Annotated in this window: 52 protein-coding genes and 2 tRNA genes (1 of these 54 running past the window's edge); 18 read left to right on the top strand and 36 right to left on the bottom strand. The window is 66.8% G+C overall.

The window, feature by feature from the left end; translation table 11 throughout:
* Positions 1-47 precede the first annotated feature (47 nt).
* Positions 48-389, top strand: coding sequence for a PilZ domain-containing protein (locus SPYCA_RS09595; RefSeq protein ID WP_120219969.1), 342 nt, complete (start codon positions 48-50; stop codon positions 387-389).
* A 7-nt stretch (positions 390-396) separates the two neighbouring features.
* Here the strand turns inward: SPYCA_RS09595 and recG are convergent, their stop codons facing one another.
* Positions 397-2,463 carry an ATP-dependent DNA helicase RecG gene (gene recG / locus SPYCA_RS09600; protein ID WP_120219970.1) on the bottom strand — a complete coding sequence of 689 codons (2,067 nt, stop codon included), beginning with the start codon at positions 2,461-2,463 and terminating at the stop codon, positions 397-399.
* 239 nt (positions 2,464-2,702) lie between these two features.
* Here recG and SPYCA_RS09605 point away from each other — a divergent pair, with 239 nt between their 5' ends.
* A complete protein-coding gene (locus SPYCA_RS09605) occupies positions 2,703-2,963 on the top strand; it encodes an FAD assembly factor SdhE (RefSeq protein WP_120219971.1) in 261 nt (86 codons plus the stop codon).
* Positions 2,960-6,538, top strand: coding sequence for a transcription-repair coupling factor (mfd, locus tag SPYCA_RS09610; protein WP_120219972.1), 3,579 nt, complete (start codon positions 2,960-2,962; stop codon positions 6,536-6,538). Before SPYCA_RS09605 ends, mfd begins: the two co-directional genes overlap by 4 nt.
* A 105-nt stretch (positions 6,539-6,643) precedes the next feature.
* Here the strand turns inward: mfd and SPYCA_RS09615 are convergent, their stop codons facing one another.
* Positions 6,644-7,840, bottom strand: a complete 1,197-nt coding sequence (locus SPYCA_RS09615; protein WP_120219973.1) for a GGDEF domain-containing phosphodiesterase — start codon at positions 7,838-7,840, stop codon at positions 6,644-6,646.
* A 53-nt stretch (positions 7,841-7,893) separates the two neighbouring features.
* Between SPYCA_RS09615 and moaA the strand changes: the two genes are divergently transcribed.
* From moaA to SPYCA_RS09630, 3 genes are all read left to right on the top strand, one after another.
* Complete coding sequence (gene moaA / locus SPYCA_RS09620; protein ID WP_120222249.1) at positions 7,894-8,916, top strand: GTP 3',8-cyclase MoaA; 1,023 nt, start codon at positions 7,894-7,896, stop codon at positions 8,914-8,916.
* A gap of 30 nt (positions 8,917-8,946) precedes the next feature.
* Positions 8,947-9,717 (top strand): NAD kinase, encoded by a 771-nt coding sequence (locus SPYCA_RS09625; protein WP_120219974.1) that lies wholly within the window; start codon positions 8,947-8,949, stop codon positions 9,715-9,717.
* A 60-nt stretch (positions 9,718-9,777) separates the two neighbouring features.
* A tRNA-Asn gene (locus SPYCA_RS09630) sits at positions 9,778-9,852 on the top strand.
* A gap of 239 nt (positions 9,853-10,091) precedes the next feature.
* Here the strand turns inward: SPYCA_RS09630 and SPYCA_RS09635 are convergent.
* The 7 genes from SPYCA_RS09635 to SPYCA_RS09665 all read right to left on the bottom strand — a co-directional run bounded on the left by SPYCA_RS09635 (position 10,092) and on the right by SPYCA_RS09665 (position 17,898).
* Positions 10,092-10,688 (bottom strand): 3,4-dihydroxy-2-butanone-4-phosphate synthase, encoded by a 597-nt coding sequence (locus SPYCA_RS09635; protein ID WP_120219975.1) that lies wholly within the window; start codon positions 10,686-10,688, stop codon positions 10,092-10,094.
* Complete coding sequence (locus tag SPYCA_RS09640; protein ID WP_120219976.1) at positions 10,689-11,270, bottom strand: NADPH-dependent FMN reductase; 582 nt, start codon at positions 11,268-11,270, stop codon at positions 10,689-10,691. It lies immediately after the preceding gene.
* On the bottom strand, positions 11,261-12,736 hold the full coding sequence (locus SPYCA_RS09645; RefSeq protein ID WP_120219977.1) for a glycerol-3-phosphate dehydrogenase: 1,476 nt from the start codon (positions 12,734-12,736) through the stop codon (positions 11,261-11,263). Before SPYCA_RS09645 ends, SPYCA_RS09640 begins: the two co-directional genes overlap by 10 nt.
* Before the next feature lie 32 nt (positions 12,737-12,768).
* Positions 12,769-13,857 carry an LLM class flavin-dependent oxidoreductase gene (locus SPYCA_RS09650; RefSeq protein WP_120219978.1) on the bottom strand — a complete coding sequence of 363 codons (1,089 nt, stop codon included), beginning with the start codon at positions 13,855-13,857 and terminating at the stop codon, positions 12,769-12,771.
* A 74-nt stretch (positions 13,858-13,931) separates the two neighbouring features.
* Positions 13,932-14,846: an aldo/keto reductase gene (locus SPYCA_RS09655; protein WP_120219979.1), complete on the bottom strand. Its 915-nt coding sequence runs from the start codon at positions 14,844-14,846 to the stop codon at positions 13,932-13,934.
* On the bottom strand, positions 14,843-15,856 hold the full coding sequence (locus SPYCA_RS09660) for a LacI family DNA-binding transcriptional regulator (RefSeq protein ID WP_120219980.1): 1,014 nt from the start codon (positions 15,854-15,856) through the stop codon (positions 14,843-14,845). Before SPYCA_RS09660 ends, SPYCA_RS09655 begins: the two co-directional genes overlap by 4 nt.
* Positions 15,853-17,898, bottom strand: a complete 2,046-nt coding sequence (locus tag SPYCA_RS09665; protein ID WP_120219981.1) for an alpha-glucosidase — start codon at positions 17,896-17,898, stop codon at positions 15,853-15,855. The genes SPYCA_RS09660 and SPYCA_RS09665 overlap by 4 nt, the downstream gene beginning before the upstream one ends.
* 146 nt (positions 17,899-18,044) lie before the next feature.
* On the opposite strand from SPYCA_RS09665, the gene SPYCA_RS09670 reads away from it, so the two are divergent.
* On the top strand, positions 18,045-20,357 hold the full coding sequence (locus SPYCA_RS09670) for a TonB-dependent receptor (RefSeq protein ID WP_120222250.1): 2,313 nt from the start codon (positions 18,045-18,047) through the stop codon (positions 20,355-20,357).
* 159 nt (positions 20,358-20,516) lie between these two features.
* Here the strand turns inward: SPYCA_RS09670 and SPYCA_RS09675 are convergent, their stop codons facing one another.
* Positions 20,517-21,752 carry an MFS transporter gene (locus SPYCA_RS09675; protein ID WP_120219982.1) on the bottom strand — a complete coding sequence of 412 codons (1,236 nt, stop codon included), beginning with the start codon at positions 21,750-21,752 and terminating at the stop codon, positions 20,517-20,519.
* A 110-nt stretch (positions 21,753-21,862) separates the two neighbouring features.
* Between SPYCA_RS09675 and SPYCA_RS09680 the strand changes: the two genes are divergently transcribed.
* Positions 21,863-22,945 carry a putative sulfate exporter family transporter gene (locus SPYCA_RS09680; RefSeq protein ID WP_120219983.1) on the top strand — a complete coding sequence of 361 codons (1,083 nt, stop codon included), beginning with the start codon at positions 21,863-21,865 and terminating at the stop codon, positions 22,943-22,945.
* 19 nt (positions 22,946-22,964) lie between these two features.
* Here SPYCA_RS09680 and hemN read toward each other — a convergent pair whose 3' ends face one another.
* The 10 genes from hemN to ccoN form a co-directional block, all read right to left on the bottom strand.
* Positions 22,965-24,278 (bottom strand): oxygen-independent coproporphyrinogen III oxidase, encoded by a 1,314-nt coding sequence (hemN, locus tag SPYCA_RS09685; protein ID WP_120219984.1) that lies wholly within the window; start codon positions 24,276-24,278, stop codon positions 22,965-22,967.
* A gap of 44 nt (positions 24,279-24,322) precedes the next feature.
* Complete coding sequence (locus SPYCA_RS09690; RefSeq protein WP_146625116.1) at positions 24,323-24,577, bottom strand: hypothetical protein; 255 nt, start codon at positions 24,575-24,577, stop codon at positions 24,323-24,325.
* The gene (ccoS, locus tag SPYCA_RS09695) at positions 24,574-24,729 is read right to left on the bottom strand and encodes a cbb3-type cytochrome oxidase assembly protein CcoS (protein WP_120222251.1); all 156 of its coding nucleotides are present in this window, start codon (positions 24,727-24,729) and stop codon (positions 24,574-24,576) included. Before ccoS ends, SPYCA_RS09690 begins: the two co-directional genes overlap by 4 nt.
* Before the next feature lie 132 nt (positions 24,730-24,861).
* Entirely contained in the window at positions 24,862-27,108 is a 2,247-nt protein-coding gene (locus tag SPYCA_RS09705; protein ID WP_232003255.1) for a heavy metal translocating P-type ATPase, read from the bottom strand.
* Positions 27,105-27,575 (bottom strand): FixH family protein, encoded by a 471-nt coding sequence (locus SPYCA_RS09710; RefSeq protein ID WP_120219986.1) that lies wholly within the window; start codon positions 27,573-27,575, stop codon positions 27,105-27,107. Before SPYCA_RS09710 ends, SPYCA_RS09705 begins: the two co-directional genes overlap by 4 nt.
* A complete protein-coding gene (ccoG, locus tag SPYCA_RS09715; protein ID WP_120219987.1) occupies positions 27,572-29,029 on the bottom strand; it encodes a cytochrome c oxidase accessory protein CcoG in 1,458 nt (485 codons plus the stop codon). The genes SPYCA_RS09710 and ccoG overlap by 4 nt, the downstream gene beginning before the upstream one ends.
* The gene (gene ccoP, locus SPYCA_RS09720) at positions 29,016-29,942 is read right to left on the bottom strand and encodes a cytochrome-c oxidase, cbb3-type subunit III (RefSeq protein ID WP_120219988.1); all 927 of its coding nucleotides are present in this window, start codon (positions 29,940-29,942) and stop codon (positions 29,016-29,018) included. Before ccoP ends, ccoG begins: the two co-directional genes overlap by 14 nt.
* Positions 29,935-30,093 carry a cbb3-type cytochrome c oxidase subunit 3 gene (locus SPYCA_RS09725; protein ID WP_120219989.1) on the bottom strand — a complete coding sequence of 53 codons (159 nt, stop codon included), beginning with the start codon at positions 30,091-30,093 and terminating at the stop codon, positions 29,935-29,937. The genes ccoP and SPYCA_RS09725 overlap by 8 nt, the downstream gene beginning before the upstream one ends.
* A complete protein-coding gene (gene ccoO / locus SPYCA_RS09730; RefSeq protein WP_120219990.1) occupies positions 30,090-30,854 on the bottom strand; it encodes a cytochrome-c oxidase, cbb3-type subunit II in 765 nt (254 codons plus the stop codon). Before ccoO ends, SPYCA_RS09725 begins: the two co-directional genes overlap by 4 nt.
* Before the next feature lie 12 nt (positions 30,855-30,866).
* Positions 30,867-32,525, bottom strand: coding sequence for a cytochrome-c oxidase, cbb3-type subunit I (gene ccoN, locus SPYCA_RS09735; RefSeq protein ID WP_120222253.1), 1,659 nt, complete (start codon positions 32,523-32,525; stop codon positions 30,867-30,869).
* 169 nt (positions 32,526-32,694) lie between these two features.
* On the opposite strand from ccoN, the gene SPYCA_RS09740 reads away from it, so the two are divergent.
* Positions 32,695-33,366 carry an OmpW/AlkL family protein gene (locus tag SPYCA_RS09740; RefSeq protein ID WP_120219991.1) on the top strand — a complete coding sequence of 224 codons (672 nt, stop codon included), beginning with the start codon at positions 32,695-32,697 and terminating at the stop codon, positions 33,364-33,366.
* A gap of 9 nt (positions 33,367-33,375) precedes the next feature.
* Here the strand turns inward: SPYCA_RS09740 and SPYCA_RS09745 are convergent, their stop codons facing one another.
* From SPYCA_RS09745 to SPYCA_RS09790, 10 genes are all read right to left on the bottom strand, one after another.
* Positions 33,376-34,065 carry a Crp/Fnr family transcriptional regulator gene (locus SPYCA_RS09745; protein WP_120219992.1) on the bottom strand — a complete coding sequence of 230 codons (690 nt, stop codon included), beginning with the start codon at positions 34,063-34,065 and terminating at the stop codon, positions 33,376-33,378.
* Positions 34,066-34,284: 219 nt separating this feature from the next.
* Entirely contained in the window at positions 34,285-35,094 is an 810-nt protein-coding gene (locus SPYCA_RS09750; RefSeq protein ID WP_120219993.1) for a universal stress protein, read from the bottom strand.
* A gap of 143 nt (positions 35,095-35,237) precedes the next feature.
* The gene (locus SPYCA_RS19260; RefSeq protein ID WP_232003256.1) at positions 35,238-36,185 is read right to left on the bottom strand and encodes a trypsin-like serine peptidase; all 948 of its coding nucleotides are present in this window, start codon (positions 36,183-36,185) and stop codon (positions 35,238-35,240) included.
* Complete coding sequence (locus SPYCA_RS09760) at positions 36,182-37,198, bottom strand: JmjC domain-containing protein (protein ID WP_120219994.1); 1,017 nt, start codon at positions 37,196-37,198, stop codon at positions 36,182-36,184. Before SPYCA_RS09760 ends, SPYCA_RS19260 begins: the two co-directional genes overlap by 4 nt.
* On the bottom strand, positions 37,191-38,213 hold the full coding sequence (locus SPYCA_RS09765; protein WP_120219995.1) for a hypothetical protein: 1,023 nt from the start codon (positions 38,211-38,213) through the stop codon (positions 37,191-37,193). The genes SPYCA_RS09760 and SPYCA_RS09765 overlap by 8 nt, the downstream gene beginning before the upstream one ends.
* A complete protein-coding gene (locus SPYCA_RS09770) occupies positions 38,210-39,748 on the bottom strand; it encodes a radical SAM/SPASM domain-containing protein (RefSeq protein ID WP_120219996.1) in 1,539 nt (512 codons plus the stop codon). Before SPYCA_RS09770 ends, SPYCA_RS09765 begins: the two co-directional genes overlap by 4 nt.
* Positions 39,745-41,646 (bottom strand): RiPP maturation radical SAM C-methyltransferase, encoded by a 1,902-nt coding sequence (locus SPYCA_RS09775; protein WP_120219997.1) that lies wholly within the window; start codon positions 41,644-41,646, stop codon positions 39,745-39,747. The genes SPYCA_RS09770 and SPYCA_RS09775 overlap by 4 nt, the downstream gene beginning before the upstream one ends.
* A 15-nt stretch (positions 41,647-41,661) precedes the next feature.
* A complete protein-coding gene (locus SPYCA_RS09780) occupies positions 41,662-42,234 on the bottom strand; it encodes a hypothetical protein (RefSeq protein ID WP_146625117.1) in 573 nt (190 codons plus the stop codon).
* Between the two features lie 141 nt (positions 42,235-42,375).
* On the bottom strand, positions 42,376-43,056 hold the full coding sequence (locus tag SPYCA_RS09785) for a UTRA domain-containing protein (RefSeq protein WP_120220000.1): 681 nt from the start codon (positions 43,054-43,056) through the stop codon (positions 42,376-42,378).
* A complete protein-coding gene (locus SPYCA_RS09790) occupies positions 43,053-44,402 on the bottom strand; it encodes a formimidoylglutamate deiminase (protein WP_120222255.1) in 1,350 nt (449 codons plus the stop codon). The genes SPYCA_RS09785 and SPYCA_RS09790 overlap by 4 nt, the downstream gene beginning before the upstream one ends.
* A gap of 29 nt (positions 44,403-44,431) precedes the next feature.
* Here SPYCA_RS09790 and hutI point away from each other — a divergent pair, with 29 nt between their 5' ends.
* The 6 genes from hutI (at position 44,432) to SPYCA_RS09820 (ending at position 51,852) form a co-directional block, all read left to right on the top strand.
* Complete coding sequence (hutI, locus tag SPYCA_RS09795; RefSeq protein ID WP_120220001.1) at positions 44,432-45,643, top strand: imidazolonepropionase; 1,212 nt, start codon at positions 44,432-44,434, stop codon at positions 45,641-45,643.
* On the top strand, positions 45,640-47,160 hold the full coding sequence (hutH, locus tag SPYCA_RS09800; RefSeq protein WP_120220003.1) for a histidine ammonia-lyase: 1,521 nt from the start codon (positions 45,640-45,642) through the stop codon (positions 47,158-47,160). Before hutI ends, hutH begins: the two co-directional genes overlap by 4 nt.
* Entirely contained in the window at positions 47,160-47,963 is an 804-nt protein-coding gene (hutG, locus tag SPYCA_RS09805) for an N-formylglutamate deformylase (protein WP_120220005.1), read from the top strand. The genes hutH and hutG overlap by 1 nt, the downstream gene beginning before the upstream one ends.
* Positions 47,960-49,621: a urocanate hydratase gene (gene hutU / locus SPYCA_RS09810; protein WP_120220007.1), complete on the top strand. Its 1,662-nt coding sequence runs from the start codon at positions 47,960-47,962 to the stop codon at positions 49,619-49,621. The genes hutG and hutU overlap by 4 nt, the downstream gene beginning before the upstream one ends.
* A 237-nt stretch (positions 49,622-49,858) precedes the next feature.
* Positions 49,859-51,022, top strand: a complete 1,164-nt coding sequence (locus SPYCA_RS09815) for an acyl-CoA dehydrogenase family protein (RefSeq protein WP_120220009.1) — start codon at positions 49,859-49,861, stop codon at positions 51,020-51,022.
* Positions 51,022-51,852: an acyl-CoA dehydrogenase gene (locus tag SPYCA_RS09820; protein ID WP_120220011.1), complete on the top strand. Its 831-nt coding sequence runs from the start codon at positions 51,022-51,024 to the stop codon at positions 51,850-51,852. The genes SPYCA_RS09815 and SPYCA_RS09820 overlap by 1 nt, the downstream gene beginning before the upstream one ends.
* A 67-nt stretch (positions 51,853-51,919) precedes the next feature.
* Here the strand turns inward: SPYCA_RS09820 and SPYCA_RS09825 are convergent.
* From SPYCA_RS09825 to SPYCA_RS09840, 4 genes are all read right to left on the bottom strand, one after another.
* A tRNA-Arg gene (locus SPYCA_RS09825) sits at positions 51,920-51,996 on the bottom strand.
* A gap of 49 nt (positions 51,997-52,045) precedes the next feature.
* Positions 52,046-52,513 carry a DUF1178 family protein gene (locus SPYCA_RS09830; RefSeq protein WP_120220013.1) on the bottom strand — a complete coding sequence of 156 codons (468 nt, stop codon included), beginning with the start codon at positions 52,511-52,513 and terminating at the stop codon, positions 52,046-52,048.
* A gap of 11 nt (positions 52,514-52,524) precedes the next feature.
* Entirely contained in the window at positions 52,525-52,785 is a 261-nt protein-coding gene (grxC, locus tag SPYCA_RS09835) for a glutaredoxin 3 (RefSeq protein WP_120220015.1), read from the bottom strand.
* Between the two features lie 4 nt (positions 52,786-52,789).
* Positions 52,790-53,647 (bottom strand): ComF family protein, encoded by an 858-nt coding sequence (locus SPYCA_RS09840; protein WP_120222256.1) that lies wholly within the window; start codon positions 53,645-53,647, stop codon positions 52,790-52,792.
* 42 nt (positions 53,648-53,689) lie between these two features.
* Here SPYCA_RS09840 and SPYCA_RS09845 point away from each other — a divergent pair, with 42 nt between their 5' ends.
* Entirely contained in the window at positions 53,690-54,553 is an 864-nt protein-coding gene (locus tag SPYCA_RS09845) for a methyltransferase domain-containing protein (protein WP_232003257.1), read from the top strand.
* Between the two features lie 208 nt (positions 54,554-54,761).
* Here SPYCA_RS09845 and SPYCA_RS09850 read toward each other — a convergent pair whose 3' ends face one another.
* Positions 54,762-55,181: a (deoxy)nucleoside triphosphate pyrophosphohydrolase gene (locus SPYCA_RS09850; RefSeq protein WP_120222258.1), complete on the bottom strand. Its 420-nt coding sequence runs from the start codon at positions 55,179-55,181 to the stop codon at positions 54,762-54,764.
* Positions 55,182-55,255: 74 nt separating this feature from the next.
* Between SPYCA_RS09850 and SPYCA_RS09855 the strand changes: the two genes are divergently transcribed.
* Together SPYCA_RS09855 and SPYCA_RS09860 are read left to right on the top strand one after the other, a co-directional pair.
* Entirely contained in the window at positions 55,256-55,426 is a 171-nt protein-coding gene (locus tag SPYCA_RS09855; protein ID WP_232003258.1) for a Flp family type IVb pilin, read from the top strand.
* Between the two features lie 139 nt (positions 55,427-55,565).
* Complete coding sequence (locus SPYCA_RS09860) at positions 55,566-55,727, top strand: Flp family type IVb pilin (protein WP_120220019.1); 162 nt, start codon at positions 55,566-55,568, stop codon at positions 55,725-55,727.
* A gap of 91 nt (positions 55,728-55,818) precedes the next feature.
* On the opposite strand, the gene SPYCA_RS09865 is transcribed toward SPYCA_RS09860, so the two are convergent.
* Positions 55,819-56,643, bottom strand: partial view of a M48 family metalloprotease gene (locus SPYCA_RS09865; RefSeq protein ID WP_120220021.1) — the 3' portion only. It continues 714 nt past the right edge of the window; only the last 825 of its 1,539 coding nucleotides appear in the window; the start codon falls outside the window, past its right edge; the stop codon is at positions 55,819-55,821.

Here is a 56,643-nt window from a genome sequence, read left to right on the forward strand (position 1 = left end):
CAGCATTCCGGTGGAACGTCATGCCCAAACCAACAAGGTCCACGAAAATGCGCAAGATTGACATGAGCAAGGCCCATTATGTCGGCCTCGACCAGCGGATCGCTCCGCGGAGCGACGTCTATTGCCGCCTGCCCTTCGTCATGCCCGATGGTCGCCAGGAAATGTGCACCTGCGTCAACATCAGCGCCGACGGTTTGCTGATGCGTTTCGAGCGCGGGCTCGAGCCCGGCGACCTTGTCGTGTTCCGGATGCCGATCATCGGTCGGGCGGCCGCCAAGGTGGTCTGGTCGCTGGGCGGCAAGACCGGTGTGCAGTTCGAAAAATCCATCTCCGCCGAGGATTATCTGCCGATGATCCGCGCGATGGGCGCGCGCGGTGACGTGAACTAGGCGACGTTTAGCCGCTCCTGAGCAGCGGCACCGCCGCATCGCGCTCGAAGAGGTAGAGGCAGAGCCGCACCGCCTCGCCGCGTGCGCCCTCCATGCCGCCGTCGCGTTCGACGAACAGCCGCGCATCGTCGTGCGCCACGGGCAGCAGCCGTACCAATTGTTCGGGAGCAGCAAGCCGGTAATCGGCTTCCCCCGACTGTTTGAGGCCCAGAAGCTCGCCGCCGCCGCGCAGTTCGAGATCCTTTTCGGCAATCACGAACCCGTCGTTCGTCTCGCGCATCAGCGCCAGCCGCTCGCGCGCCGTATCCGACAGGGTCGGCGAACGCAGCAGCAGGCACACCGATTTCGCCGACCCGCGCCCGACGCGGCCGCGCAGCTGGTGCAGCTGGGCCAGCCCGAAATGTTCGGCATGTTCGACGACCATCAGGCTGGCGGCGGGAACATCGACGCCGACCTCGATCACCGTCGTGGCGACGAGCACGCCGATCTCCCCGGCCTGGAAGCGCGCCATGACATCGTCCTTGTCGCCCCCCTTCATCCGGCCATGCACCAGCCCGACACGGTCGGCGCCCAGCCGCTCGCGCAGCAACGCCGCACGTTCTTCGGCCGCGGCCAGCTCGCTCGCCTCGCTCTCGGCGACAAGCGGGCACACCCAATAGGCTTGCGCGCCGGTCGCAAGATGGCGTTCGAGCGAGGCGACGACCTCGTCCAGCCGCTCGACCGACACGACGCGCGTGTCGACCGGCGTGCGCCCCGGCGGCATCTCGTCGATCCGCGACACGTCCATCTCGCCATGATTGGCGAGCAAAAGCGTGCGCGGGATCGGCGTCGCGGTCATCACCAGCAAGTGCGGCGGACGGTTGGCCTTTTGGGTGAGCATCAGCCGCTGCGCGACGCCGAAACGATGTTGTTCGTCGACGACGACCAGCGCGAGATCCCTGTATGTCACCGCCAGCTGGAAAATCGCGTGGGTGCCGACGAGAATGTCGATGCTGCCGTCGGCCAGCCCCATCAGCGTCGATTCGCGCACCCGCCCCTTGTCGCGCCCGGTCAATATGGCGAGGTTCACCGGCAGCCCGGCAAGCATCGCCTGCAAGGTCGAAAAATGCTGGCGCGCGAGGATTTCGGTCGGCGCGAGCAGCGCCGCCTGCGTCCCTGCCTCGACCGCCGTGAGCATCGCGCGCAGCGCGACCAGCGTCTTGCCCGATCCGACATCGCCCTGCAGCATCCGCAGCATGGGCGTGTCCCGCGCCATGTCGCCCGCAATCTCGCGCCCGACGCGCTCCTGCGCGCCCGTCAGGCCAAAGGGCAGCTTCAGCGCGCCCGTCAGCCGCCCGTCGCCGGCGATCGCCCGCCCCTTGCGGTTGCGCAGCCCCTGGCGGATCAGCATCAGCGCGACCTGGTTCGCGAAAATCTCGTCATAGGCGAGCCGGTCGCGTGCCGCCTCGTCGCGGGGGCTGGCATGCGCACGCGCGAGCGCCTCGCGCCACGCGGGCCAGCCCCGGCTGGCGAGCAGGGGCGCGTCGATCCACTCGGCAAGCTCGGGCCGCCGTTCGAGCGCCACCGCCGCAAGCTGCGACAGGCGCGCGTTGGTCAGCCCCTCGGTCAGCGGATAGACAGGCTCATGCTCGGCTATCGTACCGCCATCGCCCGGCTCGGCGACATGGTCGGGATGGACGATCTGGCGCATGTCGCCATAAAGATCGAGCCGCCCCGACACGCGGCGCGTCTCGCCGAGCGGGAAGAGCTTGCGCGCCAGCCCCGACGTCCGCCCGAAATAGACGAGCCGCACATGGTCGCCCGCACGGTCGAACGCCTCGACCCCGAACGGCGCACGCGGGCTGCGGCCGGGGCGATAATCCTGCGCGGTCACCTCGACGATGATCGTCTGCCCCGGCTGCGCGTCGTCGAGCCTGTCGACGGGGATGCGCGAGATGAGCCCGGTCGGCAGGTGGAAGAGCACGTCGACCACCCGCTCCAGCCCCAGCCGCGCCAGCGGCTTGGCCAGCTGCGGCCCGACGCCTTTCAGGTCGGTGAGCGCGGCAAAGAGTGGATTGAGGATTTCGGGTCGCATGGATCATCATGTCTAACGCTCGCCGCGCAAAGTTACACCCCCTCTCCCCTTTCGGGAGAGCGCGGCGAGAGTTGGTCCAGCTTCCGACACGCTATCCCCCTAGCTCGTCATCCCGGCGAAGGCCGGGATCTCGCCGGTGCGTAAGAGGGCGAGGGCGAGATCCCGGCCTTCGCCGGGATGACAAAATCGGGCAAGGCGCTTCTCTTGATACATCGCGCAACCGCTCTAAAAGGCCCGCCATGATCGACCGCCTCAAACGCCTCCGATTCCGCGCCTGGCACCGCGGCACGCGCGAGGCCGATTATATGATCGGCGGCTTTTTCGATCGTTATTCGCCCGTCTGGGGCGAAACCGAGATTGCATGGTTCGAGGCCATGGTCGAGGAGGACGACGTCGACATCATGGCGTGGGCGCTCGGCACGGCCGCGCCGCCCGCGCATCTCGACAGGCCCGACCTCATCGCGGCGATGCGCCGGCTCGACTATATCCCGCTGCCATGACCCGAAGTGCTGCCGATATATCTGCCGCGATCGCATCGGCCGCGGCGCCGCTGACGCTCGCGCGCGCCGCCGACGGCTTCCTGCCGCTGCTGCTCGCCGACCTCGCGCGCGCGAGCGACAGGCGCCTCGTCTATATCGCGACCGACGATGCCGCGATGCAGGCGATCGCCGACGCCGCGCCCTTTTTCGCCCCCGACCTCACCGTCCACCGCTTTCCCGCGTGGGACTGCCTCCCTTATGATCGCGCCGGGCCGTCGATGCGCGTCAGCGCCGACCGGTTGGCGACACTCTCCGCCTTGCAGGCGGCACCGAAGCGCGGCGAGCTGATCCTGACCACCGTTGCCGCGATCACCCAGCGCACGCTCACCCCCTTCCGCATCCGGCAGCTCGCGACGACCTTGGCGCCCGGCCAGCGGATCGACCGCGATGCGCTCGCCGAGCTGCTCGTCGCCAACGGCTTCAGCCGCGTCGATACGGTCGCCGATCAGGGCGAATTCGCGGTGCGTGGCGGCCTGCTCGACCTGTTTCCGGCGGGCGATGAGACGGGGCTGCGCGTCGATTTCTTCGGCGACGAGATCGAAAGCATCCGCCGCTTCGACCCCGCCGACCAGCGCAGCCTGGGGCCCGCCAAGGCACTGCAACTGCTCCCCGCGTCCGAAACCCTGCTCGACGACGCGACGATCAAGCGCTTCCGCTCGGCCTATCGCGAATTGTTCGGCGCGCAGGCGACCGGCGATCCGCTCTATCAGGCGGTCAGCGACGGGCGGCGGCAGGCGGGCATGGATCACTGGCTGCCGCTGTTCGAGGAGCGGCTGGCAACGCTGTTCGACCATGTCGACCCGGCGACGCCGGTGCTGCGCGGCCACCGCACCGATCAGGCCGCCGAGACGCGCTTCGCCGCGATCGCCGACTATCATGCCAACCGCGTCGCCGCCGAACGCGAATCGCCGGGCAGCTACCGCCCGCTCGCGCCCGAGGCGCTCTATCTGACCGAGGGCGAATGGACCGAAGCAGCGGCGAGGCGCCCGATCCATGTCGTCACGCCCTTCGATGTCCCGCCCGCCGCATCGGTCGTCGATCTCGAAACCTTTGCCGCGCGCGATTTCACCCCCGAACGCACCGCCGACCTCAACGTCTATCACAAGGTCGCCGACCATCTGTCGGACGAGCGCCGCAAGGGACGTCGGACGATCATCGCCAGCTATTCGGCCGGCGCGCGCGATCGCCTGTCCGGGCTGCTTCGCGAGCATGGCGTGACCTCGCTGGTTCAGGTCGAGACGTGGCAGGAAGCGCTGGGCCTTTCTTCCCCCCTCCCGCTTGCGGGAGGGGTCGGGGGTGGGCCGACTTCTGCACCGACGTCTGAGAATTCGCCCACCCCTAACCCCTCCCGCAAGCGGGAGGGGAATCAGGTCGCCCTCATCGTCCTCCCCCTCGATCATGGCTTCGCCAGCGACGCGATCAGCCTGCTCACCGAGCAGGACATTCTCGGCGAACGCCTCGTCCGGCGGCAGAAGCGCCGCAAGAGCGCCGACGCCTTCCTTGCCGAACTCGCGACGCTCAGCGTCGGCGATCTGGTCGTCCATCTCGACCATGGCATCGGCCGCTATGAGGGACTGACGTCGATCCCGGTCGGGAGCAGCCCGCACGATTGCGTCGCGCTGACCTATGCGGGCGGCGACAAGCTCTACGTCCCCGTCGAAAATCTCGACGTCCTCTCCCGCTATGGCGGCGAGAGCGACGGGGTCGCGCTCGACAAATTGGGCGGCGAGGCATGGCAGCGGCGCAAGGCGCGGATGAAGGAGCGTATCCGCGAGATTGCGGGCGAGTTGCTCGCCACCGCGGCGCAGCGCGCGCTCCGTCCCGGCGAGATACTCGCGCAGGACGCCGCCTATCCCGCCTTCGCCGACCGCTTCCCCTATCAGGAAACCGACGATCAGGACCGCGCGATCGGCGAGGTGCTCGCCGACATGGCGTCGGGGCGCCCGATGGACCGGCTGGTGTGCGGCGATGTCGGCTTCGGCAAGACCGAGGTGGCGCTGCGCGCCGCCTTCGTCGCGGCGATGGCGGGGGTGCAGGTTGCGGTGGTGGTGCCGACCACCCTGCTCGCGCGCCAGCATTTCACGAACTTCGTCGAGCGCTTCAAGGGCTTTCCGGTCAATATCGGCCGCCTGTCGCGCCTCGTTCCCGCCGCCGAGGCGCAACGCACCCGCGACGGCCTCGCCAGCGGACAGATCGACATCGTCGTCGGCACCCACGCGGTGATCGCCAAATCGGTCGTGTTCAGGAATCTCGGCCTCGTCATCGTCGATGAGGAACAGCGGTTCGGCGTCGTCCACAAGGAGCGGCTCAAACAGCTGAAAGCCGACGTCCATGTGCTGACGCTCACCGCGACGCCGATCCCGCGCACGCTCCAGATGGCGATGTCGGGGCTGCGCGAGCTCAGCGTCATCCAGACGCCGCCGGTCGACCGGCTCGCGGTGCGCACCTATGTCGCGCCGTGGGATCCGGTGGTGATCCGCGAGGCGCTGCTGCGCGAGCATGACCGCGGCGGGCAGAGCTTCTTCGTCACCCCGCGGATCAAGGATCTGCCCGACATCGAGGAATATCTGCGCACCCGCGTGCCCGAGATCAAATATGTCGTCGCGCACGGCCAGATGGCGCCAGGCGAGGTCGAGGAACGGATGGGCGCCTTTTACGACCGCAAATATGACGTGCTCGTTTCGACCACGATCGTCGAATCCGGCCTCGACATCCCCAGCGCCAACACGCTGATCGTCCACCGCGCCGACCGCTTCGGCCTCGCGCAACTCTACCAGCTGCGCGGCCGCGTCGGACGGTCGAAGACGCGCGCCTATGCCTATCTGACCACACCCGAGGGCGGCGGCATCACCGACACGGCGGAAAAGCGCCTCAAGCTGCTCGGCGATCTCGACACCTTGGGCGCGGGCTTCCAGCTCGCGAGCCACGACCTCGACATTCGCGGCGCGGGCAATCTCGTCGGCGACGAGCAGTCGGGGCACATCCGCGAGGTCGGCTTTGAACTCTATCAGTCGATGCTCGAGGAGGCGATCCTTGTCGCCAAGGCCGAAGGCGCGGGCAAGCTGCCGCCGCGCGAGGCGCTGTCGCCCGTCATCACCATCGATGCGCCGATCCTCATTCCCGAGGATTATGTCCCCGACCTGCCGCTGCGCATGGCGCTCTATCGCCGCCTGAACGAGGCCGAGGATCGCGCCGCGCTCGACGCCTTCGCCGCCGAGATGATCGACCGCTTCGGCCCCCTGCCCCCCGAAACCGCGAATCTGGTGCAGTTGATGGAGATCAAGGCGAACGCCAAGGCCGCGGGCATCGCCAAGCTCGACGTCGGCACCAAGGGCGCGCTGGTCAGCTTCCACGGTGACGAGTTCGCCAACGTCCCCGGCCTGATCGCCTATGTCGAACGGCTGAAGGGTCGCGCGCGCATCCGCCCCGACAACAAGCTGTCGGTCAGCGGCGAGTGGGCGAGCACCGGCGCAAGGCTCAATGGCGCTTTGCAGCTGTCAAAGGGTTTGGGGAAGCTGGCGCGGCAGGCGGCATAGCGGGATCGTCATTGCGAGCGGAGCGAAGCAATCCCCAGCTATCGGCTCGGCTCGAACCGATAGCTGGGGATTGCTTCGTCGCTACGCTCGTCGCAATGACGAGCCTTATTCCATCAACCCCGGCAACTGATCCCCCGGCACCGGCCCCGATTTCAGGAACCCCTGCCACGTCGCCACCCCGATTTCGGCCAGCCGCGCGAGCTGGCGTTCATTCTCGATCCCCTCGGCCACCACCAGCAGCCCCAGCGCGCGCGCCAGGTCGACGATCGCGCGCACGACGATGCGGTCGCGGTCGCTGCCGTCGATCGTGCGGGTAAAGCCGCTGTCGATCTTCAGATAATCAATCGGCAATCGCGCGAGCAGCGAGAGGCTGGAATAGCCGGTGCCGAAATCGTCGATCGCGATGGCGCAGCCGAGCGCGCGGATCTGCGCCAGCTGTTCGGCGGCGCTCGCGGGGTCGCTCAGCATCGCCTGTTCGGTAAGTTCGAGCGTCAGCCGGTCGGGATCGACCTTCGCGTCCCTGGCCATCGCCGCGAACCGCGCGGCGAAGTCGGGGTCGCCAAGGTCGGCGGCGGTGATGTTGAGCGACACGCGCAACCGCCCCAGCTGCCGCGGCCAGCGCGCCATTTCGGCGAGCGCGACGCGGTGCGCATGTTCGGTCAGTTCGCATTCGAGCCGCGCCGCGCGCGCCGCCGTCACCAGCGGCCCCGCGCCGAGCAGGCCAAGTTCGGGATGCTGCCAGCGCAGCAGCGCCTCCACCCCGGTCATCGCGCCGGTCGCGACGTCATATTGCGGCTGGTAATGGATCACCACCTCGTTCCGCGACAGCGCCGCATGGACCATCACCCCGTCGCGCGCCGACGCCGGCCGCGCGAGCTGGTCGCACGCCTGCAACAATTGTTCGGCGACCGATTCGTCGCGCACGATCAGCGCCGTGGCGATGCGGATCGACAGGCGGCCGTGCGGGTCGCCGACGATCGGTTCGGCGAGCGCGACGTGCAGCGCGCGTTCCTGCGCGCGCAGCGCGCCGAGCGCGAGCGGCGTCGCCGGCACGATCAGAAAGCGCGGCCCGTCGAGCCGCTCGACGCACGAACCGGGTCCGAACTCGTCTCCGGCAAAGTTTTCGAGTCGTCGGCCGATTTCGTCGAGCACCGCGTCGCCCGCGGCGGTCCCCGCGCTGTTGTTGATACGCGCCATCTGGTCGACCTGCACCAGAATGACCCCGGCATCCTCGTCGTGACGATCGTGCTGGGCTTCGATTTTCCGGGCACAGGCGGTCAGCGATTCGGACAAGCGATTCATCGGATTTCCCTAGCAGGCTTTGCTTGCCAAACGCTTGTCTTTTGCATCACAAGATGCAGGTGGCTGTCATAAAATCTCCCCCCATCGCGGCGGCAGCGCCGCTGATCGACGGTCATGGCCGCCGGATCAGTTATTTACGCTTGTCGGTGACCGACCGGTGCGACCTTCGCTGCCGCTATTGCATGGCCGAGGATATGCAGTTCCTGCCCAGATCGGCGGTGCTCAGCATCGAAGAAATGACCGAACTGGCCGAGCGATTCGTCGCGCGCGGTATCCGCCGCATCCGGCTGACCGGCGGCGAACCCTTGGTGCGGCGCGGAATCGACACGCTGGCCATGCGGCTCGGCGCGCTGATCGGCAAGGGGCTCGACGAGCTGACGCTCACCACCAACGCGATGCGGCTCGCCGATCATGCCCCGACGCTCGCGGCGGCGGGCGTTCGGCGCGTCAATGTCAGCCTCGACACGCTCGATCCGGCGGCTTTCCGCCACATCACGCGCGTCGGCGACCTCGCCGTTGCGCTCAATGGCATCGCCGCGGCGCGGCAAGCCGGGCTCGCGGTCAAGATCAACATGGTCGCGCTTGCCGGGCTGAACGAGGACCAGTTGCTGCCGATGCTTCGCTGGTGCGCCGACAATGGCTGCGACCTCACGCTCATCGAAACCATGCCGCTCGGCGAGGTCGCGGACGACCGCAGCGACCATTATATCCCGCTGCACCAGTTCATCGCCCCGCTCCGCGCCGCACACGCCCTCTATCCGATCGACAAGCGCACCGGCGGTCCCGCGCGCTATTTCGCGATCGAGGACAGCCCGGTGACCCTGGGCCTCATCACCCCGCTCAGCGACAATTTCTGCGCGACGTGCAACCGCATCCGCCTGACGGTCGAGGGGCGCGTCTATATGTGCCTGGGACAGGATGACCATGTCGACCTGCGCGCGGCGCTGCGCGAAGGCGGCGACGTCGACGGCTTGATCGACCGCGCCCTCGCTGGCAAACCCCGCGCGCACGACTTTCGCATCGAACGCGAATCCACACCGGCGGTCGCGCGTCATATGAGTGCAACGGGCGGCTGACGCGGCGGCCGCGAGGGGGAACCGGACATCATGTTTCGCAAGATCGCGCTTGTCGCATCGAACGCGCCCGCCGCAATGGAGGCCGAGGCCGAACTGCGCCCGCTCTACGACTTCGTCGACATCGGCGAGGCCGATCTGCTGATCGCGCTCGGCGGCGACGGATTTCTGCTGCACATGCTCCACCAGCTGCTCGACCAGCGCCGCAGCCTGCCCGTATTCGGGATGAACCGCGGCACGATCGGCTTTCTGATGAACGAGTTTCGCGTCGAGGGGCTGCTCGACCGCGTCGCCGCGGCGCGCCCCTATCTGATCCACCCGCTGTCCGGCGACATCGTGACGGTCAGCGGCGAGCGCCACATATTGCCCGCGATCAACGAGATTTCGCTGCTGCGCGAGACGCGCCAGGCCGCCAAGCTGGAGGTGATGATCAACGAGCGGACGATGCTGGAGGAGTTGGCCTGCGACGGCGTGCTCGTCTCGACCCCCGCGGGATCGACCGCCTATAATCTCAGCGCCAACGGCCCGATCCTGCCGCTCGATTCGGCGATGCTGGCGCTCACCCCGATCAGCCCCTTCCGCCCGCGGCGCTGGCGCGGCGCGCTCGTGCCCGAATCGACGAGCATCCGCTTCAACGTGCGCGAAGCGGCCAAACGCCCGGTCAGCGCGGTCGCCGACCAGCGCGAGATCCGCGACGTAAAGACCGTCCTCGTCACCACCGACCGCAGCCGGCCGCTGACCCTGCTGTTCGATCCCGACCAGGGCCTCGACGAACGCATCGCGATGGAACAATTTATCGTTTGAGGGCTTGCAAAATCCGGCAAGCGGCGGCAAAGGAGCGCCTCGCCCGCCACGGCGGGATGTTCCTCGGTAGCTCAGCGGTAGAGCAATCGACTGTTAATCGATTGGTCGCAGGTTCGAATCCTGCCCGGGGAGCCATTTTCCTTTCCATTGTCCGGCGTTCCGCCTTCTGCCCCTGCCTCGGTGAGCATGGGGGCGGCGGCTGTGCCGATACTGACGGCGATGGCGCTTTGCGCCCCTTGTGCGTCGCGGCGACGCCAGGCGTCGCGCGGTTCGCGTCGGAGACGCTTGCCAGGTAATGTCGGCCGCTGATGCCGGCGCCGAACAACGCCCGTTCCCCGCAAGGATGGGACATCGCTCCGTCGCGGCGCCGCGCTTCAGTTCAACCGGTCCAGCAGAATCCCGATGTCGGCGACGGGCATGCAATGCCGGGCGATAAACGCATCAAGATCGTCGATCCGCGCCATTTCGCCGTCGTCCCGCATGATCGAACAGATGACCGCCATGTCGCCCGCCCCCGCCAGCGTGCATAGTTCGATCGCAGCTTCGGCGGCGGCGGCCCTTTCCCTGACGCCGCCCGGCGCGCCGATCAACGGGAATATGTGGCCCGGCGACACAAGATCGTCACCCGATGCGGTCGGGGAAGCCGCGACGCGGACGGTATGGGCCCGGTCCGCTGCCGATATACCCGTTCCGACGCCCTCGCGCGCCTCGATCGACCGTCCGAAGGGGCGGCCCGACTGACGGTCGGCGCCGGGATTGATCAGACTGATGCCCAGCCGCACGGCGCGTTCCGGCCGCATCGCAAGGCAGATAAGGCCACGGCCGTGGTTTGCCATGAAATTGAGCGCCTCGGCTGTTGCGTGCCGCGCGGCGAGCGCGAAGTCTATGTCGCCTCCGCGCAACCGATCGCCGGTGATGACGATGATCTCTCCCCGTCCAAGCGCCTCGATGGCCCGATCAATATCCGGCATTCACGCTGCCTTTCGTGCCGCGGCGAAGCTGCTGGCGCCGGACACAAGCTGGTCGGCGACAAGCTCGAGCTGAAATCGCGCCCGATCTTCAAGGCATTCGCCATCGGGCGAAAAAAGCCCGCGATAGGTGCGAACAGTCGCGCCCATCGGCGTCGGCCAGCCGCGGAGCGCATGGACGATGCTGCGGAGCGTCTGCATCGTGCTCATTGTCGCCTGGTCCCCATATGCCGTCGCGATCAGGCCGACCGCACGCCCATCGAGATAGGGCCGTGCATCGCCCGCCAGTTCCTCCAGATAATCGAGCGCGTTTTTCACAAGGCCGGAAATCGTGCCGTGATAGCCGGGGGCCGCGATCAATACGCCGTCGGCGTCCCGCACCGCCGCGACCAGCCTTGCGCCGTCGTCGGGGGAGTGCAGCGGCCCGCGATAATGGGGCAACGCCCCCAGATAGGCGCCGCCGAAGATGTCCACATGCGCGCCCTTTGCCCGCGCCCGCGCCGCCGCGACGCACAGCGCCTGCTCGGTCGCGCTGATCGGCGATACCGTGCCGCCGATCGCAACGATATTGATCTTCACGCGCATTCCCTTTCTTCAAAAGCAGCGGCGAGTGAACGCCGGGCCGCGGTGTCGATATGCAGCCCTAGCTTGGTGCGCCGCCAAAGAAGATCGTCGACCGTACGGCACCATTCCCGTTCGACGAGATAGGCAATCTCGCGGTCGGTGAGCCCGAAGCCATAATGCCGCCCGCAATCATCGAGCCGTCCGACACCATCCAGAATGTCGAACGCCCTGGTCCCGTAACTGCGCGCGAGGCGATCGGCCCACGACGGCTGAAGAAAAGAATAGCGACCGCCGAGCGATTCGACGAGCCCGGCGTAGCCGTCGATCGCAAAATCGCCGCCAGGAAGCGGCGCATCGCCGGTCCACCGGCTCCGCGCCAATGCGGGCAGGCGCGGCGCAAGCCGATCGACGACCTCTTCGGCAAGGCGGCGATAGGTGGTGATCTTGCCGCCGAAGACCGAAAGCAGCGCCGCGCCGTCGCTCATCGGCGATAGCTCCAGACAATAGCCGCGCGTCGCCGCCTCGGGCCGCCCCGATCCATCGTCGACCAGCGGCCGCACCCCCGCATAGCTCCAGACCACATCGGTCGGCGTGATCGACCTGCGGAAGAAGCGGTTGGCGCCATCGCACAGATAGGCGATTTCCTCTTCGGTGGCGCGCACATCGGTCAGAGCGCCGTCATGGTCGCGATCGGTCGTGCCGATCAGCGTGAAGTCCCGCTCATAGGGAATCGCGAAGAATATCCGCCCGTCGGGAAGCTGGAAGAAATAGCTGTAATCATGGTCGAACAGCCTGCGCACGACGATATGCGACCCGCGCACCAGCCGCACATGTCGGCGCGTTGCCGCGTCGTTCAGTTGCGATACTTCGAGTGCCGCGGGGCCCGCCGCATTGACGATGGCGCGCGCGTGAAACCGTCCTTCCGGCGTATCGAGCGTCCAATGGTCGCCGGTCCGCGCGAAACCTGTGACGCGGCAGCGTGTGCGAATGTCCGCCCCGCGATCGGCCGCATCGCGGGCATTGAGAACGACCAGTCGTGCGTCGTCGACCCAACAGTCCGAATAGGCAAAGCCCGAGACAAACCGATCCTTCAGCGGAGCGCCCGCGACATGATCGCGTAATGCGATCGTTTCGGTAGCCGGCAGGCGCTTTCGCCCGCCGATATGGTCATAGAGGAAAAGCCCCAAGCGAAGCAGCCAGCGCGGACGCAGTCCGTCGACATGGGGCAGGATGAACCGCATCGGGCGCACGATATGGGGGGCGATCGCCCACAAGCGTTCACGCTCGACGAGCGATTCCCGCACGAGCCCGAATTCATAATGTTCGAGATAGCGAAGGCCGCCGTGGATAAGCTTGGTCGATGCGGAGGAGGTTCCGCTTGCCAGATCATTCGCCTCGAGCAACAGGACGCGCGCGCCGCGTCCCGCCGCATCGCGCGCGATCCCGCAACCATTGACGCCGCCGCCGACGATGGCGATGTCGAACATTCGCAAGCCTCTCCCTCCCTCCGGGCTGGAACCTAGAACGCCAGCGGCGCGTGCGCGATGTGCGGAAGGACATGGCGCGCGAACAGGTCTGCTTCCTGCGCGTGCGGATAGCCCGACAGGATGAAGGCTTCGATGCCTTCGGCCTGATAGGCGCGAAGTTTCGCAAGAACCTGGTCGGGGGTGCCGACAATCGCGGCGCCACAGCCCGAACGCGCGCGCCCGATCCCGGTCCAGAGATTCTCCTCGACGAAGCCGTCGCCATCGGCGGCGCTCCGCAATTCGGCCTGACGCTGAACCCCGTAATTTTTGGCGTCGAGCGATTTTTCGCGGATCGCCGCGCCCATCGCCTCGTCGAGCTTCGAGAGCAGACGATCGGCATAGGCGCGCGCTTCGTCCTCGGTTTCGCGCACGATGACATGGACGCGGTAGCCGAACTTCAACCGACGCCCGAACCGCGCCGCGCGTTCGCGCATGTCGGCGATCGTTTCGCGAACCTTGCCCATCGTATCGGGCCACATAAGATAGACGTCGCAGCCCTCGGCCGCGCATTCGCGCGCCTCATGGCTCAGCCCGCCGAAATAGAAGGGCGGACATTTGCCCGAAATCGTGGTGATGCGGGGCGGTTCGAGCTTCAGTTGATAAAATTCGCCGTCATGGTCGAGCGCCTCGCCGTTGAGCAGGGTCCGCACAATCTTCATGACCTCGGTTGCGCGTGCATAGCGTGGCTCGCCGGCCAGCTGCTGGCCGGGCATATCCGAGGAGATGATATTGACATTGAGCCGTCCCCCGGTGCCGAGCGCGTTGGGCCCCAGGATCTGGTCGAGCGTCGCGATGCGGCGCGCGAGCTGCGGAGGCCAATCTTCGCCGATGCGCGTCGCCCAGAGAAGTTTCATCCGCCGCAGCTGCGTCGCGACAGCGGCCGCAAAAACGGTCGTGTCGAGCCCCAGTTGATAGCCCGAAGGAAGCAGGATGTTGTCAAAACCTCCTTCTTCAGCGCGTAGAACGATATTGCGACAATGTTCCCAGCTCGACCGCAGATAGGGATCGGGGACGCCCAGAAACTCATAGTCGTCATCGCAGAGCGCCGAGAACCAGGCGATCTCGCATTGTTGTTGGGTCATGTATCTTCCTCTCCATGCCCTGGGACGCCTCGTTTCGCAGGGTCTTGTCGTGCGCGGCCGAACAGGCCGCAAGCTCAGGGGAGGGCGGCGCCCCGCGCGGCGACAAACACGTCATACCATTCGGACCGCGTCCACCGGACGCGGAGCGCGCTTGCCGCCTCCCCAATTCGTTCGGCGCGCTGCGACCCGACAATCGGCACGATGCCCGCCGGATGCGCCATCAGCCAGCTGTAAGCGGCAACTTCACGCGACACATTTTGTGCGGCGGCCACATTGTCCAGCGCGGCGGCGACAGCCTGGTCGCGGCCGCTTTGCGGCGCCAGCAGCCGTCCCCCGCCCAGCGGCGACCAGGCGAGCGGCACGAGCCCCATCGCCATGGCCTGGTCCAGTTCGCCATTTTCAAAGCAATCGATGCGCAGCGGGCTGATCTCGGGCTGTGTTGCAACCAGCCTGTTACCAAGAAACCGGTTGAGCGCCTCGGTCTGCGCGACGGTGAAGTTGGAGACGCCGAGCGAGCGGAGCTTGCCCGCGGCGATCGCGTCATCCAGTGCCCGCGCGACCTCCTGGGGATGCGCCAGAATGTCGGGACGGTGAATCTGCCAAAGGTCAATCCGGTCGGTGCGCAGGCGCCGCAACGAAGCATCGATCGCCTCGGCGAGATAGTCGGGGCTCTGATCATATGGAAGCGGCGGGCGAATGCCGCCTTTCGTCGCGAGCACCATGCGATGGCGCAGCGGCGGGTCGGCCGCCAGCACCTCGCCCAGCAACGCTTCCGCGTCGCCGAAACCCTTCGCGCCATCGAACCCGTAAATGTCGGCGGTGTCGAGCAGGGTGATTCCCGCGTCGAGCGCGGCGTACACCAGCCGCGCCGCTTCGGCGACGGTGCGTCCGCCCTCGGCGAGCCGCCACATTCCCCAGGCGATGGGCGAAACCGACATTCCGCTGTTTCCGAGCGGGCGCGACGCAGGCGGGGCAGGCAACAGGCTCATAGAGGATTCCTGGCTGGCGGCGCGACCGAAGCGCGCTCGACAAGGGTGTGGGGAAGCCGGTGGTGACTGATGTCGCCACCTTCGATCAGAATTCGCGTCGCGGTGCGGGCCAGCTCGGCCATCGGCTGGTGAATGGTGGTGAGCGGCGGCCACACCGTCCGCGACAAGGTCGTGTCGTCGAAGCCCGCAACCGAAAGCTCCGAAGGCAGGTCGATACCGCGGTCATGCGCGACCGCCAGCACGCCGGCCGCCATGTCGTCATTTGCGGCAAAGATGGCTGTCGGCGGATTGTCGAGGCCGAGCAGGAAGCGTCCGGCCACCACGCCGCTGTCGAAATCGAACTCGCCATCACACACGAGGCCCGGCTCGAACGCGATGCCGGCGCGATCGAGCGCCCGGCGATATCCATACAGGCGGTCGTCGGACGCGCGATGGCTTGGATGACCTTTGACGAACCCGATGCGCCGGTGGCCCACGTTGATCAGATGCGTCGTCATGTCGTCCGCGGCCTGGACGTCGTCCATGAACACCGAACTGGTGAGCGAATGGTTCGTTCCCGGTGAAATGCGAACGAACGGGATGTCGAGCGTTTCGAGCGCCGCGAGCACGGCTTCGCAATCGGTCACGGGAGACGACAAAATGATGCCGTCGACGTGGGTTTCGGTGACCAGCCCGCGCACCTGTTCGCCCACGCCGGGATCGGCCACATCGACCGGCTGCGCCAGCAGGCGGATGCCTCGTTCCTTGCACGATTGCCAGCACCCCGTCTGGATCTGAAACATATAATAGGGGCTGTGATTGTCATAGATCAGCGCAATCTGGTTCGATTTCGCTCCCGACAAAATGCGCGCCGCGACGCTTGGACGGAAATCGAGTTCCGCCATCGCAGCCTCGACGCGACGCCGCGTTTCTTCGCTGACATAGGGATGACCGTTGAGCACGCGGCTCACCGTCTTGACTGCCACCCCCGCCTTGGCGGCGACGTCCCGGATATTGGCCCGCTCGCTCATTGCTTCCATACCTCCGCCAGTCGGCCGAACAGCGGCGCAAAGACGCTGTCCGGCCGGAAAAATACGGGTGGCGTGCCAATCGGCGCGGAGATCTGGTGAACACCGGGCGCAAAATCCTCGCCCGTCCAGCAGTGGCGCCACGGCCCCTTGCCGGGAAGGACGACATTGCGTCGCTCGACCCCCTGCTCGACGACTGGCGCCACCAGGAGGTCCGCACCGTAAAGATACTGATCCTGCACAGTAAAGAGCGTCGGATCGTCCGGGTAGTGGAGGAACAGCGGTCGCTGGGCGGGTAGTCCCCTCTCCTGCGCCTCGTCGCACAGATGTCGGACATAGGAAGCAAGATGCGCATGGACCCGGCTCCAGCGCGCGAAGCAGGCGAGCAGGTCGGGCGTCGAATCATATTGCAGATTGTCGTCGGGGCGGTTGCCCTCATGGCTGCGCATCACCGGTGCGAAGGCCGCCAGTTCGCACCAGCGCTGCATCAGCTCCTCGCTCCGCACATTGCCATGCAGCGATGTATAGCCGCCGCAGTCCGAATGGCTGTAGGCGTTGCCGACCAGACCCGCCGACAGGGCCGCCGTCAATACCGTCCCGATGCCATCGTGGCGGGAGAAATCGACGCTCTGGTCGCCGGCCCACAGCAGCGGGCAATACGCCTGAACGCCGGAAAAACCCGCACGCATGAAAAACAGCGCCTCGCCCGTCTTGCCCCGCGACGCGACAGCCAGGGCGTTGACCTCGGCCCAAAGGACCGGCCAGCGATTATGCGCCTCCATCGGGTCCGACCCGTCGGCGAGCCGGACATCGGTCGGCAGATATTCCCCGAAATCGGCCATCCATCCCGAAACACCGATGTCGAGCAGCTCGCGACCCAGAATATGCTCGGCGAACCAGTCGCGGGTTGCGGCGCGCGTGAAATCGAGAACGCCGCAATAAAATTCCCCGAAATCGACGAGATAGATCTCGTCGCTGTCCCGGCGCAGACACAAATGCCCATCGGCTTTCGCCCGGTCAAAAAGGGTGCCGTCGACCGCCAGATAGGGATTCACATATGCAAGGAAGCGAATGTCGCGTTCGGCCAGCGCCGCGATGCGCGCCCGAAGGTCGGGATAACGCTGTTCGCTGCGCGCGCCGTGGACCCAGTCCCAGAAAAGCCGACGACCAAAGCTCGTCTCGCGAACACCCGCCCAGTCCTCGCACCATAATCCCGACACGGCGGCGCCGGCGTCGAGAAATCGCTCCAGCCGCTCGAAGCTCGACGCACCCGATTTGAGCCCGACGATCGCGCCGCCGATGGCCCAGTCGGGCAACGCGGGTTGTCGGCCAAATCGTGCCGACAATTGCCCGACCAGCGCCGCCGGATCGTCGGCGGCGAAAAACTCGAACCGCGCCCGCGTTCCCCAATATTCGACGCGATGCACGGCCGGATCCGAAAAATCGAGGACGCTATAGCCAAAATCGTCCAGATGAATGGCGATCCATCGGGAGGTCAGGAACGTCGGCTGCGGATAATTGCTGTTCCAATAATCGCCCCCGGCCATCCCTTCGGCATCCATGATGCGGGTCAGGTCCGTCGACTTGTCACGCCCGACGCCGGGTTCGCTCGTCCAGATCGGGAATCGGCGGCCCGCCAGCATCAGATAGCTCATCTGCTCGCCGCCACCCCAGACCGCTTCGCCCGGCTCGGCATGGAAATGCGTCGTTATCCGGTCGTAGCCGCTCCGCAGAAGCTCGACGCGCAGCGTGCTGCCCGCAATGCCCAGCCGCACCGCCGGCTCGCCCGCGTCGAGCAGGAGCATGTCTGCGCCGTCGGCGCGCCAGTCGGTGCACAGGATCGCGCCTTCCGGCGAGTCGTCGATCCGGAAATTGCCGCGATACATGGCGATGCTGGGAGCGCCGCGTGCAATGGCCACCGCAGGACAATCGAAAGCGTGCCGCAGCACAAGATGCGAGCCGAATCGAAGCTCGAACCCGTCATCTCGCTCATAAAACCGCAATATCACGCTTTGCTTCCTCTCGCCGCGCGATTTTTGAACCATAAATCCGGTCTCGCCGCAAGCTCAATGTGACACCGCTTGACATATAGGGTCGACGGGAGCATGCAATGGCGAAACAAGAGGCGCTTTCCCTGTGGTCGGCCGCGGCCGCGGAAACGCGCCCGAACCGCTTGTGGGAGGAGAATGCCATGCGTGCGTCCAGCTTTACCCTTATGCGTGCCGTGCCCGTCACGGTCAGCGCGATCGCGATCGCCTTCGCTACATCCGCCCAGGCGCAGGAGGTCGAAGAAATCATCGTCACCGCGCAAAAGGTCGAGGAAAATGTCCAGAAGGTTCCGATCGCGATCACCGCGGTGTCCGGCGACCGCCTCGAAGCAACCGGCACGACCAGCCTGGAGGGGATCACGCGCATCGTTCCGTCGGTGACCTTCCGCAAGGGCACGACAAGCGCGAACAGCGCCATTGTGATGCGCGGCGTCGGGACGATCACTTTTTCGATCGCCGCCGAACCGAGCGTATCGACCGTGGTCGACGGCATCGTGCTCAGTCGCTCGGGCCAGGCCTTCATGGACCTCGTCGATGCCGAACGTCTTGAGGTGCTGCGCGGGCCGCAGGGAACGCTGTTCGGAAAAAACGCGTCGGCGGGGCTCGTCAATATCGTATCGAAGGGCGGCACGGATCAGCTCGAAGCCGAAGCCAAGGCCGAATGGTTTGAAGGCGACGAGTATCGCGCGCGCGCGTCGGTGGCGGGACCGCTCGGCGGCGACTGGAGCGGCCGGGTCACCGGATTCTATGGCAGCTACGACGGCAACATCACCAACATCAACGGCGGCCGCAACCGCAAGGTCAACGGGTACGAACATTGGGGCGCGCGCGGCATCATGGACTATCGCGGCGATGGCGCACGCCTGCGCTTCATTGCCGACTATTTCAAAGCCGACGACGATTGTTGCGCCGACGTGACGGGGGCCAGCCGCGGCGCGGTGCTCGATGCCGAACTCGACCTGCCCCGCGGTGTGGCGCTCGGCGAGAAGCAGCGCTTCATCAATCACAATCTTGTGACGCAAACGCGCGACAAGCAGTGGAGTCTGACCGCCAGCGGGGATTTCGACCTCTCCGACACTCACACGCTCAGCGTCGTCGCCGGCTATCGTAATTGGGAGAATGAAGAGATTCGCGAGGGGGATTTCCTGCCTCGCGCGATCGTGGGCACGGCGGAGCTGCACGACGACGGCCTCGTCAAAACGCAGCAATTCTCGGTCGAGGCGCGCGTCGCTTCCGACCAGTCAATGCCCTTTTTCTATCAGATCGGGGCCTTTGCCTGGCATTCCGACAACAAGCAGGATTTCACACGTCGCGACATCAGCTGCGCCACCTCGACGCTGCCGGTCGATCCGGCGACGGGTGCGCGGCCCTGCAACGTCAACGATACGGTCAACACGCTGTTCCCGACGGCGACCTCCAACAGCGACGTCAATTCGACCAACTTCGCGCTGTTCGGGCAGGCGACCTATCGCTTCAGCGACCTGATCGCGCTGACGGGGGGGCTTCGCTACACCTGGGACGATCTGAGCTTCACGCACGTCCGCGCACCCGGCGTCAACGCGGCGACGGGTCTGCCGGCGACGGGTCCGGGCATTTCGGGCAGCCCCGCGGGCGGCACCGTCGCATCGGGCGGCACGGGGCTGAACACCTCGAGCGGGTCGAGCAGCAACGGCAATCTGTCGGGCAAGGCCGTGCTCCAGTTCACCCCTTCCGACGACATCATGCTCTATGGCAGCTACACGCGCGGCTACAAGGGACCGGCGTTCAACGTCTTCTTCAACCATACGGCGCCGACCAACGCGGTTCCGATCGACGAAGAAACGTCGGATGCGTTCGAGATCGGCGTCAAATCGCGCTTCCTCGACAACAAGGTCCAGCTCAACCTTGCGGGCTTCAGCGTCGAATATGACGGCTTCCAGGCAAACAATTTCGTGCTTTTGAACGGAGCCGTCGTCACGAACCTGACCAACGCCGGCACGGTGAAGAGCGAGGGGTTCGAGGCGGACCTCACGGCTGTCCCGGCGGACGGGCTGACGCTGCGCGGAAGCGCCGCCTATGCCGATGCGAAAGTCAAAAGGTTCAACCCCAACCCGTTGACCAACGCGCCCGATGCGCGTGATGGAACGCGGCTCCCGCTCGCACCGAGGTTCACCTACACGCTCGGGGCCGACTATGAAGTTCCTGTTGGCGGCCTGATGCTCTATCTCGGCACCGACTATCGCCATGTATCGAAGCAGTTTTCCGATCTCGGCGAACAGGGCGTTATTGACGCCTATGGCCAATGGAATGCGTCGATCGGCATTTCGGATGCCGAGGACCGTTATCGCCTGACCTTCCATGCCCGGAACATCAGCGACGAAAGCTACGTTCTGCTCAACGTCTCGAACGGCCAGCGCCTGCAGATTCCGCGCGACGCCGACCGCTATTTTGGCGTGAGCTTGCGAGCGCGCATGTAACCGGCTGCGCCCGCCGCCTCCGGCGGGCGCCGCTTCCCGGCGTCTTCCGGGACCACCCTCCCGCGATCATCGCGGGAGGTTTTTTTGTGGCTTGCCGACGAACGCCGCCGCGCGTCGGCAACCGGCGTGCGCCGCCGGCGGCGCTGCGCCGGCGCCGATTTATTCGTGCGCCTGCGCAAGTTCCAGCCGGGGCACGATAAGATGGATCACCAGCAGCGCGGCAAGATAGGCAAGGCTGCAGATTGCAAAGAGCGGTCCATAGCCGAGCCCGTTTCCGAGCGACCAGCCGGCGAACTCGATGATCGCGGTGCCCGACAAATTGCCGGCGACCGCCCCGAGCGCGATGACGGTCGCGACGCGGAGCGGCGGGATGATGTCGGCGGTCATGCCAAAGATGTTCGTCGAAAAACCCTGATGCGCGAACAGTCCGACACCGACGAACAACGCGGCGACCCAGGGATTGGCAGTGTACATGGCAAGCGGCATGACCAGCACCGCAAGCGCGAAGATGAACATCGACAGCTTGCGCGCGCGATTGACCGAGAAACCGCGACCGAGAAGGATCGGATAGAGCGCTCCCGACATGACGGCGCCAAGAGCTGCGAGCGTGAAGACGATCGCGATGGGCAGGCCGAGCGAGCCTTGACTCATTCCGAACTCGCGATTGAAAAAGTCCGGCATCCAGAAAAGCACGAACCACCAGACGCAATCGGTGCAGAATTTGGCACCCACCACGGCCCAGGTCCGTCGGTCGCGGAGCAGCGGGCGCCAGGCGACCTTGGCGCGTTCGGGAAGGTCGCCCAGCGGCCGCATTTTGCGCATCGCGGGAAGCCAGAACGCAAGCCACACGAACCCCAGCGCCCCCGTGACGATGAACGCCGCCTTCCAGCCGAAGGCAAGCGCCAGCGGCGGGATCAGAAGCGGCGTGACTATCGCGCCGATGTTCGGTGCGGTATTGATCAGTCCGATCGCCATATTGCGCTGCCGCACGGGGAGATAGGTCGCCGCAGTCTTGATACCGGCAGGCGTGCTGACCGATTCCCCGACCGCCAGCACGACGCGCGCCGCAACGAACTGCTGGACGCTTTGCGCAAGCGCGTGCGCCATCCCGGCCAGGCTCCAGACGGATATCGCGATCGCATAGGCCCAACGCACGCCCAGACGATCGACGAACCACCCCACACCGAGAAGCGCCGCGGCCGCGGCAATCTGGAAGGTCGAGCCCAGATGCGCATAATCCGAATCGCTCCAGCCGAATTCGGCTTCCAGCGTCGGCTTCAGAAGGGCAAGGACCTGCCGGTCGACATAGTTCAGCGCATTTCCCAGGAAAAGCAGCGTGACCAGCACGATCGCGATCCGCGTCGAACGGTCCCCCTGCGTTGCTGCCGTCGTCATGGCCTCTCTCCCTTGCCATTTTGCTGTTTCGACTTGCAACCTAGCGCGCGCTGCCGATAAGGGAAGGAAAATATGACACCGTAGGACATAAGGTGAAAGACTGCGAAGCGATGTTGCGCGGCCCCGCCCCTGCCGAGCCGTATTGCGGGGATTTATTCGGCGAAATCCACCTGGCGGACATGGCCGACGCCGCTCCGGGGCCGGGAATCGTCCAGTATTTCCCTGGTCTGGCGATCTGCGCCGTGGCTGCCGGCGCGGCCGGATGGCTTTCGGACCATTATGGCGTCCCCGTCATCCTGCTCGGCCTGCTCATCGGACTTGCCCTGAACTTCATCGCGCGCGACCCGCGCACCCATCGCGGACTCGACCTCGCCTCGCATGGCTTTCTGAGGATCGGAATTGTGCTCCTTGGATTTCAGGTCAGCATTGCGCAGATCGTCGCGCTGGGCGTCCTGCCCTTTGTCGCGCTGCTGATTATCATGGCGGCTGCTTTCGCGGGAGGCCTTGTCGGCGCCCGCATCGCGCGTCAATCGCGATACGCGGGTCTGCTCGCCGGCGGGGCGACGGCAGTTTGCGGCGCCAGCGCGGCGCTCGCCCTCTACGGCATCGTCGGCAAGGAACGGCTCAGCCAGGCGCAATTTGCACTGACATTGGTGGGTGTGTCGATGGCGAGCGCGCTCGCCATGTCGCTCTATCCCGCCATTGCGGCCGAGCTGGACCTCAGCGATGCACAGGCCGGCTATCTGATCGGCGCGTCGATCCACGATGTCGGCCAGGCGATCGGCGGCGCCTATACCATTTCGGATGCCGCGGGTGCCGATGCCACGATCGTCAAGCTGGCGCGCGTTACCCTGCTGGCGCCCGTCGCGCTGCTTGTTTCGCTGATGATCGGCCCGGCGCGCGCCGGCTCGCCGCGGCCAAGTTGGCGGCGCCTGGCCATGCCGTGGTTCATCACGCTCTTCCTTGCCTTCGTCGTGCTCAACAGCCTGGTCGACCTTCCCGCCGTTGCGGCGACCAATGCGCTTGCCGCGTCCAAGGCGCTGCTGCTGCTCGCCGTGACGGCCACCGCCATGCGTTCGCGCACCGACCTCCTGCTCGACCTCGGCTGGCGGGCCGCCGCTCCTGTGGCGACGGCTTCGCTGGCAAGCTTTGCCGCCGCGCTGGCCCTGGTGATGATCGGGGCGAACGGCTGAGGCGTCGCCCCTCGGAAGGTCAGAGCCCGTCGACGGGTCGGATCGCACCCCTGACGCGGTCGAACTGGGCCGCAACGTGGCGCGCATAGGGGAGGCCTTCGTCGCGGATCACCAGTTCGTTCCCGGCCCATTCGACGATCGCACGGCGCTCGTAATCGGCCAGCGCCGCGCGCGCGGCCATCCGCCACGTCTTGCCGACAGAAGTTCGCCCGCGACACAGAAGGTCACAAATATGCGCGGCGCGCAACCGCTCCGCATCGGTGACGGCTACACCGCGCGCTGTCGGCGGTCGCCCTTCGCTCACCCTGTCGCGATAGGGGCCCGCGCGCTTCTCATTCTGGACAAGAAGGTCCGGAAAGCGACTGATCGCGCTCGCGCCGAAACCGAGCAGCACGGGAGCCGTATCTTCGGTAAATCCCTGGAAATTGCGGCTGACGCGTCCCTCGCGCGCCGCGATCGCCAACGGATCTTCGTCGCGCGCAAAATGGTCGAAGCCGATGGAGGCATAACCCGCGGCGGTCAGCCGGTGGAAGCCCAGCTCGGCCTGCTCGAAACGCAGCCGCTGGTCGGGGAGGGTCGCTTCCTCAATCTGTCGCTGCCGCGGGATCATATCGGGCAGGTGGGCATAGCCGAACAGCGCGATCCGGCTTGGCGCGAGTCGGATCGTTTCGTCGAGGGTCGCATCGAGATCGTCCAGCGTCTGCCCCGGCAGCCCGTACATCAGGTCGAAATTGATCGCCTCGATGCCGCGGAGGCGAAGCCCGGCGACGACACGCTCGATGTGCGAAAGCGGCTGGATGCGCCCGATCGCCTGCTGAACATGTGGGGCAAAGGTCTGGACGCCCAGGCTGACGCGCGTAACGCGCGCGGCGGCGAGCACCAGCGCCCATTCGGCGTCGAATCCGCGCGGATCCAGCTCGATCGAGATGTCGGGGCGGTGGCAATCGAAAACGGTCAGGATACGATCGAGCAGGCGGACCAGTTCGACGGGCGCAATCGCATTGGGGCTGCCACCGCCAAAGGCGATGCGCTGCACGCGCCCGCGCCCGCCGAGCCGCTTCGCCACAAGCGCAATCTCGGCGCGAAGCGCTGCCAGATAGTCGGCCAGCCGCTGCCTGCGCCCGGCCGCACCGGTATTGCAACCGCAATACCAGCATATCTGTTCGCAAAAGGGGATATGGACATAAAGCGAGATCGGCGTCGCCGCCTCGACCCGGTCGAGCGCGCGCAGATAATCCTCGGCGCCGACGTCGCCGGTGAACTCCATCGCGGTGGGATAGCTGGTGTAGCGTGGCACCGGTTTGGCCAGCAGTTCGGAATGATAGGTCCACATGCCCGCCTCCTAATCGCGCTGGCCCGGTGTGGCATTGATCGGAATCAACAGCGCGTGCATCCGCGGCGCCTCTCCTTGCTCGCCGCGCCCTTTCCGCGCCGGTCGGTGGCGACATGGCAGACCTTGGCGCAATCGCGGTCCCGGTCGGGATTGGCGGGATCGGTTGGCTCGCCGAGCAGCATCGTCCGGGGTATCCCGCCGCCGCACGACCGCACGATCAGCGCCCGCGCCTCGACCGCGGCGGGTGGCTGCATCATCGCCGCGGCGCCGAGCAGTGCTGCGATCCTTCGCGCCATCATGGGGACCGCGCCTCTTCATCCTCGACGAAGATGCGCAGAGCGGCGCCGTCGAGATCGTCGAACTGCCCCTTGCCGAGCGACCAGAAAAAGGCCGCAAGCCCCAACAGGCCGAGCCCGAGCGCGATCGGGATGAGGAAGGCCAGCCCGTTCACCGGATAGCCTTTTTTGAGCGTTTTTCGATCATTTTGGATCACCGTGATTGCGCTGTGAAGCCCGCTGGCGAGGAGCGGGGCGCCGCGTGGGCCGGAAGCCCGTGCAAGACCCGCGACGAAGTCCGGCGGGCTTCACAGCGCAACCCCGAAGGGGCGGGCCGATTTTGGCCCATTGCTGCGTTGCTCGTCGGGCACGATGGTCCGCATCGCGCCTCTCCTCGCGCCTTGCACCGGGCCAGAATCGGCTCCGTCACGGTGACCCAAAATGGTCGAAAACGCTCTAAGCCGCAGCGCGTTGCCGACCACGATCAGCGACGAACCTGACATGGCGATCGCGGCCACGAGCGGCGTGACCAGCCCCATGAAGGCGAGCGGCACCGCGACGATATTATAGCCTATCGCGAACAGAAGATTCTGCCGCACGACGGCCTGCGTGCGCCGCGCCATGCGGATCGCCTGGACCACCGCCATCATCCGGTCGCCAAGAAAGACACAGTCGGCGGCATTCTTGCCGACATCGCTTGCCGATCCCGGCGCCATCGACGCATGGCCGGCCGCAAGCGCCGGACCGTCGTTGAGCCCATCGCCGATCATCAGCACCTTGCGTCCTCGCGCCGCCTGCCGTGCGATCGCCGCCAGCTTGTCCTGCGGGCTCATTCCCGTCTGCGCCGTCAGGCCAAGGTAGCGGGCAACGGGGGCGACCGCTTCGGCACGGTCGCCCGACAGGATCATCGCCGGGATTCGCTCCGCCCGCAGCGTGCGAACCGCGTCGCGGGCGTCGGGACGCAACTGGTCGGCGAAAGCGATCGTCGCGACCGGGCGACCGTCGATCGCAAGCTCGGTCGCGAGGATATCACCGAAGTCAGCGCCCTGCGGCCGTCCGAGCGTCACGACGCGGCCGCGCCAGCGCGCCTCCATCCCGAATCCCGGCTTTTCCCGGATCGCGCCGGTTTCGGCGGCGCGCACGCCGGCCGCCAGAAGCTCACGCGTCAACGCCGCGCTCAGCGGATGGCGGCTCGCCCGCGCCAGCGCGAGGATCAACGATCGCGCGTCTTCGTCCAGCCGCTCCAGCCCGATCGCTTCGGGACGGCCGAGCGTCAGCGTGCCCGTCTTGTCGATCAGCGCCAGATCGACCTCGGCCAGCCGTTCGAGCGCCGATCCGTCCTTTACGAGCACGCCCGCGCGCATCAGTTCGCTCGCCGCGACGATCTGCGCCGCCGGCACCGCGAGCCCCAGCGCGCACGGACAGGTGATGATGAGCACCGCAGCGGCGATCAGCAGGCTGTGATGCCAGCCCGCGCCCGCGACCATCCATCCGGCACAGGCGAGCAGCGCAAGCACATGGACTGCCGGCGCATAGAGGCGGGCGGCGCGGTCGGCGATGCGGACATAGCGCGACTTGCCCTGCGCCGCTTTGCCCATCAGCCGCGCGATATCGGCGATTATGGTGCCGGTGCCCGCGGCGGTGACGCGCACGTGGATCGGCGCGTCGAGATTCAGCGTCCCCGCATGGACGCGGTCGTCGGCGCGCGCGGGCTGGGGCGCGCTCTCGCCCGTCAGCAGCGACAGGTCGATTCGGCTCGTCCCGCCGGTGACGACACCGTCGGCGGCAAGGCGTTCGCCCGCTGCCACCAGCATCTCCATGCCCGGTTCGAGCGCCGCGGCGTCGACCCAGCGGCTGCCCCCCTCTGCATCAAGCACCATCGCTCCCGTTCCCATATTGCGCAGCAGCGCCGTCACCCCGTCCCGTGCGCGGTCGCGCATCACGCTGTCGAGCCAGCGGCCGGTGAGCAGGAAAAACAGCAGCATCACCGCGCCATCGAAATAGGCGTGCGGGCCGCTCGTCGCCGTCTCATGGAGGCTGATCGCGCAAACGAGCGCGACACCGATGCTGATCGGCACATCCATGTTGGTGCCCCCCCGGCGCAGCGCTCGCCACGCCGAGCGAAAAAAGGGCCGACCCGCATAGGCAACGGTCGGCAGTGCGATCGCCGCCGACAGCCAGTGGAACAGGTCGCGCGTCGCCCCCGCTGCGCCCGACCACACCGATACCGACAGCAGCATGATGTTCATCATCGCAAAGCCCGACACCGCGACGGCACGCAGCAGCTCGCGGCTCGTTTCCGCCCCGGCTTCGGCCTGGCCGGAATCCTCGCCGATCGGGTGCGCGTCGAATCCCAGGTTTGAAAAGGCGTCGATCAGGTCGGGCATGTCGGTGTCGGGCGCGCAGGACAGGCGCACGCGTTTTTCGGTGAAATTGACGCGCGCGGCGGCGATGCGCCTGTCACGCACCAGCCCCTGCTCCAGCTTGGCGATGCAGCCGACGCAGCGAATGTCGGGCACCGCAAAGTCGCGTTCGACGACGACGGCCGCGCTCATCGCACGTCCCTGCGATAGCGCGCTTCGTCGGCGCCGCGCCGGACGGTAAGGTCGAGCCGCCAGCGCCCCACCGCCAGCGGCTCGACCGAGCGCAGCGCGCCGCCCGCCGCGCGCTCGAAACGAAGCGCGGCGGACGCGGTGCGCCCGACGGGATGATGGATCGTCGCCGCAACCCGAACGCCGTCGAGCGCAACCCCGTCCTTGCGGATGGTCAGCAGGACGCGCCGGGTCGCGTCGAGCGCGATGATCGCGTCCCATCCGAGCCGGTCCTGCGCGCGGGCGCGTTGCAGCCATTCATTATAATGCTGGCTCGCGACATAGCTGTTTTCGACCGTCTTGCCGCCAAAGGTCGACAGGGCGAAGCGGGCCATGGTGACGTTCACCGCGATCACGACCGCAAAGAAAGCGACGAGGATCACGGCCATATGTCGGCCGGTGAAGCGCCGGGGCGTCGGTGTGTCAGTCATTGTCCTGTCTCCGGCCGGTCGAACTGGATGGTGTCGCTGTCGCCGCGCGGATCGCCGTCGAGGCCGCGCGTGCTGATCGTGAAATCCTGCCGCGCCGGTCCCGCGCCGGGCGCCGCGACGAAAAGTCGGACGCGTGTGACGCTGTCAGGGGGCAGCGTCAGCTCGATGCGCCGCGCCGCATTTTCGCGCGAACCGGCGTGGGTCCACAGCACGGCGCCGGGCAGGCCGCTGACGCTCACCGCGGCCTCGCGCGGGCGCGTTTCCATATTGCGCAGCTTCAGCGTGTAATTGTTGCGGATATGGCCGTCGGACAGCTGGACATAGAGCGGGCTGCGTTCGTGCTGGACGGCAAGATCGAGCCGCGTGCGCTGGCCGAGCGAAAAGAGCATCGCCGCGCCGATCGCGGTCCAGACGCCGAAATAGATCAGCGTGCGTGGGCGCAGCAGCGTCCTGCGGATCGGCCGCCCGGCGCCGCCCGCCCTTTCGGTCGCCGCATCGTCGAGCGTGCAATAGTCGATCAGCCCGCGCGGGCGTCCGACCTGCGCCATCACCCCGTCGCACGCGTCGATGCAGAGCGCGCAGGTGATGCAGCCGATCTGCGGCCCCTCGCGAATGTCGATGCCGGTCGGGCACACCGCGGCGCACTGGTTGCAGTCGATGCAGTCACCAAAGGCACCCGGGTGCGCCTGCGCCTTCTTGACGCTGCCGCGCGGTTCGCCGCGCCAGTCCTTGTAGGTCACCAGCAGCGATTTTTCGTCCATCATCGCGGTCTGGATGCGCGGCCAGGGGCACATATAGACGCACACCTGTTCGCGCAGGAATCCGCCAAGGATGAAAGTCGTCGCAGTCAGCACGGCGACGGTGCCATAGGCGACGGGGGCTGCCTGGCCCGTCCAGAAGTCCGCCGTCAGCGCCGGCGCATCGGCGAAATACATGATCCATGCGCCGCCGGTCCAGAAGGCGATGATCAGATAGATGCCATATTTGACCGCCCGCTTCGCAAACTTTCGGGCTGTCCACGGACCGTTCGCCAGCCGCAACTGCGCGTTGCGGTCGCCGTCGACCAGCCGGTCGACATGCTGGAACAGGTCGGTCCACACCGTCTGCGGACAGGCATAGCCGCACCATGCGCGCCCCACCGCGCTGGTGACGAGGAACAGGCCGATCCCCGCCATGATGAGCAGCCCGGCGACATAATAGAATTCGTGCGGCCAGATCTCGATCTGGAACATGTAGAAACGCCGGTTCGCAAGATCGACGAGCACGGCCTGATCGGGCGCATAGGGGCCGCGGTCCCAGCGGATCCAGGGCGTACCGTAATAGATCGCCAGCGTCACCGCCATGATCGCCCATTTGAAACGGCGGAAGGGGCCGTTCACCGCCTTTGGGTAAACGCCCTTCCGCGCTTCGTATAGCGGCGCGGACTGGCCGGAGAGGCCTTCAGGGCTGGCCATCGGCTCCCACCCCTTCGGCGGCCGGCGCCAGCCCCTTTTCGCCGCCGCCCAGCGAATAGACATAGGCCGACAGCATCTTGATCGTCACCCGATCGAGCCGGTTGTTCCAGCGCGGCATCACGCCGTTGCGCGGCTGGTTCACCGTCGCGGTCAGGCTGTTGCGATCGCCGCCGTAAAGCCAGATCGCGTCGGTCAGCTTCGGCGCGCCCACCTGCCGCCCGCCCTCACCGCCCGCGCCGTGGCAGACGGCGCAATTGGCGGCGAACAGCGTCGCGCCGCGCGCCGATGCGGCGCTGGCCGCTTCCTGCCCGCTGATCGTGCGAACGAAACTGACGACATCGTCGATCTGCTTTGCGTCGAGAATGCCGTCGCGACCGAAAGCCGGCATCAGGCTGGTCCGCGTTGCCTTGTGATCGGGGTTCCGGATGCCATGGGTGACCGTATATTCGATGCTTGCAAGGTCTCCGCCCCACAGCCAGTCGTCGTCGGTCAGGCTGGGGTAAAGATTTTTCACCCCTGCTCCGCCTGCGCCATGGCACTGCACGCAATGGACGCGGAACGCCGCGCCGCCGCCCTGCACCGCCGCCTGCATCAGCTCCGGCCTGTCAGGCAGGTCGGTGATCGCGGTCGCGGCGATGGCGTTGACCGTCGGCGCGCGGCGCCGCGCGTCGGCGGCTATTTCCTTTGCCAGGTCGCCGCGGCTCGACCAGCCGAGCACACCTCTGGTCGCGCTGTCGACCATCGGCCAGGCCGGATAGAGGATGACATAGGCCAGCCCCCAGACAATCGTGGCGTAAAAGGTCCACAGCCACCAGCGCGGCATCGGCGTATCGAGTTCCTCGATCCCGTCCCATTCGTGACCGACCGTGCTCGTGCCGGTCGCTTCGTCGATGCGCTGTTTGGGATCAGCCATGCTCGTCATCCTTGAAGATCATGTTCGCGGCCTCTTCGTTGCGCGCGCGGGCGCTTGGCCGGAACGGCCAGGCGATCAGCGTGAGGAACAGCAGGGTCATCGCGAGCAGCCCCCAGCTGTCGGCAAAATGCCTGAGGTCGTCATAGGTCATCGCGCCGCCCTCATTTCGGAGGGCCGCTCCTGCGCCGCCGCCTTGTCGACATCGACCAGCGTGCCGAGCATCTGGAGATAGGCGATCAGCGCATCCATCTCGGTCACCCGCGCCGGATCGCCATCGAAGTCGCGCACCTGCGCCTTCGGATAACGCTTTTGAAGGTCGCCCGCCCCGGCGTCGGGGTCGGCCTGCGCGCGGATGTCGTCGTTCGCCTTTTCGATATCGGCCGTCGTGTAGGGGACGCCGACGCGGTAGAGCGCGGTCAGGTCGTTCGACATATCGCCAGCGGCAAGTTCGCGCTCGGCCAGAAAGGCATAGGGCGGCATGATCGATTCAGGGACCACGCTGCGCGGGTCGATCAGATGCGCCTTGTGCCATTCGTCCGAATAGCGACCGCCGACGCGCGCAAGATCCGGCCCGGTGCGCTTCGACCCCCATTGAAACGGATGGTCGTACATGCTCTCGGCGGCAAGGCTGTAGTGACCATAGCGTTCGACCTCGTCGCGGAACGGACGGATCATCTGGCTGTGACAGGTGTAGCAGCCTTCGCGCATGTATATGTTGCGCCCGGCGAGTTCGAGCGGGGTGTAGGGGCGCATCCCCTCGACCTTCTCGACCGTATTGTCGATCCAGAAGAGTGGCGCGATCTCGACGATACCGCCGATCGCCACGGTGAACAGGGCAAGCGCGCCAAGCAGCGTCACATTGCGCTCGATCCTCTTGTGGCTCATGCGATTTTCGGCGGGTTTTGCGGTCATGGGCCGGGCTCCTTATTCGGCGGGCACGGGCGCGAGCGGACGATCCGACGCAGCATGGTGGGGGGTTTCGGTCATCGGCTTTTCGGCGCGGCTTTTCCCGGCGAGCGTCGCCCAGACGTTGACGATCATGATGAGGAAGCCGGCGAGATACATCGCCCCGCCCGCCGCGCGGATCAGGTACATCGGATGCATCGCCGCGACGCTCTCGGCAAAGCTGTAGACGAGATAGCCGTCGGCGCCATATTCGCGCCACATCAGGCCCTGCATGATCCCCGCCACCCACATTGACGCGGCGTAGAAAACGATGCCGACGGTCGCGAGCCAGAAGTGCCAGTTGACCATGCGCAGGCTATAGAGGCGCGGACGGCCCCACAGGCGCGGCACCAGATAATAGACGCAGGCAAAGGTGATCATGCCGTTCCAGCCGAGCGCGCCCGAATGGACATGGCCGATCGTCCAGTCGGTGTAGTGCGACATCGAGTTGACCCATTTGATCGACATCATCGGGCCCTCGAAGGTGCTCATGCCATAGAAGGCGAGCGCCATTACCATCATGCGGATGATCGGGTCGGTGCGGATCTTGTCCCACGCGCCGTTCAGCGTCATCAGCCCGTTGATCATCCCGCCCCAGCTCGGCATCCACAGGATCACCGAGAACACCATGCCCAGCGTCTGCGCCCAGTCGGGCAGCGCCGTGTAATGAAGGTGGTGCGGTCCGGCCCAGATATAGAGGAAGATCAGCGACCAGAAGTGAATGATCGACAGGCGGTAGCTGTATACCGGCCGCTCGGCCTGCTTCGGGACGAAATAATACATCATCGCGAGGAAGCCGGCGGTCAGGAAAAATCCGACCGCATTATGCCCGTACCACCATTGCGTCAGCGCATCCTGCACCCCGGCGAAGGCGGCGTAGCTTTTCGATCCGAAAAGGCTGGCGGGCATCGACAGATTGTTGACGATGTGCAGCATCGCGATGGTGATGATGAAGCTGAGGTAGAACCAGTTCGCGACATAGATGTGCGGTTCGCGGCGCCTGACGATGGTGCCGACGAAAACGGCCAGATAGGCCACCCACACGACCGTCAGCCACAGGTCGACATACCATTCGGGCTCGGCATATTCCCTCGCCGCGGTGACCCCCATAAGATAGCCGGTGGCGGCGAGGACGATGAAGAGCTGATATCCCCAGAAGACGAAGCGCGCGAGGTTCGGAAAGGCGAGCCGCGCGCGGCAGGTGCGTTGCACGACGTAAAAGCTTGTCGCGATCAGCGCATTGCCGCCGAATGCAAAAATCACCGCCGACGTGTGGAGCGGTCGCAGCCGCCCGAAGGTCGTATATTCGAGATTGAGGTTGAGCGCCGGAAAGGCGAGCTGGAGCGCGATGAACAGCCCCGCCGCCATTCCCGCTATCCCCCAGAACAGCGTCGCGATGACCCCCCAGCGCACCGGATCGTCGTCATAGGCGCCCTGGTCGGCGGGCATCTTCAGCAGACCACGCGCGATGGCGCCATAGTCGGCGCGACTGATCGTCGCCCACAGCATCGCGAGGCAGGCGAGCGCGACGATGACCATATGCGCCGCGAAGGGCGCATCGACCGCAAGCGCCGCCATAACCAGCGCAAACAGGGCCAGCGCCAGCCAGCCTCCCGCCTTCGTCACCAGACCATCCATATCGCTTGTCCCTGCCTGGCGCGGCGGGGTCGCCGCGCGGTTCGCGCCCGCCATGAACGCGTGCGCGCGGCGAAACATTGATCGGGATCAACGAAATTGTTGCGCCGCATCAATGCCCCGCGACCGGGCCCGACGCAGGGATGCGCCGTCCAAACAGGAGGATCATTGCATGAAGACCAGAACGCTTCCGCTCATCGCGCTCGTCGGCGCGCTTGCGCTGCCCGGCCAGGCATTTGCCAAGGCGGGCGACGTCCAGTTCAAGCTGCTCGCGACCTATGTCGCCCCCGACGGCAAGATCAGCGACGTCAAGACCGACCTGATCGGCCTGCCCGCGGGCACGCAGGCCAAGGCCGACGACAATGTCACGCCGACGGTCGCGATCGAATATTTTGTCTCCGACGCCATCTCGCTCGAAACCATCGCGGGGGTGACGCAGCATGACGTGGACGGGCGCGGCGCGCTGGATGGCGCAACGCTGGTGTCCGACGCAAAGATCGTTCCCGCGACGCTGACGCTCAAATATCATTTCGGCAAGGACGGCGGCGTGCGGCCCTATGTCGGCGTCGGCCCCAGCTATTTCATCTTCATCGACGAAAAGCCGGGCGCGACGACGCGCGCGCTGGGCGCGACGCGGCAAAAGATGGGCGACAAGCTCGGCGCCGCGCTCCAGGCCGGGATCGACATTCCGCTGGGCGGCAAGGGGCTGGCGCTGTCGATCGACGCCAAACGCTATTTCCTGCGTCCGACCGCGACCTGGTATGCCGGCGGCACCGAAGTGCTGAAGACGCGGCACAGGCTCGATCCGTGGGTGATCAGCACCGGGGTCGCCTTCCGTTTCTGAGCGGAAAGCCTATCCCGCCATGACCTCCATCGCCGCGCGGTCGTGGATCACGATCTCGCGGCGTGAGGGCAGATCGAGCAGACCGTCGGCGCGCATCCGCGTCAGCTGGCGGCTTGTCGTTTCGATCGTCAGCCCCAGTATGTCGGCGATCTGCTGGCGTCCGAACGGCAGTTCGAAGCCGTCGCGCGCGCCCGACCGGCACCCCTGCCCCGCCAGGCGCTCGGACATTTCGAGCAGGAAGGACGCGACCTTCTCCGACGCCGATTTCCGCCCGAGCAGCATCATCCAGTGCCGCGCCCGGTCGAGCTCGTCGAGCGTGCGACGGAGCAGCTTCTGCTGCAAATCGGGATGCGATCCCGCAAATTCGTCGAAATTGTTGCGATTGAAGATGCAGACTTCGGCGTCGGTCATCGCGGTGACGCTATAGGGGCTTTCCTTGCCGAACGGGCGACCGATGAAATCGGACGGAAAGACGACGCCGACGATCTGCTCGCGCCCGTCGGCAGTCGAGACGACGAGCTTGAGCACACCTTCGAGCACGTTGGCGACCACGGGCGCGCCATCGCCTTCCCACAGGAGCGTCTGGCCGGCGCGCACCTTCTGCTTGCGCCCCATCCGGCTCAGCGCAGCCAGTTCCGCGGGGTTGAGGCTCGCGCAGATGGCGCGGTTTCGGACAATACAGGTCGCACAATCGGACACCCCGTCGCCCTACAGCAAGGCTGCGGCTTTGGAAAGCGTCGCGAATCGAAACCTTCGGGCGGGTCGACATTCGGAAGATGGCGCGTCGGAGTCGAAGACGGTCACCGGGCGAAATGCGGCTTCTCCGTGACCCGCATCGCGGCGGGCTTTCGGCGCCTGAGCACCGGAAGCCCGGACAGCCGACATTGGCAGACCGCCAGAGCGGAATGTCGATTCAGCCTAGTGCATGAGCAGCAGGGGCGCGGGCGCGACGTCGAGCATGAAACGCGTGACGCCGCCGAACAAGGTTTCGCGCAGCCGCGACCGGCCAAAGGCGCCCATGACGACCAGCCCGGCGCCGATCTCGTCGGCGACGCGAACCAGCACTTCTTCGGAAGCATCCATTCCCTTCGCCTCGCGGCGCAGCTCGCCGTGGACGCCGTGCCGCGACATATAGCGCAGCGCATCCTCTGCCGCGACGCGGCCGTCGTCGTCGCCAACCGTCACCAGCGTGACCGAGGCGGCGTCACGCATCAGCGCCACGCCGGCGCGCAGCGCGCTCGCCGCCTGCGGACTGCCGTTCCACGCCACCATCACCGGCGCGTCGAGGTCGATCGGTGGCGCTTCAACGGGCAGCGCAAGAACCGGCACCGGGACCGTAAGCGCCAGGTCGGCGGCGATGGTCGACGCATGCCGCCCTCGCCGGTCGGCCGCGCCAAGCGAGACGAGGGAAAGATCGGCCAGCGTCGCAGCAAGCGCCATCGTCGACAGCGCATCGCCGTCCGCCACCGCAATGTCCCATGGCACATCCTCGCGCTCGAGCTCGGCGCGCAGTCGCTTTTCCAGCTCGGCATCGGCGATCTGGGCCTGCGCCAACTGCTCTTTTGCCAGATAGACGCCGCCGAACGGATCGGCTGCGATAAATTGCTGATAGGGCGAACTGATCAGAAAGCTGAGGTGCGAGCCAAAGCGGCGACCGATCGCCAGCGCGCTTTCGATCCGCGTGGTCAAGCCTTCGTCGCCCGCGGCGTGAATGAGGATATTCTTCATCGTCCAGTCTCCTGCGAGGGGATGAGATTGGATCATTTGCGGGATCGTATCATTGATCCGCGTCAACCCGCGAGCGACTTTCGCGGCGGGGTGGTCACCGCGGCAGCCGTCGCTTGCCGGGGGTCGCCTTTATGCGCGATCGGTCAGGAAATGTCGACCGCGTCGTTCCAGCGCAGATATTGCCCGCGAAAGTGAATGCCGATGAGACGGCCGGTCCGGACGTCGATCACCGGCGATCCCGAATTGCCGCCCAGCGTCGAGCTGTCGTGACGCAGCAGGTAATTGGCGGTGTCACGCAGCATGATCCGTCCCGGCTGCACACGCTTCACATTATAGATGCCGCGAAAGATGCGGTCCATGACGGCGGCGTCGTTGCGGCGCGAGTCATAGGCGGGATAGCCGATGACCACGACATCACGCTGCGCCGCCAGATTGGCGAGGCCCGCCGGGATCGGGCTGGGACACAGGCCGGGTCGCATCTGCAGGATGGCGATGTCGAAGCGATCATGGACGCCCCAGATACCCGTCACCGGCACATCGGCGACCGCGGTGCTGCCGATCTCCTGCCGGAAATCGGCGCGCACCGCGACGCCGTCGTGGATGCGCCAGCCGCGGCCGGGTTCGTAGGACGCGAACTCCTGCACAACATGGCGATTGGTCGCGACGAGGTCGGGCGCGACGACAAAGCCGGTGCCGACCCAGTCGAGCGCGATGCCGCCCTCCGTTTCGATCCGGCATGTCCGCGCAATCGCCCGGTCGATCCCCGCGCGATAGGTTTCAAGATGCCGCCATTCTTCCGGCGGCGGCAGAAAGGTGCCGTCCTGCACCAGCAGCGCGGGGCGCAATTCGGTGTGGACGATCGCCTCCAGCGTATCAACCTCGCCCGGCGACAGCGCGGCGGCGGGCAGTTCGGGCGACAGGCGTTCGGTCAGCGCGACCAGTTCGTCCTGCGCGATTCCGGCGGCGCCCACCGATTCCTGCGCCTTCGTCACTTCGCGCCGCGCAATCGTTTGGCCGTGCTGCAACCAGCGGGGCCGGTCACGCCGGACGAGGTCGAGCAGGCAGCGGGACCGTTCGTCGCTTTGCATCATGTTTCTCCCGGATCGAGCGGCGCGATCAGCTCGGCCAGGACGCGCGCCGGCCTCAGACGGGTTCCGAGCCACTGCCGCAGGCTCGGCGGACAAAGCCCCGCTTCGATCATCCTTGCCTCTTCGCCGCCCAACGCGCGGCGAAACCCGCCAAGATCGAGAAAGGACTCGCCCCGCGCGAGGTGGATCAGCGCGAGCAGGTCGGGCCGCAGAAGCTCGCCGCCCGCCACATCGGGGGGCAGCTTGCGAAACGGGCGCCAACCGAGCAGCGCGGCGCCGCGCTCTTCGATGCTCAGCGGACAGCGGGCAACCGGCCGAGCGAGCGGCCGCCGGTCGATGACCGGCACCGCCATCGCGTCGCGCATCCAGTGGAGCAGGCCAAGCGAGGCATGGATCGACCCCGCTGCGCCGTTCGTCGCGCGATGCCCGACGCCGCGGCTCAGCCACAATATGTCGCCGGGGACGAGCGCGATGTCGGCGGCGCCCGCATCGCGCTCGACCGCAAAAATCTTGGCGCCCGCCAATTGCAGGATCAGTACGTCGTGCGGGTCGCGGTGCCATTCCAGTCCCGGCGCGCCCGGCGCGCCCGCATAGACATTCACCTGGGCGGGCTGGCGCGCCGCCCCCTCGAACGCGCGCGCCAGCCGGTGCCAGTGGAAATCGAGGCTGTCGACTTTCTGGAACACGACGGTGCCGCCGCTGTCGATCGTCTCGGCCACGCGGTCGGCGTCGACGATCGCTTCGCCCAGATTGCGCGCGGCGACGGTGCCCGCGCAGCTGTCGAACGCGCGTATCTCGTCGCGGCCGGGCCGGGGTCGCAGCGTGGCCGCGAGCCGCTTGGCGACCGCTCTGGGTTGCCCGCGCCAGACCGCCCCGCCACCGCGCAGCAGGCGCACGCCTGCGGCAACCTCAACCGCCGACGCAGCCGCGTCGAGCAGTGGGGCGACGGCACGCGCATCGCTGCCGCAAAGCAGGCGCACCCGATCGACGGCGGGCGGCGGCGCCATGTCAAGCATCGGCGGCCCTCTCCATCGCGCGCACGACCCATCCGCCCGCCGCCGCGATATCGCCCGGCGTCAGGTCGGCAAATGCGAACTGGCGCGCCAACGCCCCGCGCGATGACGGAGGCGGCACCATGGCGCCGCGGCGCCGCGCCACGGGCCATTCGGACAGCGGAAGGTCGGCGAGCGGCCCCAGCAGGGCCGCGCCGTCCAGCCCCGCGCCCGGCAGCACCGCTCCTCGCGCGACCAGCCAGCCGAGCGCCGCCTCGCGCCGCGCCGCGATCAGCGCCGCATCGATTCCGGTCCTGGCCGCCGCCCCGGCCGCCACGATCCGGCCGCTTCCGTCGGCGACCAGCACCAGCGCGACGGGCAATGGCGCCGCGATGCGGAAACCATGCCCGGAAAGCTTGCCGATCCGCACCGGACCCAACGGCTTTGCGCGGCGTGGCCCGCCCCGCGCCAGCGCGTCGATCGCGCTTCGTTCGATCATCTCATGCGCCGCCGCGCGCAGCGCGCGATTGCGGTCGAACGCAAAGCCGAGTCCCCTCGATGACGCGGGAAGCACTGGCCGCCCGCGCCGGTGAAAGGGCAGCCACGCCGCCGCCGCATCGCCATGACCGCAGGGCGTGCCGCGCCAGTCGGTCAGCGCGACGCGCTCACCACTGCCCGGCGGCACAAGCGCGGCGCCATAGCGTTCGAGCATCTCGCCGGTCGCGCGCGCCACCGCGTCGCAGCGGCGCCATCCCGCGCCAAGCCCCAGCGCGACGTCGGCGGCCGCTCCCAGCGCACGCACGTCGCACCCTTTGGCCACCGCGATCCAATGCCGAACCTCGGCGAAATAGCGCGTCGACAGTTCGGCGAGCGGCCCGGCGCCGGGGACGAGCAGCCGCTTGCGCCGCTCGCCCGACGGCAGCGTCTGGCAGGTGCAGCCCGGAAGCGCGAGCAACGCGCCGCGCGGCGCAGCGGCCACGCCGAGCGAAGCGCGGCGCGCGGCCGCACAGGCACGGCAGGCAACCGCGGCGGCACTCATGCGCTCAGCCTTTCGGCGGTCGCGAGCGCCGTGAAATGATCGAACACCGGAGCCAGCCCACAACAGCGCCCAGTCTCGCCGCGCAGCGCGGCGATATGGCTCTCGTGCGGACACCAGCCTTTGCAATGGCCATACCAGGCGCACGACCGCAGCCGCAGCCAGCGCTCGGCCTCGCGCTGCTTCAGCGCCGCCATCCCGGCGCTTGCGCGAATATCGGCAAAGCTGCGCTCGGCCAGATTGCCGAGCGCGTGGCTGGCCGACCCCAGAAACTTGTCGCAGTGGCGCACCGTGCCGTCGGGCTCGATCCCGAAATAACCGCCAAGGCAGGGGCCGTTGAGCTCGCAGAAACCCGTCGGCTGGCGCTGCCATGCCGCGTGCAGCGCGTCGATCTCGCGGACGTCGAAGCGCAGGTCGGGGCGTGTGCGGAGCAGGTCGAACAGACGAATCAGGAAATCGGAAAAGGCGGCGGGCGGCAGATAGGGGCCCTCGCCGGTCCCCGCGTCGGGCCGCACGGGCAGGAATCCCGCTGCGTGGACACCCGCGTCGACCAGTTCGCCGACCAGCCTTTCGATCGGATAGGCCGCGATCTCCGGCGTCACGACGATCAGCACCCCGGCAAAGATGCCCGCTTCGCGCAGCCGCGCGATCCCGTCGATGACGGCATCGAACGATGCGCCTCCGCGCGCCGTGCGCCGCTGGCGGTCGTGGATCGCGCGCGGTCCGTCGAGGCTGACGCTGACCTTGAAGTCGAACAGCCGCCACAGCGCGACCGCCCGGTCGGGCAGCGCGGCGGCGTTGGTCTGGATCGAATTGGTAAATATCTGCCCCTGCCGCCGCAGTCGCGCCTGTAGCCACAGAAAGCCCAGCATCTTGCGCACGCCGAGCAGGCTGGGTTCGCCGCCGTGCCAGATGAAGCGCGCCGCCGCGATCGACCGGTCCTCGGCGACGCGCCGCACCATCAGCGCCTGCGTCGCCGCGGTCATCTGGTTCCCCGGCCCTTCGCGCCAGTCGGTGCAATAGGTGCAGCGCAAATTGCAATGCCGGGTCAGCTTCGCGATCAGCACGAGACTGCCCAGGCCCGTCGGCGGCCCCTCGACGGGCATCGGTTCGGCCGCCGCGAAGGCCGGGTCGGTAAGGCCGAGCGCGGGCGCGGGAATCATCGCCAGCCCGCTCGCAGGCGCAGCGCCCAGATGGATCAGCCGGTCGAACGCCCGTGCGTCATCGGGCGCCAGCCGGGCGCGCAGCCAGCGGCGCGTTTCATTGAGCGCAGCAAGCGCCGCGGCGCCGTCGCTGCCCGCGGGACGCAAGGCGGGCTTGGCGCGCGGCGCCTGCCCGACCTCGGGCGGCAGTTCGTCCGTTTCGGCGCAAGCCGGCGGCACCGACGCCCCCGGCCGCAGGAAGGACAAGAGGTCACGCGCGCGATCGAGCAGCAGCGCCGCGACCGCATCGCGCTCCGGCCGCAGCATGGCCGCGAGCCGCGCGGGCCTCTCGGCCCCGATCCCCGCTTCGGCGGCCTCGATCGTCGCGGCGTTCATCGCCGCCGCGCCGGCAGCGCCAGCGACAGATGCAGCCCGCCTTCGCTCGCGATCAGCCCTTCATGGCTCAGCAGGCGCAGCGAGCGCTCGACGCGCTGGAGCGGTTCGTCGATCAGCTCGGCGACACGCCCGGCGCTCAGCGGCTTTTCGAGCAGCGCCTGGAAAATGCGCGCGTCGCGTCCGGTCAGGCGCGTCAGCCGCGGTTCGGGCGCGTGGCGGCTGTCCTCGACGGTGACGACGCCGGGCGACGAGAAATAGCGCAGTTGCGGGCGCCAATCGCGCATCCACGCCTCTTTCCAGACCCCGATCGCCTCGGCCATGCCGTCGAAATCGCGGTCGGCCAGCGTGTTTTCCAGCTCATATTCAAAGAAATAGGCGATTGCCTCCTTGTCGATCCGCGCGGGCACGATGAAGTCGAGCGAGCGTTCGGGCTTGCGGCATGTCTTGGGAAAGCTCGCTTCGTCCTTGAACAGCGGGCTATAGCGTTCGAGCCACACGCGCAGCCCCGCCGAGGGTGGCTGCAAATGGTGCAGATGGCGGAACAAATCCGCCTGTTCGGCATAAAATTCGGTTTTTTCGCCCGGAAAGCCCCACAGCACGTTCCAGCTCACCGCGACGCCATAATGGGCCGACCAGCGCAGCAGGTTGACATTGTCGAGCCCGCGCACGCCTTTGCGCATCAGCTTCAGCACCGGGGTCGACAGGCTTTCGATTCCCGGCTGAATCGTGCGGATTCCCGCATCCGCCATGTCGCGAATCTCGTCGGGTTTCAGGTTCGATTTGACCTCATAGAAAATGTCATAGGTCGCATCCGCCGCCGACAGCCTGGGCAGCAGCGCGCCGCGATAATCGCGATCGATGATGTTATCGACAGCCTCGAAATGATAACTCCGATGCCGCTCGGCGAGCTCGGCAAGCTCGGTCCACACCCGGTCAGGCGACTTCGACCGGAACTTCATCGTCAGCGCGTTGAGCCCGCAAAAGACGCAGTGGCTATGCTCACCCCACCAGCATCCGCGCGCGCTTTCAAAGGGGATACGGACGTCGTTGCGCAGCCCGATCTGGACGAGGCCCAGATATTCGGCGCGATCGAAATATTCGGTGTAATCGGGGGTCGGATTGCAATCGAGCGCGGTGATCATCTTCGCGGGTTTGTTCTGCCGCACCGTCCCGTCATCGTCGCGCCAGCTCAGCCCGGTGACGCGGTCGATCCCCTCGCCCGCGTCAATGGCACGGAGCAGCGCCGGAAAGCTGTCGTCGGCCTCGCCGCTCAGCACCAGCTCGACCTCGGGCACATGCGCGATCCATTCGGCCGCCATGTCACGCTCGAAATTGGCGCCGCCGAACAGGAAGCGCGCCCGCGGCAGCATCGATCGCAGCCGCCGGGCAATCGCAATCGCCGCCGCAGTCTGTTGAAAGGTCGAGGTGAAACCGACGACCGTTGGGTTCGATCGCGCAATCTCTTCGGCCGCCAGCCGGACGAAGCGCGGCACCACATCGCGCCGGACGATCAACAATTGCTCGGCGTCCTTGAGGTCGAAAGCCGCGAGCATCGCGCGTCCGTCGGGATCGGGCGCATCGGGACCGAAAGCCTTGACCGAAAACAGCCAGTCGCCCACCGCCACGCCGCGATCATTGGCGATCCGCTCGTAAAATTCGCTGCCGATCATCACCGCAAAATCGAGGAACAGATGGTGCGTTCGCGCACTCCAGCCGCACTGGCGTGCGAGCGCGGCGAGCAGGCCGACCTGGATCGAGGGGCGGCGAAAGGAGTTGAAGGGGGCGGCGACCAGCGCGATCGAATGAACCGATCGCGCCGACGCCACTTCCTTCGCCTCTGGCGCAGCCTCCTGCGAGACGGCCGCGCGGCGGCGCGACCTCTTGACGGGGGCATTCATGACGAACCTTCCGGCTTAACGCCCGAATCCCCCGGGCAGGCCGCCCAACGGCCCCGGATTGACAACCGCACCGCCAAAGGCCGGGTTGGTGCGCCATCCGCCAAGCTGGTCGGTCGCCAGATCCTTCGACCAGTCGACGCCGACGCAGGCGACGCCGACGCCCACACCGACCGAATCCATCACGTCGCCTCCAGGTGACAGGATACTGCCGAGCCGACCCTGCTCGACCTTGGTAAGCCCCTGGAAAGCGTCGGACAGTTTAACATCGCGAATGCGCGCCGCATTGGCGACCTTGATCGTGCGGATATTCTCGATCGACGGCCCCTCGGTTGCCAGCACCTGCTGGAAATGATGCGCCGCCGCCCCCAGAATGCCGAGAAAATAGAGCCGCTGTCGGTCGGTCAGGCGGCTGTCAAGGTCTTCCAGCGCATCGCCGATCTTGTCGAGCTCCTCGCCTGTGAGTTCGATCGTCGTTGAAGGTCCGGACATGCCGCCCGAACCGTGAAGCGCTTCAATTATCTGCTTGATCTGTGCCTCGATCGCATCGAGGCGGGCGGCCACCGAAGTGGATGATTTTGACTCTGCCACGTGTCGTCTCCTGCAAGCAACGGACGCGACCCAGGCATTTTCTGTTTTGCTAACAGTCGGTAATAAAGATTTCGGTCGAGTTGCCGGACGTGGTTAATTGATGATTGCCCCTGCTTGCCGCTTCACCGCACCGCCGCCGGGTCACGTCCCGGCGTTGAATTCGGCGACGAGGTCGAAACGGTCGCCGCGGAACAATTGCCGGACGTGAGTGACGACGCGGCCAGCACGCCAGGTGGTGCGATCGAGCTCGAGGCAGGCGGCGCGCATCGTCACGCCGAGTTGCGCCGCCTCGCTCCGCGTCGGCGTCACCGCCCGGATCACATGGCGCGCCTCGGTCCACGGAATATGGCCAAGCAGCCAGGTGCCGGGCGCTTCCGCCCGAAAGTCGGCATTCGCCGCATCGGGCACCTCGTCGAGCGCGATGAAGCGCGTTTCCAGCGCGAAAGCTTCGCCCGCTGCGAAATGTATCCCCTCGACGCGCAGCGCAGGCGGCGGGCACTGCGCCACCCCGTCCGATTCGATGCGCATCGCGTTCAACGACCAGCGATAGGCTTCACCCCGCGCGGCGATCAGTTCGGCTAGGTCGGGCACCGCCATCACCGCCGAATGGACCGGCGGGTGCGCGACGAAGGTGCCCGCCTTGCGGCGGCGCTCGACCAGCCCGGCCGCGGCGAGTTCGCCCAGCGCCTTGCTCACCGTCGCGCGCGCACAGCCATGGCGCGCGGCAAGTTCTTGTTCGGTCGGTACGCGGTCGCCGGGGCGCCATTCGCCCGAGCGGATCGCCGCGGCGATCTCGTCGCGAATGCGCCGCGCGGGGTTCATGCGAGCAGCCGGTCGAGGCAGGCGCGATAGGCGGCGGCGATAGCGTCCGCCGCGATATGGCGCCCCTTTTCGACGCGCTTTTCGCCCGCGCGCCACACGCAATCGATCGCCCCGCCGCGCGCCGCGAAGATCCAGCGGTCGAGCAGGGTCGCCTCGTCGGTCCCGGCGAAGGAAGGATGATCGAGGTCGAGCGATACGATGTCGGCGGCCTGGCCGACGGCGAGCCCCGCGGGCACGCCGAGCGCCTGCGCGCCGCCGTGGACGGCACGGCCGAACAGATTGGCGCCGACGAAGGGCGCGGCTTCATCCGCCAACAGCGCCCGCGCGCGATGCGCCAACCGCTGTGAGTATTCGAGCGCGCGCAGTTCGCCCGCCGCATCGATCAATATGTTGCTGTCGGTGCCGACCCCGAAGCGCCCGCCTGCCGCGAGATAATCGACCGCCGAGAAGATGCCGTCGCCAAGATTGGCCTCGGTGATCGGGCACAGCCCCGCCACCGCACCGCTGGCGGCAAGGCGCAGCGCTTCGCTCTCGTCGAGATGGGTCGAATGAATCAGGCACCAGCGCTCATCGACTCCCGCGTTGTCCAGCAACCATTCGACCGGTCGCGCACCGCTCCAGGCGATGCAATCGGCAACCTCCTTCACCTGCTCGGCGGCATGGATATGCACCGGCCCGGTCGGTGAGATTTGCAGCAGCGCCGCCAATTCGCCCGGCGTCACCGCGCGCAGCGAATGCGGGGCAACGCCGATATTGGCGTCGCCGACGAGCTTTGCCCGCGACGCGTCGAGCAGTGAGGCAAAGCCGTCGATGTCATTGAGGAAACGCCGTTGGCCGTGGCTCGGCGCCGCCGCGCCGAAATTGCCATGCGCGTAAAAGACGGGCAGCAGCGTCAGGCCGATGCCCGTTACCGCGCTCGCCTCGACGATCGCGCCCGCCATCTCGGCCCGGTCGGCATAGGGTGCCCCCGCCGGATCGTGGTGGAGATAGTGGAACTCGCCGACGCGCGTGAAGCCGCCTTCGAGCATCTCGGCATAGGCCTGCGCGGTGATCGCCGCGACATCCTCGGGCGTCAGCCGGTCGAGGAAGCGGTACATGATCTCGCGCCAGCTCCAGAAATTATCGTCCGGGCGGCTGCGCCGTTCCGAAAGCCCCGCCATGCCGCGCTGGAAACCGTGGCTGTGGACGTTGCACAGGCCGGGCAGCGCGGCGCGGTGGCGCTCTTCGCCCGCCACCGCCGCAACCCCGGTTTCGATCGCTTCGATCCGCGTGCCCGCGATGCGGAGCCGCACGTCCTTTTCCAACCGATCGCCGATCCACGCGCGCTCGAACCAAAGCGAAGCCATCATCCGTCCTCATATTATGTCTAGACATAATGACGCATCGGCGCGAGACTGTCCAGATGGAGCAACGCTGGACGAACGCCCGACTCGCGACGATGGCCGGAGACGACCTCGGCCTGATCGACGACGGCGTGGTCGCGGCGAAGGACGGGCGGATCGTTTATGCGGGGCCTGCCGCAGACGCGCCGACGACCGACGCGAAGGTCCATGACTGCGAAGGCCGCCTGATCACGCCGGGACTGATCGATTGCCACACCCACCTGGTCCACGGCGGCAACCGCGCCAACGAATGGGCGATGCGGCTCAAAGGGGCGACTTACGAGGAAATCGCGCGCGCCGGCGGCGGGATCGTCTCGACGATGCACGCAACGCGCGAAGCCAGCGAGGCCGAACTGGTCGCGAGCGCCCTTCCCCGCCTCGACGCGCTGATCGCCGAGGGCGTCACGACGATCGAGATCAAGTCGGGTTATGGACTTCGGGTCGATGATGAACTGAAGATGTTGCGCGCCGCGCGGGCGCTCGGGGAGCATCGCGCGATCCGCGTCGAGCCGACCTTCCTCGGCGCCCACACGCTGCCCCCCGAATATCGAGGCGACGGCGACGCCTATATCGACCTCGTCGTGGGCGAGATGATCCCGGCCGCTGCATCACTTGCCACCGCGGTCGATGCCTTTTGCGAGGGCATCGGCTTTTCGCCGGAACAGTGCGAGCGCGTCTTTGTCGCCGCGCGGGCCTATGGGCTCAAGGTCAAGCTTCACGCCGAACAATTGTCGGCGCTGAGCGGCAGCGCGCTCGCGGCGCGGCATGGCGCATTGTCCGCCGACCATCTCGAATATGCGACCGAAGAGGATGTGCGCGCGATGGCCGAAGCGGGCACCGTCGCGGTGCTGCTCCCCGGCGCCTTTTATTTCACGCGCGAGACGAAGCTGCCGCCGGTGGACGCGATGCGCCGCCTCGGCGTGCGGATCGCGCTCGCAACCGACAACAACCCCGGCACCTCGCCGACGACGTCGCTGCTGCTGATGCTCAACATGGGCGCGACGCTGTTCGGGCTGACGGTGGTCGAAGCGCTGCGCGGGGTGACGGTCAACGCCGCGGCCGCGCTCGGCTTGTCGGAGGAGATGGGGACGCTCGAAGCCGGCAAGGCCTGCGATCTTGCGATCTGGAACGTGAACGACCCCTCCGAGCTTGTCTACCGCGTCGGCTTCAATCCGCTTCACCAACGCATCAAGGATGGACAATGATCATCAACCCTGGCGCCATGACACTCGCGGACTGGCGTGCGATTTACGAAGGCGCCAGCGCAAAGCTGAGCGCGGATGCGTGGGATGCCATCGACGCCAGCGCCGCGGCCGTGGCGCGCATCGTCGCCAAGGGCGCGCCCGTCTATGGCATCAACACGGGCTTTGGAAAGCTCGCGAGCGTACGCATCGCCGACGACGAACTCTCGACGCTCCAGCGCAACATCGTGCTCAGCCATGCCGCGGGCACCGGCGCGCCATCGCCAGCGAAGATTGTTCGCCTGATGATGGCGCTGAAGCTCGCGAGCTTCGGTATCGGTGCGTCGGGTGTGAAACGCGAGACGGTCGCAATGCTCGAAGCGATGCTGGCGAAAGGCCTGACGCCCGTCGTCCCGTCGCAGGGGTCGGTCGGCGCGAGCGGCGACCTGGCGCCGCTGTCGCATATGGCCGCGGCGATGATCGGCGTCGGCGCAATCGAGGTTGGCGGGCAAACCCTGCCCGCCGCCGAAGCGCTTGCGCAGGCGAATCTCACACCGATCGAGCTTGGCCCAAAGGAAGGGCTGGCGCTGCTCAACGGCACCCAATTTTCGACCGCCAATGCGCTGGCGGGCCTGTTTCGCGCTGAAACGCTGTTCCGGTCGGCTCTGATTACGGGCGCGCTGTCGACCGAGGCGGCCAAGGGTTCCGACGCGCCGTTCGACGCGCGCATTCACGCGCTGCGCGGCCACGCGGGGCAGCGCGAGGTCGGCGAGGCGCTCCGTCGCCTGATGGCGGGATCGGCGATCCGCGCGTCGCACGCGGTCGACGATCCGCGCGTGCAGGATCCCTATTGCCTGCGCTGCCAGCCGCAGGTGATGGGCGCCGTGCTCGACCTGCTCCGGCAGGCGGCGGCGACGCTGGCGATCGAAGCCAATGGCGTCTCGGACAATCCGCTGATCTTCGCGGACACCGACGAGGCGCTGTCGGGCGGCAATTTCCATGCCGAACCCGTCGCCTTCGCCGCCGACATGATCGCCATGGCGCTGTGCGAAATCGGCTCGATTGCCGAGCGCCGCATCGCAATGCTCGTCGACCCCGCGCTGTCGGGCCTCCCCGCTTTCCTGACGCCGCGCCCCGGCCTCAACTCGGGCTTTATGATCCCGCAGGTCACCGCCGCCGCGCTGGTCAGCGAGAACAAGCAGCGCGCTTACCCCGCGAGCGTCGATTCGATCCCGACCAGCGCCAATCAGGAGGATCATGTGTCGATGGCCGCCCACGGCGCGCGCCGCCTGCTCGACATGGCCGACAATGCGAGCGCGGTGATCGGCATCGAATTGCTCGCGGCCTGTCAGGGGATCGACTTCCACGCCCCGCTCAAATCGAGCGATGTGCTGGAGTCCGCGCGCCAGCATCTTCGCGCCGCTGTCCCGACGCTCGAGGACGACCGCCATTTCCATCCCGATATGGAAGCGGCGATGGCGCTGATCCGCGACGGCAGCCTGGTCGCTGCGGTTCCCGCCAATCTGCCGGGAGTCGCCTGATGGACTGGCTGCGCGTCCATCGCGGCGACGCGCCGCTCGTCATCGCCTTCCCGCACGGCGGGACCGACTTGGCGGGGCTCGACGAACAATTCGTCTCGCCATGGCACACTCAGATCGACACCGACTGGTGGATTGCGGAGCTTTACGCCTTTGCCGCCGATATGGGCGCGACGCTGGTTGCGACCGACGTTTCGCGCAGCGTGATCGACATGAACCGCGACCCGTCGGGCGCGTCGCTCTATCCAGGTCAGGCGACGACCGAACTCTGCCCGACAACGACCTTCGATGGCGAACCCCTCTATCGCTTCGACCAGCCCGACGAAACATCCATCACCCAGCGGCTTAATCTTTATCACCGCCCCTATCATGAGGCGCTGACCGCCGAGCTCGACCGGCTGAAAGCCGCGCACGGTTGCGTCGTCCTCTACGATGCCCACTCGATCCGCAGCCATGTCCCGCGCCTGTTCAACGGCGAATTGCCGCAATTCAACATCGGCACCAACGGGGGCGCGACATGCGCACCCGAACTCGAAACCATCGTCGCGAACATCTGCGCGGCGAGCGGCCACAGCCATGTCGTCAACGGGCGTTTCAAGGGCGGCTGGACGACGCGCCACTATGGCTGCCCCGACGATGGCATCCATGCGATCCAGATGGAGCTGGCGCAGCGCGGCTACATGGCCGAGCCCGCCGCGATCACTCACGCCAACTGGCCCTCCCCCCTCGACCCCAATCCCGCGATCCGGCCCGTTCTGGAGCAAGTGATCGCCGCGACCCTCGATTTTGCGAAAGGACGTACATGACCCGTCTCGACAACAGCCGCGTGATCCGCCCGGCAACCGGCGCCGAAATCACCGCCAAAAGCTGGCTCACCGAAGCACCGATGCGGATGCTGATGAACAATCTGCACCCCGACGTGGCCGAGGCGCCGCACGAGCTGGTCGTCTATGGCGGGATCGGCCGCGCCGCGCGCGATTGGGAAAGCTATGACCGCATCGTCGAGACGCTGAAGCGATTGAACGACGACGAAACGCTGCTGATCCAGTCGGGCAAGCCCGTCGGCGTCTTCCGGACGCACGAGAATGCGCCGCGCGTGCTGCTCGCAAATTCGAACCTCGTCCCCGAATGGGCGAATTGGGAGCATTTCCACGAGCTCGATCGCAAAGGGCTGATGATGTACGGCCAGATGACCGCAGGCAGCTGGATATATATCGGCAGCCAGGGCATCGTGCAGGGCACGTACGAAACCTTCGTCGAAATGGGCCGCCAACATTATGGCGGCGACCTTTCGGGCCGCTGGCTGCTCACCGCCGGGCTTGGCGGCATGGGCGGCGCGCAGCCGCTCGCGGCTGTGATGGCGGGCGCAAGCTGCCTCGCGATCGAATGCCAGCCGAGCCGCATCGAGATGCGCCTGCGCACGGGCTATCTCGACAAGCAGGCATCGAGCATCGACGAAGCGCTGGCGATGATCAAGGCAGGCCATGCCCAGGGGCAGCCCGTGTCGGTCGGCCTGCTGGGCAACGCCGCCGAAATCCTGCCCGAGATGGTCCGCCGCGGCATCCGCCCCGACCTGCTCACGGACCAGACCTCGGCGCACGATCCCGTGAACGGCTACCTCCCCGCGGGCTGGAGCCTCGAACAATGGTTCGCGAAGCGCGAGAGCGATCCCGCCGCCGTCGCAAAGGCCGCGAAGGCATCGATGGCGGTGCATGTCCGCGCGATGCTCGACATGCAGGCGGCGGGCGTGCCGACGACCGACTATGGCAACAACATCCGCCAGATGGCAAAGGATGAGGGGGTCGAAAATGCCTTCGACTTTCCCGGCTTCGTCCCCGCCTATGTTCGCCCGCTCTTCTGCCGCGGCATCGGCCCCTTCCGCTGGGCGGCGCTGTCGGGCGATCCCGAGGACATTTACAAGACCGACGCCAAGGTGAAGGAACTGCTTCCCGACAACAAGCACCTCCACAACTGGCTCGACATGGCGCGCGAGCGCATCCGGTTCCAGGGCCTGCCTGCGCGCATCTGCTGGGTCGGGCTTGGCGATCGCCACCGCCTCGGGCTCGCGTTCAACGAGATGGTGGCATCGGGCGAACTCAAAGCGCCCGTCGTCATCGGCCGCGACCATCTCGATTCGGGCTCGGTCGCCTCGCCGAACCGCGAGACCGAAGCGATGCGCGACGGATCGGATGCGGTCAGCGACTGGCCGCTGCTCAACGCGCTGCTCAACACGGCGTCAGGCGCAACCTGGGTGTCGCTCCACCATGGCGGCGGCGTCGGCATGGGTTATTCGCAGCACGCCGGGATGGTGATCGTCGCCGACGGCACGCCCGAAGCGGCAAAGCGGCTCGAGCGAGTGCTATGGAACGATCCGGCGTCGGGCGTGATGCGCCACGCCGACGCGGGTTATGACATCGCCATCGCCTGCGCCCGCGAGAACGGCCTCGATCTTCCGAGCATTTAGATGACTCGTCGCCCCCGCGAAGGCGGGGGCCGCAATCGGCCTGTTCCTAAGTCGCTGCGTAACCCGACAGCGGCCCCCGCCTTCGCGGGGGCGATGGATCTCTTCATCCGTCATCCCGGCGAAGACCGGGATGACGATCAAACGAGGGGGAACAGTGTGTGACGCCCCGATAGGGCTTGGCGCCCAAAGCTTCGCATCCTAAGGCTGTCCCCAACGATCAGGGAGAGCCGAACACCGATGTCCGAAGTCCAGCCGCCAAGCCATCCCGAAATCCGCGAGGCGGTGCGCCGCCTGTGCGCCGATTTTCCGGGCGACTATTGGCAAAGGCTCGACCGCGACCGCATCTATCCGACCGAGTTCGTCCGCACGCTCACCCAAGCGGGCTTCCTGTCGGTGCTCATCCCGGAACAATATGGCGGGTCTGGCCTCGGCCTTGGCGCGGCGACCGCCGTGCTCGAGGAAATCCACCGATCGGGCTGCAACGGCGGTGCGTGCCACGCGCAAATGTATACGATGGGCACGCTGCTCAAGCACGGGTCGGAGGCGCAGAAGCAGAGCTGGCTGCCCGCGATCGCGCGCGGCGAGCTGCGCTTGCAGGCCTTTGGCGTCACCGAACCGACCGCCGGCACCGACACGACGCGCATCCGCACCTTTGCCAAGAAAATCGGCGACAAATATATCGTCAACGGCCAGAAAATCTGGATCAGCCGCGCCGAGCATTCGGACCTGATGATCCTGCTCTGCCGCACCACGCCGCGCGAGCAATGCACCAAAGCCTCCGACGGAATGAGCGTGCTGCTCGTCGACATGCGCGACGCGGTGGGCAAGGGTCTGACCATCCGTCCCGTCCGCACGATGCTCAACCATGCGACGACCGAGCTGTTTTTCGACGACCTCGAAGTCCCCGCCGCCAATCTGATCGGCGAGGAGGGCAAGGGGTTTCGCTATATCCTCTCGGGCATGAACGCCGAGCGCATCCTGATCGCGTCCGAATGTATCGGCGACGGCCGTTTCTTCGTCGACCGCGCGGCCGCCTATGCCAGGGACCGCTCGGTCTTTGGCCGCGCCATCGGCGAGAATCAGGGCGTCCAGTTCCCCATCGCGCGCGCTTATGTCCAGATCGCCGCGGCTGCCGAAATGGTCGACAAGGCCGCGCGGCTGTTCGACGCCGGAACGGATTGCGGCACCGAAGCGAACATGGCGAAGATGCTGGCGTCCGAAGCCAGCTGGTACGCGGCCGACATGTGCGTCCAGACGCACGGCGGCTTCGGCTTTGCCGAGGAATATGATATCGAGCGCAAGTTCCGCGAGACGCGGCTCTATCAGGTTGCGCCGATCAGCACGAACCTGATCCTGAGTCATGTCGCGACGCACGCGCTGGGCCTGCCCAAGAGTTTCTGATGGACGATTATTCCGCCTGGGTCGGTCGCAGCGAGACGCGCGAGGATGTCGCGACCGCCGCGCCGCTTGCGGGCCTTGCGGCGCTTCTCGACCACGATATGCCGCCATGGGCGCCGGGTATGGTTCCGCCGCTCGGCCACTGGCTCTATTTCCTGCCGACCGCGCGCCAGTCGGCGATCGGCGAGGACGGCCACCCGCGCCGCGACGAACACGGCCTGCTGCCACCCGTGCCGCTCCCGCGCCGCATGTGGGCAGGCAGCCGCATCGACTTCCTGGCGCCGGTTCCGATCGGCGCTGCGCTGACGCGCGTGACGACAATCGACGCGATCAGCCCCAAGCGCGGCAGGGGCGGCGACCTCTTGTTCGTGACGCTGCGTCACGAGATTTTCGCGAATGGCATCTCAGCGATTCGCGAAGAACAGGATATCGTGTTTCGCGAGGCCGCGGGATCTGCTCCCGCCGCAGCACCGCCCGCGCCCGTCAGCCCCGAACCCGCCGATGCCGTCCGCAGCATCATGGCCGACCCGGTGCTGCTCTTCCGCTACTCGGCGCTGACATTCAACGCGCACCGCATCCATTATGACCGCGACTATGCCCGCGATGTCGAAGGTTACGCCGGGCTCGTCGTCCACGGCCCGCTGATCGCGACGCTGCTGATGGACCATGGCCTGCGCGCCGGACTGATCCCCCGCAGCTTTGCCTTTCGCGCCGAGGCACCGCTCATCGACGGGGCGCCCTTCGACCTCTGCCTTGCGCGCGACGAACAGGATACCCGGCTATGGTCGCGCGACGCGACCGGACGCCGAACGATGCGTGCGACGCTGACCTGAAGCGAATGCCGAAGACCCGAGGCCGATAATCCGGTTCATCTCCAGCGTCGTCGAACCGCGGATGCGATGGTGCGCCCGACAGGATTCGAACCTGTGGCCCCCAGATTAGGAATCTGATGCTCTATCCTGCTGAGCTACGGGCGCGCCGGGGTCCGTGTAGCGGGGCCGCGCGTTCAGCGTCAATCAACTTGGATCAATTAACGGCATCGGGCGGCACGATGGGGACAAGCAGAGGCATGGCGGCGATGCCGTCTTCGCGCAACGCCTCGGCCTCCTCAGGCGACGCCTGGCCGTGGATCAGTTTTTCCGCCACACGTCCCTCGTGCATCGCGCGCGCCGCGGCAGCGAAATCGCGGCCGACCCAGCGCGAATGCGGCAGCATCTCGGCCTGCCGGGCGGCGATTTCGGCAATCACGCGGCGCATAAGCGCGGGCGACGGTTCGCCGTCGACGGGCTCCGCCGCCGGGGGTTTCGATACGATCTGCTGGTTCGACTTTACCCCGACGCGCGGCGCCATCACGGCCTTTCTGACGTCGCTGTCACCACAAACCGGACAAGCGATCAGCCTCCGCGCCTGCTGATCGACAAAGCTGTCGCTGCTCGCGAACCAGGCTTCGAACCGATGATCGCCAGCGGCGCAGCAAAGATCGAACACGATCATGGCTGCGTCTCCTAGGCGCGTCCGATCAGCGCGTCGAGTTCGCCCTTCGCCTCGAGCGCTGCGAGGTCGTCGCTGCCGCCAACGTGTCGGTCGTCGATAAACACCTGCGGCACCGTGCGCCGCCCGCCCGCGCGCGCGACCATGGCCTCGAATCCCGCGCGGTCCATCGTCACGTCGATTTCGCTGAAATCGGCGCCCTTGCCATCGAGCAGTCGCTTGGCCCGCGTACAATAGGGGCAGAATGCCTTGGTATATACTTCGATCTTGGCCATGTGCCTATCCTGTCATCCTGCGGTCCATATCGGAATCCAACGAGGCAATGTCAATTTCGTTGCCGGTTGCCGCATCGGGCACGACACGCGCCCAGGTGAGCGCCGACACGCGCGCCGCGCCGCTGCGGCGCAGCGCGCGCGCGGCGGCGCGCAGCGTTGCGCCGCTTGCATGGACATCATCGACCAATATCAGGTGGCGGCCCGCCGCCCGCGCGCTGGCACCGTCGGCGAGCGCAAAGGCCCCTGCAACGACGCGCTCGCGTTCGCGCCGCCCCTTGCCGCGGAGCGAGGCCGTCGCCTTGACGCGCCGCAACAAGTGATGATCGTGCGGCACTCCGGTCAATCGCGTCAGTGCGTCGGCGATAAGCGCCGCCTGATTGAACCCGCGCGACCAGAGCCGCCAGCGATGCAGCGGCACCGGGACGAGCAGCATCGCGTCGATCGGTCCCAGCGTCGCGAGCGACCGCGCCATCAGGCGCGCCATCAGGCGGGCGTGCCCCGTCCGACGACCATATTTAAGGCGCAGCGCCACCGTCCGCGCCACCGGGCCATAAGCAACGGCGGCCGGCGCGCCCGCGAACGGCGGCGCGTCAGCCAGGCAGGCGCCGCACATCATCCGCTCGCCGGGCAGCGCCAATGGAAGCGGCAGCGAACAGGAGGCGCAGCAGGGGTCACCCAGAAAATCGAGCGACGACCAGCAGGCGAGGCAAAATTGATGATCCTCGCCAACGACCGCGCCGCATCCGGCGCAACGGGGCGGCAGCGCATAATCAATGATCGCGCGCGCGGTGACACGGAGAAGCTGCCACGCGGTGCCATTCGCAACGTCCGATATTGTCCCATCCTCCGTCGCGCTCGTCATCGTCCGCTTGTGAAGCATCGCCGGGGACGGCACAAGCGGCGCATGTCGCAGCCGCCCCGTCCACTTTTTTCCCCTGCCCGCCACCGCGCACAGCGGGACCGCCTGGCGCGCCTGCCCGCCAACGCCAATTTCCTTGCACCGATCGTCGCCGAAACGCTGCTCGACCGGCTGGCGATGGTCACGCGCGCCTTTCCGCGCACGCTGGTCGTCGGCGCGCACGATGCGGCGCTCATCGACCGGCTGCGCGCGACCGGCACCGACCTTTGCATCATCGAAGCTGCGCCGCGGCTCGCCGCGCGGATGGGTGCCATTCCGGTCGAGGCCGACGCGATCGACCTGCCTTTTGGAAGCTTCGAGCTGATTGTCTGGCCGGGCGGGCTCGACAGCGTCAACGACGTGCCCGGCGCGCTGCTGCGCCTGCGCGCGCTGCTCGCGCCCGACGGGCTGCTGCTCGGCGCCTTCGTCGGCGACGGCAGCCTGCCGCGCCTGCGCCGCGCGGTGATGGCCGACGGGGTGCGCCCGATCGCGCGAATGCACCCGCAGATCGACCTTGCCGCGATGGGCAATCTGCTCCAGCGCGTCGGCTTTGCGCTGCCCGTCGTCGATGTCGAGGCCCTGAGCGTGCGCTATGGCGACTGGTTCGCGCTGGTGCGCGACCTGCGCGCCGCGGGTCTGTCGAGCCGTCTCGACCCCGCGCCGCCGCCGCTGACGCGCGACGAGGCGGCGCGCATCGCCGCCGCCTTCGCCGCCGCCGCCAATCCCGATGGCCGCATCGCCGAAGCCTTCCGCATCGTCCATTTCAGCGGCTGGGCGCCGCACCCCGACCAGCCGCAGCCCGCGCGGCGGGGCAGCGGCACCGCGTCGCTGGCGGAGGCGTTGAAGCCGCATGAGGGAAGGGAGAGATAATCTCTCGCGAAGGCGCGAAGGGAGTAGCCGTCGATGCCAGGGTGTGGCCACCATTAATTGAAAAGACCATGTACCCCCGCGAAGGCGGGGGTCCATCTCCCGTCGGCTCAGCATGGCACCGATCGGAGATGAACCCCCGCCTTCGCGGGTACACACAGTTTTTCCGTGCAGCGCTTGGATTCTGTCACTCGCGCGATCGACCCATTTGTCAGATCAACGCCTCCAGCAATCCGATCAGCGGCTTGTCGGCGGGCGGCATCGCGAGGCCGTGAAGCTCGACCGGGCGCACCCAGCGCAGCGCGCTTGCGTGGCGCGCCACCGGCGTTCCACGCCATTTGCGGCAGACATAAAGCAACAGGAGCAAATGTCGGTCGCCGAGCATGTCGCTCGCGAAGCAGGCGGGCGCGAGGCACGCCTGATCTATGTCGATACCCAGTTCCTCGTCGAGCTCGCGGATCAATCCCGCCTCGGGCGTCTCGTCGGGTTCGATCTTACCCCCCGGGAACTCCCACAGCCCCGCCATCGCCAGCCCCTCGGGCCGCTGCTGGACGAGCAGTCGGCCGTCGCGGTCGACGAGCGCCGCGGCGACGACGAGAAGCGAGGTTTTTGGCGGTTTTCCGGGATCCAGCACGGACAAATTGTTAACCTTCCTATGCAAATATCGGCATCCTCGGGAACTATATGTCAGCGAGGGGTGGAACAATGCGCAATCTTTACAGGCTGATGCGGTCGACCAGGGCCGCAACAGCCGTCGAATATGGGCTGATCCTGGCCCTTATCTTTCTGGCGGCAGTAGTCGCCGTAGGCAATGTCGCAACTTCAACCAACAACATGTGGAACAATGTATCGACCGCCGCGGCGGAGAATCTTTAAGGCAAGGCGTTCCATCTTGGGGCCCGGAAGCACCGGTCCCTACAAGGCCGTTAAGATTTTCAAAACCTATTAGACCTAAACCGCCAATGTTGACCCAGACCAGACCGTCAACAGGGTAAGTGAAATCAGGAGACCAGTCATGAAGTTCATCAAGAAGTTCGTTCGCGACACCAAAGCCGCCACCGCCATCGAATATGGCCTGATCGCGGCCCTCATCGCCGTCGCCGGCATCACGGCGATGACCGCTGTCGGCGAGGGCGTCGGCAACACCTTCAACGCGGTTTCGAACGAACTCAACTAATCGCGTTCAGTCACGCAACAGGCGTGAAACGAAACAGAACAGGGCGGTGGGTCATCCCACCGTCCTTTTCTTTGCCATCGGCGTCGGCGACCTACCGATTGGCGTAGACAATGATTTTCACCTTCTGCCCCGGCGTAAGGCGACTCGATGCGGTCAGCCGATTGAGAACCTGAAACCGTTCGGTCTGATAATCACTGTAGGCCATCCGTCGCGCGAGGCTGGCCACCGTGTCGCCGCGCCCCACGGTGACGACATCGACGCGACGCGGCCGGATCGCGGCGGCTTCGGACGTGCTCAGTCGCCGCACGCTAGCGAACATCGGGTCAAAGACGCTGCTGCGCCCCGCTTGCGTTAGCGTGACGAAATGAAACGCCTGGCTGGGCGAAAACTCATAAGCGAAAACGGTGACATCGACCTGCCCCGACTGGCTGTTGACGCGCGCGGTCGAATAATAGGCCGGAATCCCGTTCACCGTCGTGCGCTGGATCGTTCCCGGGCTGATCGCCATATTGCCCGCGACGGCGCGAAACACCGACGCGATATAGGCGTTCATGTCACCGCTATAGGGGGCGGTCGAAAACTGCCCCTGGCCGCCATTGCCGCTGATCGACACCGCCGCCGTGCCATTCTGCATCACATAACCGCTGGGGACGGTAAAACGGAGGCGAAGATCAGGGTGCAGGAAATTGCGCCCTTCGACCACGCCTTGCGCGGGATCGTCGCCGTAGAGCACGCCATCGACCGACGCCAGAAAGGCGTCGGCGTTGCGCATGCCGCCAGCGCCGACGCGATTGGCGAGCGATTGCGCGTTGCGCACGCGCGACGCAGGGTCGGGGTGTGTGCTCGCCCATTCGGGCAGCGAACGGGCATTGCCGCCTGCAAGGCGGGCGTCGAGGCTGGTCTGGTTGGCGAGACT

The sequence above is a fragment of the Sphingopyxis sp. FD7 genome, assembly GCF_003609835.1.
Classification (GTDB): domain Bacteria; phylum Pseudomonadota; class Alphaproteobacteria; order Sphingomonadales; family Sphingomonadaceae; genus Sphingopyxis.

Coding starts and splice junctions, on each gene's coding strand:
- SPYCA_RS09650 (WP_120219978.1), bottom strand. CDS start 13,857: ATGACCCAACAACAATGCGAGATCGCCTGGTTCTCGGCGCTCTGCGAT.
- SPYCA_RS09790 (WP_120222255.1), bottom strand. CDS start 44,402: ATGGCTTCGCTTTGGTTCGAGCGCGCGTGGATCGGCGATCGGTTGGAA.
- ccoG (WP_120219987.1), bottom strand. CDS start 29,029: ATGGCCAGCCCTGAAGGCCTCTCCGGCCAGTCCGCGCCGCTATACGAA.
- moaA (WP_120222249.1), top strand. CDS start 7,894: ATGCAGGTGGCTGTCATAAAATCTCCCCCCATCGCGGCGGCAGCGCCG.
- SPYCA_RS09595 (WP_120219969.1), top strand. CDS start 48: ATGCGCAAGATTGACATGAGCAAGGCCCATTATGTCGGCCTCGACCAG.
- SPYCA_RS09680 (WP_120219983.1), top strand. CDS start 21,863: ATGTTGCGCGGCCCCGCCCCTGCCGAGCCGTATTGCGGGGATTTATTC.
- SPYCA_RS09765 (WP_120219995.1), bottom strand. CDS start 38,213: ATGAGTGCCGCCGCGGTTGCCTGCCGTGCCTGTGCGGCCGCGCGCCGC.
- hemN (WP_120219984.1), bottom strand. CDS start 24,278: ATGTGGACCTATCATTCCGAACTGCTGGCCAAACCGGTGCCACGCTAC.
- ccoO (WP_120219990.1), bottom strand. CDS start 30,854: ATGACCGCAAAACCCGCCGAAAATCGCATGAGCCACAAGAGGATCGAG.
- SPYCA_RS09845 (WP_232003257.1), top strand. CDS start 53,690: ATGTCGCAGCCGCCCCGTCCACTTTTTTCCCCTGCCCGCCACCGCGCA.
- SPYCA_RS09855 (WP_232003258.1), top strand. CDS start 55,256: ATGCGCAATCTTTACAGGCTGATGCGGTCGACCAGGGCCGCAACAGCC.
- SPYCA_RS09645 (WP_120219977.1), bottom strand. CDS start 12,736: ATGTTCGACATCGCCATCGTCGGCGGCGGCGTCAATGGTTGCGGGATC.
- SPYCA_RS09675 (WP_120219982.1), bottom strand. CDS start 21,752: ATGACGACGGCAGCAACGCAGGGGGACCGTTCGACGCGGATCGCGATC.
- SPYCA_RS09635 (WP_120219975.1), bottom strand. CDS start 10,688: ATGCCGGATATTGATCGGGCCATCGAGGCGCTTGGACGGGGAGAGATC.
- ccoP (WP_120219988.1), bottom strand. CDS start 29,942: ATGGCTGATCCCAAACAGCGCATCGACGAAGCGACCGGCACGAGCACG.
- SPYCA_RS09830 (WP_120220013.1), bottom strand. CDS start 52,513: ATGATCGTGTTCGATCTTTGCTGCGCCGCTGGCGATCATCGGTTCGAA.
- SPYCA_RS09670 (WP_120222250.1), top strand. CDS start 18,045: ATGCGTGCGTCCAGCTTTACCCTTATGCGTGCCGTGCCCGTCACGGTC.
- SPYCA_RS09770 (WP_120219996.1), bottom strand. CDS start 39,748: ATGAACGCCGCGACGATCGAGGCCGCCGAAGCGGGGATCGGGGCCGAG.
- SPYCA_RS09840 (WP_120222256.1), bottom strand. CDS start 53,647: ATGACGAGCGCGACGGAGGATGGGACAATATCGGACGTTGCGAATGGC.
- hutI (WP_120220001.1), top strand. CDS start 44,432: ATGACGCATCGGCGCGAGACTGTCCAGATGGAGCAACGCTGGACGAAC.
- SPYCA_RS09785 (WP_120220000.1), bottom strand. CDS start 43,056: ATGAACCCCGCGCGGCGCATTCGCGACGAGATCGCCGCGGCGATCCGC.
- SPYCA_RS09775 (WP_120219997.1), bottom strand. CDS start 41,646: ATGAATGCCCCCGTCAAGAGGTCGCGCCGCCGCGCGGCCGTCTCGCAG.
- ccoN (WP_120222253.1), bottom strand. CDS start 32,525: ATGGATGGTCTGGTGACGAAGGCGGGAGGCTGGCTGGCGCTGGCCCTG.
- SPYCA_RS09815 (WP_120220009.1), top strand. CDS start 49,859: ATGTCCGAAGTCCAGCCGCCAAGCCATCCCGAAATCCGCGAGGCGGTG.
- hutU (WP_120220007.1), top strand. CDS start 47,960: ATGACCCGTCTCGACAACAGCCGCGTGATCCGCCCGGCAACCGGCGCC.
- recG (WP_120219970.1), bottom strand. CDS start 2,463: ATGCGACCCGAAATCCTCAATCCACTCTTTGCCGCGCTCACCGACCTG.
- SPYCA_RS09760 (WP_120219994.1), bottom strand. CDS start 37,198: ATGCTTGACATGGCGCCGCCGCCCGCCGTCGATCGGGTGCGCCTGCTT.
- mfd (WP_120219972.1), top strand. CDS start 2,960: ATGACCCGAAGTGCTGCCGATATATCTGCCGCGATCGCATCGGCCGCG.
- hutH (WP_120220003.1), top strand. CDS start 45,640: ATGATCATCAACCCTGGCGCCATGACACTCGCGGACTGGCGTGCGATT.
- SPYCA_RS09615 (WP_120219973.1), bottom strand. CDS start 7,840: ATGAATCGCTTGTCCGAATCGCTGACCGCCTGTGCCCGGAAAATCGAA.
- hutG (WP_120220005.1), top strand. CDS start 47,160: ATGGACTGGCTGCGCGTCCATCGCGGCGACGCGCCGCTCGTCATCGCC.
- grxC (WP_120220015.1), bottom strand. CDS start 52,785: ATGGCCAAGATCGAAGTATATACCAAGGCATTCTGCCCCTATTGTACG.
- SPYCA_RS09640 (WP_120219976.1), bottom strand. CDS start 11,270: ATGCGCGTGAAGATCAATATCGTTGCGATCGGCGGCACGGTATCGCCG.
- SPYCA_RS09605 (WP_120219971.1), top strand. CDS start 2,703: ATGATCGACCGCCTCAAACGCCTCCGATTCCGCGCCTGGCACCGCGGC.
- SPYCA_RS09750 (WP_120219993.1), bottom strand. CDS start 35,094: ATGAAGAATATCCTCATTCACGCCGCGGGCGACGAAGGCTTGACCACG.
- SPYCA_RS09705 (WP_232003255.1), bottom strand. CDS start 27,108: ATGAGCGCGGCCGTCGTCGTCGAACGCGACTTTGCGGTGCCCGACATT.
- SPYCA_RS09740 (WP_120219991.1), top strand. CDS start 32,695: ATGAAGACCAGAACGCTTCCGCTCATCGCGCTCGTCGGCGCGCTTGCG.
- SPYCA_RS09690 (WP_146625116.1), bottom strand. CDS start 24,577: ATGATGGCGCGAAGGATCGCAGCACTGCTCGGCGCCGCGGCGATGATG.
- SPYCA_RS09860 (WP_120220019.1), top strand. CDS start 55,566: ATGAAGTTCATCAAGAAGTTCGTTCGCGACACCAAAGCCGCCACCGCC.
- SPYCA_RS09655 (WP_120219979.1), bottom strand. CDS start 14,846: ATGAGCCTGTTGCCTGCCCCGCCTGCGTCGCGCCCGCTCGGAAACAGC.
- SPYCA_RS09725 (WP_120219989.1), bottom strand. CDS start 30,093: ATGACCTATGACGACCTCAGGCATTTTGCCGACAGCTGGGGGCTGCTC.
- SPYCA_RS09710 (WP_120219986.1), bottom strand. CDS start 27,575: ATGACTGACACACCGACGCCCCGGCGCTTCACCGGCCGACATATGGCC.
- SPYCA_RS09660 (WP_120219980.1), bottom strand. CDS start 15,856: ATGAGCGAGCGGGCCAATATCCGGGACGTCGCCGCCAAGGCGGGGGTG.
- SPYCA_RS09625 (WP_120219974.1), top strand. CDS start 8,947: ATGTTTCGCAAGATCGCGCTTGTCGCATCGAACGCGCCCGCCGCAATG.
- SPYCA_RS19260 (WP_232003256.1), bottom strand. CDS start 36,185: ATGATGCAAAGCGACGAACGGTCCCGCTGCCTGCTCGACCTCGTCCGG.
- SPYCA_RS09665 (WP_120219981.1), bottom strand. CDS start 17,898: ATGGTTCAAAAATCGCGCGGCGAGAGGAAGCAAAGCGTGATATTGCGG.
- SPYCA_RS09820 (WP_120220011.1), top strand. CDS start 51,022: ATGGACGATTATTCCGCCTGGGTCGGTCGCAGCGAGACGCGCGAGGAT.